Below are 56,207 nucleotides of genomic sequence, written 5' to 3' on the forward strand. Positions count from 1 at the left end.
CCGCATCGCCACCAGCAAGATCGAGCTGCACCTGGAGCACCTCCAGCAGGACAGCCGCTCCCGGCTCACCACCGACGCCGTCGTCCTCGCCACCGGCTACCGCGAACGCCCCCTCGACCGCATCCTCGCCGGACTCGACCCCTACATCCGCCGCGACAGCAGCGAACGCCCACGCGTCGACGACGAGTTCCGCCTCGTACTGGACCCCTCGGTCACCGGCTCGGTCTACGTCCAGAACGCAGAGCTCCACACCCACGGCGTCGGCGCCCCCGACCTCGGCCTCGCCGCCTGGCGCAGCGCCACCATCCTCAACTCCCTCACCGGGAAGGAGCCGTACCCGCTCCCCTCCCGCACGGCCTTCACCTCCTTCGGCCTCGACGAGCCCGCTGCCCGGGTACCGCAGGGCAGGCAGCCCCAGCGACTCGTCCCGCTGGTCGAAGGAAGGTGAACGCCGTCCAGGAAACCCCCGGAGCCCCGCGGCTCTAGAACACCGGCTTGCCGTCGCGGACCAGCTTCCAGTCCACCGACGCGAAGTCCTTCGGGTCCAGGACACCCTTCGCGGTCACCCACTCCGCGATCCGGGTGCGGATCTCCGTCGACTCCGACCACAGCTCCTTGGCGGTGGCGACGTGCGGGAAGGCACCGCCGCCGTTGGCCCGGTAGTTGTTCACGGCGAGCACGAACTGCTGCGCGTCGTCCAGCGCGGCCCCGTTGAAGGTCAGGTTCTTGATCCGCGACCCGGCCGGCTGGGCGATGTCAATGTCGTACGACAGACCCGAGACGTAGTCGTAGTTGTAGTCCGGACGGCCACCGGCGTTGGTCAGCTTCTCCACGTCCACCGCGGCGTCGGCGGCCGTCTGGACGTAGTACTCCGCCGAGTACTCCAGGTAAGCGCGGACCTGGGCGCCCGTCAGCAGCTTGGCGACCAGCGTGTTGTCGTACACGTACAGGCTCGACAGGTCCCGGATGGTCACGTCGCCGGCCGGAATCTCGGAGGTCCGGGAGAACGGCGACGCCTGCGCGATCACCGGCAGCGAGGCGTACGCGGTGCCCGCGAGCGCGGCCTTGACCACGTCCTCCTGGACCTTGGTGATCAGATCGATGATCGGGGCGTCCTTGTAACGGGCCTCGACCGTCGTCAGGGTCTCGGTCGCCCGGCCCACGACCTGGTTGACGTACGCGACGACCTTCTCGTGCTCGTCGGCGAGCAGCTTGGTGATCTTCGGGTCGTCGGCGACGGCGTTGGAGTTGCGCAGCGAGGCGGAGACCGACTCGACCTCCCAGCGGCCCTTGCCGAACACCAGCTCGATGTCGAAGACGGTGAGCCGCTCGGCGAAGCACAGCGGCTCCGACAGGACGACCGTCTTGCCGGTCTTCTCGTTGACGACCTTCAGCTCCGGGATCTCCACGTGCGCGTGACCGACCAGGATCGCGTCGATGCCCGGCACCTGCCTGGCCACGTTGGCCGCCGCGTTCTCCACGTACGGCACCTGGTCGCCGTACGACGACGTGCCGGAGGTGCCCGAGTGCGCCGAGACGACGACCACGTCCGCACCCATCGACCTCAGCTTCGGCACCCACTTGGCGGCCTGCTCCTCCAGACCCGGGAAGCTCAGCTTGCCCTGCACGTAGGCCTTGTCCCAGATCGCGATGCCCGGGTTGGTCAGACCGAGGACCGCGACCCTGACCGGCTTGGCGCCCGGCACGTGGAAGGTCTTCATGAAGTACGGCGGGAAGGCGGGCTTCAGCGTTTTGGCGTCCACCGCGTTGGCGCCGAGCAGCGGGAAGTCGAGCTGGTCCTCGAACTTCCGCAGCGTCTCGATGCCGTAGTTGAACTCGTGGTTGCCGAGGGCCGCCGCGTCGTACCCGATCGCGTTCATCGCCTGCGCCATCGGGTGCACCGGGCCGCCCTTGGCGGTGATCGGGTCGACCTTGGCGTAGTAGTACGTGAGCGGGGTGCCCTGGATGGTGTCACCGGCGTCCAGCAGCAGGGTGTTGCAGCGGCCCTTCTCCTCGCGCACCTGCTCGACCAGGGTGGAGATCCGGGCCAGGCCCATCGCGTTGCCCGCCTTGTCGGCGTACTCGGCGTCCTTGAAGTAGTCCCAGTTGAAGACGTGCCCGTGCAGGTCGGTGGTGCCCATGACGGTCAGGGAGTACCGCTTCACGGGGTGCCCGGGCTTCCCGGCCTCCGCCGCCTCGGCCGCCGGAGCCGCCGCCGCGCCGGCGATCGCCACTCCCGCTCCGGTGGCGGCGGACTTCTTCAGGAACTTCCGGCGGTTCAACGGCATCTCTCGGTCTCCTTGGCGGTGGCACAACAGCGCGCGAGTACAACAACGCGCGTAGATTCTGACCTGAGCATGACTTGCCGCAACAGGTCCAGAAGGTTGCGATCTGGTGACCATCGCTCATAGGAGCGGACCACCGCACAATTCAACACTTGTCAATAACCCTTTGCCGAAAGTCCGTTGACTGGACATACGGCGCCAATTCTCTACCCGCCGGTAAGCCATAGGCTCGACTCATGCGCCGAGCAAAGATCGTTTGTACATTGGGGCCCGCCACCGACTCGTACGACCAGATCAAGGCACTGGTCCAGGCCGGAATGGACGTCGCCCGGTTCAACCTCAGCCACGGCACCCACGCCGAGCACGAGGAGCGGTACCAGCGCGTGCGAAAGGCCGCCGACGAGACCGGCCGCAGTGTCGGAATCCTCGCCGACCTTCAGGGTCCGAAGATCCGCCTCGGCCGCTTCGCCGAAGGACCCGTACTCCTTGAACGCGACGACACCTTCACCATCACCGTGGAGGAGGGCGTCGACGGCGACCGCCACCGGTGCGGCACCACCCACGCCGGCCTCGCCACCGACGTCACCCCCGGCGAGCGCATCCTCGTGGACGACGGCAGGGTCTGCCTGGAGGTCACCGACGTCGACGGCCCCCGCGTACACACCCGGGTGGTCGAAGGCGGGGTCATCTCCGACCACAAGGGCCTGAACCTCCCCGGGGTGGCCGTCTCCGTCCCCGCCCTCTCCAAGAAGGACGAGGACGACCTGCGCTGGGCTCTGCGCACCGGCTTCGACGTCATCGCCCTCTCCTTCGTCCGCAGCGGCGACGACGTCGTGGACGTACACCGGATCATGGCCGACGAAGGACGCCGCCTCCCCGTGATCGCCAAGATCGAGAAACCGCAGGCCGTCACCGACCTCGACGGCATCGTGGCCGCCTTCGACGGCCTGATGGTCGCACGCGGCGACCTGGGCGTGGAGATGCCGCTGGAACAGGTGCCGATCGTCCAGAAGCGCGCCATCAAACTCGCCAAACGCAACGCCAAACCGGTGATCGTCGCCACCCAGATGCTCGACTCGATGATCGAGAACTCCCGGCCCACCCGCGCCGAGGCCTCCGACGTCGCCAACGCGGTCCTCGACGGCACCGACGCGGTCATGCTCTCCGGCGAGACCAGCGTCGGCAAATACCCCGTCGAGACCGTACGCACCATGGCGAAGATCGTCGAGGCGGCCGAGGAGGACATGCTGGCGGCGGGCCTGCCGCCGCTCACCGAGCGGAACAAGCCGCGCACCCAGGGCGGCGCGGTCGCCCGGGCCGCCGCCGAGATGGGCGACTTCCTCGGCGCGAAGTTCCTCGTCGCGTTCACGCAGTCGGGCGACACCGCCCGCCGGCTCTCCCGCTACCGCTCCCCGATCCCCCTCCTGGCCTTCACCCCCGAACCGGCCACCCGCTCCCAGCTCAGCCTCACCTGGGGCGCGGAGACCTTCCTCGGCCCGCACGTGGACTCCACCGACGCCATGGTCGACCAGGTGGACGAACTGCTCCTGAAGTACGGCCGCTGCCAGAAGGGCGACGTCGTGGTGATCACGGCCGGCTCCCCGCCCGGCGTCTCCGGCTCCACCAACATGGTCCGCGTCCACCACATCGGCGAGGACGACAGCCCGAAGTGACGGGCCGGGCCCCTTTCGGGGCCCTTTTCAGTGCTTGGGGCCGACGTGGGTGTCCATGAGGGCGACGGAGGCCTTCTTGGCGACGGAGATGTTGTACGGGTTCCCGTCGCGGGTGCAGTGCGTCCATTCGACGCCGAGTTTGTCGAGGGTGTCCGTGTACAGGCCCCGGATGTCGTCCGACTTGTTGGTGAAGAAGTAGCGCGGATACTCGTACCGCTTGCGCTCACCACCGACCATCCGGGTCGTCCAGTTGGTGATGCGGCAGCCGTCGGAGTGGATGAGTCCCCGGATGAAATCCCAGGGGTGGGCGTCGACGATGGCTTGCTGCCAGGGTTCCAGAACGATCGGACGCTCGTGCTTCTTACCGGGGCCGTGCTGGGGGAAGAGGCAGGGCCAGTGCTTGCTGGTGCTGGTGACCGCCGCACAGCCTTGTTTCTGCACACGGAAGACGCTGTTGTCCGGGCGCACGGCGCGGAGTGCCGCCTCGCACGCGTCGATGATGCCTGGCCAGGCATTGTCCAGCACCACGCGCATGATGTAGACGCCTCTGCGGTGAGCGTTGATGCAGCCGTCGCCGAGGTAGAGGCCGAGAAGGTAGGCGTAGGCGGCCGCGTCCTCGGGCGGACCGGGAATCTCCTGGCAGCGGGGGCAGGGCTTGCTCACGCGTTCGACGGGCTCGATGCAGGTCTGCCAGGAGCGGATCGCGTATCGGGATATCCCCGTCTCCCTGCTGACGGAGCTGAGGCTTCGCCCTTGCGCTACCAGCGCCAGCGCTCGCTTGCGTGTGCTGATGTCGTACATGTGGACACCATGCGAGAGTGATCACGGCGACATGCAGCAAAAAGCGGAAGATCACGCGAACGCGATCCTCCGCTTGCCTTGCCGACCTTGGAATCGAAGGAAAAGTGCCCCGGGTGGGACTCGAACCCACACTGAATACCTTTTGAGGGTATCGTCTCTACCGATTGGACTACCGGAGCTCCTGCGAATCGAAGATTAATGCCGACCCGCTGCCAGTCCACCATACCGTAGCTAGGTAGGCTCTTGTCAGCAGTACCGGCCTGCCCCGTACCAAGGAGCCTCAGTGACCGCCCCCGAGTCGCCCCAGCCCGCAGACGTGCCCGACGACGACAAGTCGCACGTGCCTCCGCTGACGACCCGTGTCGTCATCGCCGAGGACGAGGCCCTGATCCGGCTCGACCTGAAAGAGATGCTGGAGGAGGAGGGGTACACCGTCGTCGGCGAGGCCGGGGACGGTGAGCAGGCCGTCGAGCTGGCCCGCGAGCACAAGCCGGACCTGGTCATCCTGGACGTGAAGATGCCCAAGCTGGACGGCATCTCCGCGGCCGAGAAGATCGCCCAGGAGTCCATCGCGCCGGTCCTGATGCTCACCGCCTTCTCGCAGCGCGACCTCGTCGAGCGTGCCCGGGACGCCGGTGCCATGGCCTACCTGGTCAAGCCGTTCAGCAAGAGCGACGTCGTCCCGGCGATCGAGATGGCCGTCTCCCGGTTCACCGAGCTGAAGCAGCTGGAGCAGGAGGTCGCCGACCTCACCCAGCGGCTGGAGACGCGCAAGCTGGTCGACCGCGCGAAGTCGATCCTGCAGACCGAGTACGGGCTGACCGAGCCGGCCGCGTTCCGCTGGATCCAGAAGACGTCGATGGACCGCCGCATGTCGATGCAGCAGGTCGCGGAGGCGGTCATCGCGGACAGCGAGGAGAAGAAGGCGGCCAAGAAGGACTGAGCACGTCCGGCAGGACAGAGGCCCGCGCCCCGGAGAAGGGGGCGCGGGCCTCTGTCGTACGCGAACGAACGGTCAGTCCTCGCCGAGGTAGGCCTTCCGGACCGACTCGTCGTGCAGCAGGTCCTGGCCCGTGCCGGACAGGACGATGTTGCCGACCTCCATGACGTGTCCCTGGTCGGCGAGCGAGAGCGCCGCCTGGGCGTTCTGTTCGACCAGCAGGATCGTGGTGCCCTGTGCCTTGAGTTCGGCGATCGTGGCCATGATCTTCTGCATCATGATCGGCGACAGACCCATCGACGGCTCGTCCAGCATCAGCAGCTTCGGCTGGGACATCAGCGCCCTGCCCATGGCGAGCATCTGCTGCTCACCGCCGGAGAGGGTGCCCGCGGCCTGCTTGCGCCGCTCTCCGAGGATGGGGAAGAGGTCGTAGGCGCGCTGGATGTCCTTCTCGATGCCGGGCTTGTCGTTGCGCAGGAAGGCGCCGAGGCGGAGGTTGTCCTCGATGCTCATGCGCGGGAAGATGTGCCGGCCCTCGGGGGAGTGGGCGAGGCCCAGGGAGACCACCTGGTGGGCGGGGATCTTCTTCAGCGACCTGCCGTTGAACTTGATCTGTCCGCCGACCGGCTTCAGCAGTCCGGACAGTGTGCGCAGGGTGGTGGTCTTGCCGGCGCCGTTGGTGCCGATGAGGGTGACGACCTGACCGGCCTCGACCTTGAAGGAGATGCCCTTGACGGCTTCGATCTTGCCGTAGGCGACCCTCAGGTCCTCGACTTCCAGCAGTGTGGTCATCGGTCGTTCTCCTTGCCGGGCGCGGCGTCGGTCGTGGTGTCGGCGCCCGTGGCCGTGGTGTCGGCGTCTGTCTCGGCGGTGGCCTCGGCGTGTGCCTCGGCGGCCTCGACTTCGGCCACCTCCTCGGCGCCGGGCGCGTCCTCGAAGGGCTCGCCGAGGTAGGCCGCGACGACGCGCTCGTCGCCCTGGACGGTGGCGCTGTCGCCCTCGATGAGCTTCTCGCCCTGTACGAGCACGGCCACGCGGTCGCACAGGTTGAAGATGAAGCGCATGTCGTGCTCGATGACGAGGACGGCGATGCCCATGTCCCGGATGGCGAAGACCAGTTCCTCGGTGGTGCGGGTCTCCTGCGGGTTCATGCCGGCGGTCGGTTCGTCGAGGAGGAGCAGGCCGGGCTCGCTGGCGAGGGCGCGGGCGATCTCCAGCTTGCGCTGTTCGCCGTAGGGGAGGTTGCGGGCGAGGTGTTCGGCCTTGTGGTCGAGGCCGACGAAGGCCAGCAGTTCCATGGCCCGGTCCCTGGAGGCCTTTTCGGCCTTGTGGAAGCCGGGGCCGCGCAGGACGGCGGACCAGAAGCCTTCTTTGGTGCGGGTGTGCCGGCCGACGAGGACGTTTTCCAGGACCGTCATGTTGGCGAACAGGCGGATGTTCTGGAAGGTGCGGGCGATGCCGGCCGCGGTGACCTTGAAGGATTTGGGCGGCAGGACGTTGCCCTTGTAGCGGACTTCGCCCTCGGTGGGGACGTACAGGCCGGTGAGGCAGTTGAAGAAGGTGGTCTTTCCGGCGCCGTTGGGGCCGATGAGGCCGACGATCTCGCCTGCGTTGACGGTGAGGTCGACGCCGCGTACGGCGGTCAGGCCGCCGAAGCGCATGGTGACGCCGCGGGCGTCGAGGACGGTCTCGCCGGGCGTGGTGGCGCCGGGGGTGGTGTCCTTCGTGGTGGTGTCGGTGGTCATGGTGGTCAGGCCCCCGCCTTCGTCAGGAGGGTGGGTGCTTCCGCCTCTTCGTGGAATTCGAGCTGGCGGCGGCGGTTGGGGATGAGGCCCTCGGGGCGGAACCGCATCAGCAGGATGAGTGCGAGGCCGAAGGCGAAGAGCTGGTAGTTGCCGAGGAACTGGAGCTTGTTCGGGATGAGGAAGAGCAGGGCGGCGCCGATCAGGGGGCCGCTGATGGTGCCCATGCCGCCGAGGACGACGGCGGCGAGCAGGAAGGCGGAGTTGGGTGGGATGGGGCCGGCGAACAGGTACTGCTCGGGTGTCACGGTGTAGGTGACGTGGGCCTGGACGGTGCCGGCGAGTCCGGCGAGGGAGGCGCCGACGGCGAAGGCGATGAGCTTGACGCGGAAGCCGTTGATGCCCATGGCGAGGGCGGCGGTCTCGTCCTCGCGGATGGCCACCCAGGCGCGTCCGATGCGGGAGTTGCCGCTGCGGCGGAAGACCAGCACCACGACCGCGGTGATGATCAGCATCAGGAAGAAGTAGTTGGCGAACCGGCCGATGGTGAAGCCGCCCATGTCGTGCTGGGCGCCGAAGTCGAAGCCGAGGACGTCGAGGTTGGGGATCGAGGAGATGCCGTTGGAGCCGTTGGTGAGGTCGGGTCCGGAGGTGCCGTCGAGGTTGTTCGCGGTGATGCGGAAGATCTCACCGAAGCCGAGGGTGACGATGGCGAGGTAGTCGCCGCGCAGCCGGAGGGTCGGGGCGCCGATGAGCACGCCGAAGACGAGGGAGGCGGCGGCGCCGACGAGTACGGCGGCCCAGAACGGGAAGTGCACGTCGAAGGGTGAGCTGGGGGAGCCGGAGACCAGGGCTGCCGCGTAGGCGCCGACGCCGAGGAAGGCGACGTATCCGAGGTCGAGGAGGCCGGCGAGGCCGACGACGATGTTCAGGCCGAGGGCGACGGTGGCGAAGATGAGGATGTAGACGCCGAGGGTCGCGTACTGGTCGTTGGTCTGGGTGAAGGGGAAGAGTGCGGCTGCGACGAAGGCGCCGCAGATGGTGATGTTGGTGTGCCGGGAGGCGATCTGTGAGGCGTGGGCGATCACGCCGGCCTTGTTGAGGGCGGCGAAGCCGAAGCCCGCGGTGATGAGGAAGCCGATGAACTGTTCGTCGTACTCGGTGCCGATGCCGTAGGTGAAGACGACCAGGCCGAGGGCGAGCATCGCGACGATGATCAGGATCTCGGCGTACGAGGGCAGGGTGGCGACGGGGCGGGGCGCGTCGGCGGCGAAGACCGCCTTGGTGGTTTCCCACTTGTACGCGGCGTCGTGCTTGAACTTTTCCCAGCCGGTGTCGTCGGGGTCGATCGGTTCGGGTTCGGGCCGCTGGAAGGGCAGGGCGAGGGCGCCGGCCAGGGCGGCGAGGCTGCCGATGGCGACGAGGAAGCCGCCGGGTTCGAGGTTGACGAGTCCGCCGAGGTCGACGCTGATGGCGAGGACCGTGTACCAGCTGGTGGCGAAGGTGGCGAGGGTGGCGAACCGCAGGGCCGCGTCGGGGCCGGCGGGTGTCAGCCAGCCCAGGCCGCGGATGCCGTAGGAGGCCAGTGCGAAGAGGGTGGCGAGGATCGCGCCGATGAGGACGAGGACCTGGAGGCCGCCGGGGTAGCCGTAGACGGTGAGGTCGCCGGGGAAGTCGGCGGTCCAGGTCCAGGCGAGGAAGGTGGAGACGATCGTCAGCGCGCTGCCGCCGAGGGCGAGGGCGCGGGCGGCCTTCTCGGGCAGGGGCAGCAGGCCGGTGGGGGTGTCGGCCTTGCGGGCGCTGGGGGTGTCGGGTGCGGTGGTCTGTGTGGTCATCGGTCTCACGCCCTGTCCGCGACGCGCTCGCCGAGCAGGCCCTGTGGCCTGAACAGCAGTACGAGGATGAGGAGTACGAAGGCCCAGACGTCGGCCCAGGACTGGCTGCCGAACTTGTCCATGCCCGGGATGTCGGCGATGTAGGCGGTGGCCAGGGTCTCGGCCACGCCGAGGACCACGCCGCCGATCATGGCTCCGTAGATGTTGCCGATGCCGCCGAGGACGGCCGCGGTGAACGCCTTGAGACCGAGGATGAAGCCCATGCGGAAGTTGATCTCGCCGTACTTCAGGCCGTAGGCGACGGCTCCGACGGCGGCGAACGTGGCGCCGAGCGCGAAGGCGATCACGATGATGCGGTCGGTGTTGACGCCCATCAGCTTGGCGGTGTCCGGGTCCTGCGCGGTGGCCTGCATGCCGCGGCCGGTGCGGGTCTTCATGACGAAGTAGGCGAGGACGGCCATGCTGATCGGGGCCGCGACGACGAGGAAGATGTCGCCGGTCTGGATGGTGACGCTGCCGATCTCGAAGGGGCCGCCCTCGATCTGCGGGAAGGTGCGCGCGGACTTCGCCTCGGGGTACCAGGCCCATACGGCCTGCTGGAGTGCCAGCGAGAGGCCGATGGCGGTGATCAGGGGTGCGAGGCGCGGGGCGTTGCGGAGCGGCCGGTAGGCGAATCGTTCCGCTCCGACGGCGATCGCGACCGCGACGACGACGGCACCGATGATCATCAGCGGCAGCGCGATCCACATGCTGGTGCCGCCGGGGAGCCAGAGCCAGACGGTGAGAGCGCCGAACGCTCCCGTCATGAATATCTCGCCGTGGGCGAAGTTGATGAGCTGGACGATGCCGTAGACCATTGTGTAGCCGATGGCGACCAGCCCGTACATGGATCCTAGTAGCAGGCCGTTGACCAGCTGCTGCGGCAGTTCGTTCACCGCATGTCCTCCGAGCGTTCGGAAAGTGCGAGGGATGTGGCCGGATGCGAGTCCGCGCGGGGCGCCAGTGGAACAGCGCCCCGCGCGGCTCGTGTGGGGTTCAGGCGGGGATCAGCCGGTGTAGGTACCGGACTTGACGGGAACCCAGGCACCGTTCTTCACGGCGTAGACGGTGAGCTGCTTGTTGGTGGCGTCACCGTACTCGTCGAAGGAGACCTTGCCGGTCACGCCGTCGAACGCCACGCCCTGCATGGCCTCGGTGACCTTCGCGCGGGCGTCGGAGGGCAGCTTGCCGCCGTTGGCGTCGACGACCTTCTTGACGGCCTCGATGATCGCCCAGGCGGAGTCGTAGGCGTAACCGCCGTACGCCGAGTACTCCTCCTTGTAGCCGGCGGCCTTGTAGTCGGCGACGAACTGCTTGGCGGAGGGCAGGTCCTCGACCGGGGCGCCGACGGAGGTGGCGAGGTCGCCGGTGCTCTCGGAGCCCGCCAGCTTCATGAACGTGTCGTCCTTGATGCCGTCACCGCCGACCAGCGGGATCTTGGCGCCGGCGGCCTTGATCTGCTTGCTGAGCGGGCCGGCCTGCGGGTACTCGCCGCCGTAGTAGACGACTTCGGCACCCGAGTTCTTCACCTTGGTGGCGACCGCGGAGAAGTCCTTGGCGTCCGGGTTGATGTGCTCGGTGCCGACCACCTTGCCGCCGAGCTTCTTGAACTCCTCGGTGAAGGTGGCGGCGAGGCCGGAGCCGTAGGTCTTCTTGTCGTCGATGACGAAGACCTTCTTCTTCTTGGCGGTGTTGAAGACGTACTGGGCGGCGAACGGGCCCTGGATGGCGTCCGTGGTCGCGGTGCGGAAGTACGCCTTGTACGGGCGGACCTTCTTGTTCTGCCAGTCCGTGCCCTGGGTGAGGGCCGGGCCGGTGTTGGCCGGGGAGACCTCGACCAGCTTGGCGTCGTCGAAGACCTTCTGCATCGACTCGGCGACGGAGGAGTTCAGCGGGCCGACGACACCGAGGACGTCCTGCTCGGAGACGAATTTCGAGGCGTTCTGCTGGCCGGCGGACGGCTGCGCCTGGTCGTCGAGGGACTCGATCTTGAAGGTGACGCCCTTGACGAGCTTCTGCTTGTTGGCGTTGCGGACGGCGAGGTCCGCGGAGTTCTTGATGCCGAGGCCCATGGCGGACAGGTCGCCGGTCAGGGGGGCGTCGACGCCGATGACGACGGTGCTGCCGCCGTTGTCGGAGTCGGAACCCTTGTCGCCGCTGTCGCGCGAGCCGCAGGCGGTGAGGGTGAGCGCTCCCGCCGCCAGCGCGGCGGTGATGGCGATAAGCGAACGTTGACGCACGATCAGTCCTTTCCCCAGGCACAACCGCCTCCCCGTGGAAGCGGCCGAGTCGCGCGCCGCGCTGAATTGGACAATCCGAAGGCGCGGTGACTGGCCGTGACTCTAAGCGTGTGTGGGGAACGTGGAGGAGTGTCTGACCGAGGCTGTGACGCTCTTGTTATGACACGACGTAATGCAGAGCGGTACTTGGTGGGGTGGAAGGTGGAATTCAGGTGGATTCGCACCGTCCGCATTGTGAGAACCCGCAGGACCCGCCTTGATCCATCCAGGCGTCTCAGCCGTTTTGGTGATTACCGAAATTTGTTGCTGCAGGCTACTTGCAGGGCGTGTGAGAGGTCCTGTGCGTAGCGGGGGCCCAGGATGAAGCTCTGGACCTGTATTGCGCGCGTATTACGCAGAGTTACGTCCAGGAAAGGGAGTCCGGCGTTCTGGGGGGCTTTTTCGCATTCCGTCACGTGCATCGTGATCGTGACTTTGCGGGCGGAACCCGACTTGGTGCGAAGCGGAACAGGTGGTTCCGTATTCAGGGACAGCCCCGCGTACGGCTGGGCCACACGGGTCACGGTGACCGGCGGCCCCGAGGTCACGCTCAGCAGCACGGCGAAGCTGAAGCTGCGGGGCGGGGCGCCCGCGGGCGTGGTCCGGCCGTCGAGGTAGGTCATGTCCACCACCTGGGCGGGATAAGGGACTTGCGCCTGCGCGCGGGGCTCGCGCGGGGGCGGCCGATGCGGCCGGGTGGCGTACAGATAGCCGCCGCCCGACAGGGCGACGGCCGCGGCGGTGAGGGCGACGGTGATCCGCCGGTGGCGGGCGTACCAGGCGGCCAGGGCCGCGCGCGTCCGGCCGGGCGGACGCGTGTCCTCCGGCCGGCGGCCGTCCCACGCGCGCGTGCCTTCGCCGGGCTCCGGCGGGCCGATGCCGCTCATGTCCAGGGACCTCCGTCGCTCATGTCCAGGGGCCTCCGCTCGGGGTCCCGTGACGGTAGCGCTCGGTACACGCCGCGCGGGCCTGACGGCGCATCACCTGTCCGGCCCGTTCCGTCCCTTGACGCTGCCGCGCGGAGCGTCCCGCGGCCACGACGTCCCTCAGGATCTGGTACTGCCCGTGGGACAGGCCCATCGACTGGTAGTCGCCGTAGGTGCCGTCGGCGAGCGTCTTGCGGGCCCAGTAGGTGACGAGCCTGGTGCACAGGTCGGCGTCTGAAGTCGGCTGCGCCGGGGCGGAGGCCGAGGCTGGGGGTGGGGCCGAGGCTGGGGTTGAGGTCGGGGAGAGAGCGGAGCCGTCCGGTCCGGTGCAGGCCGTCGTGTACAGCAGCGCCGGCAGCGCCAGCCCGAACACCAGGAACCTCACCCCCGGCCGGGGGCCTCCTCGCCGTCCCATGTGCCGAAGCTAAGGGGAGGGAGGGCGAGGGGCAACGGTCCGGCAGGGGCCGCGGCGAAAGCGGGGCTCGTGCGTCCGGTGGACTCCGCGGTGCAGCGGGACTCGGGGTCCGGTGGACTCCGCCCGGCAGAGGCCGCGGTGCGCGGGGGCGGCGTCCGGTGGACTCCGCCCGGGAGGGGGCGCGGTGCAGCGGGCTCGGCGTTCGACGGACTCCGCCGGGCAGGGGTCGCGGTGAAGCGGGCTCAGCTCGCGGCGGACTCCGCGGGCGCCCCGTCGCCCGGCCGGGCGTCGCGCAGCAGGCAGGTCAGCCGGGCGGTGCAGACGCGGCGGCCCTCCTCGTCGCTGATCACGATCTCGTACGTCGCCGTCGACCGCCCCCGGTGCACCGGCGTGGCCACGCCCGTCACCAGGCCGGAGCGGACCCCGCGGTGGTGCGTGCAGTTCAGGTCCACCCCGACCGCGATCTTCGTGCTGCCGCCGTGCAGCATGGAACCGACCGAGCCCAGGGTCTCCGCCAGCACCGCCGAGGCCCCGCCGTGCAGCAGGCCGTACGGCTGGGTGTTGCCCTCCACCGGCATGGTGCCGACGACCTTGTCCGCCGAGGCCTCCAGGATCTGCACGCCCATCCGCGTGCCCAGGTGTCCGGCCGAGAACAGGGCGGGCAGGTCCACACCGAGCGCCGCGTACTCGTCGAGGACCTCCTGCGGGAACTTCACTTGCTGCTGCTCACCCATGGGCCGGCTCCGTTTCGTCGTCCACCTGTCTGCTCGCTGAGCAAACGCTCAGTCGGTCGCCGATTGTTCCAGACGACTCCCGGCGGTGCCGGTGTGGTCCTCCAGTCGTACGACGACGGACTTGCTGACCGGGGTGTTGCTGGTGTCGGCGGTGGCGTCCAACGGGACCAGCACGTTCGTCTCGGGGTAGTACGCCGCCGCGCATCCCCGGGCCGTCGGATACAGCACGACCCGGAAACCGGGCGCCCGCCGCTCCACCCCGTCCCGCCACTCGCTCACCAGATCGACGTACGACCCCTCGGCGACCCCGAGCGACCGGGCGTCCTCGGGGTGCACCAGCACCACCCTGCGCCCGCCCGTGATGCCCCGGTACCGGTCGTCCAGGCCGTAGATCGTGGTGTTGTACTGGTCGTGCGAGCGCAGGGTCTGCAGCAGCAGCCGGCCCTCGGGCAGCGCCGGGTACTCCACCGGCGCGGCCGTGAAGTTGGCCTTGCCCGTGGCGGTCGGGAAGCGCCGCTCGTCGCGCGGGGCGTGCGGCAGCGCGAAGCCGCCGGGCCGGGACACGCGCGCGTTGAAGTCCTCGAAGCCGGGGATCACGCGCGCGATGCGGTCACGGACGGTCGCGTAGTCCTTCGCGAACTCCTCCCACGGCACGACGCTGCGCTCGCCGAGCACCCGGCGGGCGAGACCGCAGACGATGGCCGGCTCGGACCGCAGGTGCGGGCTCGCGGGCCTCAGCCGCCCGCGCGAGGCGTGCACCATGCCCATGGAGTCCTCGACCGTCACGAACTGCTCGCCGCTGTCCTGCACATCGCGTTCGGTCCGGCCCAGCGTGGGCAGGATCAGCGCCCGCGCGCCCGTGACCACGTGCGAGCGGTTCAGCTTGGTCGACACGTGCACGGTCAGCCGCGCGCGGCGCATCGCGGCCTCGGTGACCTCGGTGTCGGGTGAGGCGGAGACGAAGTTGCCGCCCATGGCGAAGAAGACCTTGGCCTCGCCGTCGCGCAGCGCGCGGATGGCCCGTACGACGTCGAAGCCGTGCTCGCGCGGCGGCGCGAACCCGAACTCCTTCTCCAGGGCGTCCAGGAACGTCGGCGCGGGCCGTTCGAAGATGCCCATGGTGCGGTCGCCCTGGACGTTGCTGTGCCCGCGCACCGGGCACACGCCCGCACCCGGGCGGCCGATGTTGCCGCGCAGCAGCAGGAAGTTGACCACCTCGCGGATGGTCGGGACGGCGTGCTTGTGCTGGGTGAGGCCCATCGCCCAGCAGACGATGGTCCGCTTGGAGGCGAGGACCATGTCGAGGGCCTGCTCGATCTCCGCGCGCGTGAGGCCGGTCGCGGTCAGCGTCTCCGCCCAGTCGGCGGCACGCGCGGCCTCGGCGAACTCCTCGAAGCCGTGGGTGTGTTCGCGGACGAACTCCTCGTCGACCGCGCCGTCCGTCTCCAGGATCAGCTTGTTGAGGAGCCGGAAGAGCGCCTGGTCGCCGCCGATGCGGATCTGCAGGAACAGGTCGGTGAGGGCGGCGCCCTTCACGAGGCCCTGCGGGGTCTGGGGGTTCTTGAAGCGCTCCAGACCTGCCTCGGGCAGCGGATTGACGCTGATGACCTTCGCGCCGTTCGCCTTGGCCTTCTCCAGCGCGGAGAGCATGCGCGGATGGTTCGTGCCCGGGTTCTGGCCGGCGACGATGATCAGGTCGGCCTTGTACAGGTCCTCCAGCAGGACGCTGCCCTTGCCGATCCCGATCGTCTCGCTGAGCGCCGACCCGGACGACTCGTGGCACATGTTCGAGCAGTCCGGCAGGTTGTTCGTGCCCAGCTCGCGCGCGAAGAGCTGGTACAGGAACGCGGCCTCGTTGCTGGTGCGGCCCGAGGTGTAGAACACGGCCTCGTCCGGGGAGCCGAGGGCGGCGATCTCCTCGGCGACGATGTCGAAGGCCCGCTCCCAGGAGACCGGCTCGTAGTGCGTGCCGCCCTCGGGGAGGTACATGGGGTGCGTGAGCCGGCCCTGCTGGCCCAGCCAGTAGCCGCTGCGGCCGGACAGGTCCGCGACCGAGTGCGCGGCGAAGAACTCGGGCGTGACCCGGCGCAGGGTGGCCTCCTCGGCCACCGCCTTGGCGCCGTTCTCGCAGAACTCCGCCGTGTGCCGGTGGTCCGGCTCCGGCCAGGCGCAGCCCGGGCAGTCGAAGCCGTCCTTCTGGTTCACGCGCAGCAGCGTCAGCGCGGTGCGCTTGACCCCCATCTGCTGCTGGGCGATGCGCAGGGTGTGCCCGATGGCCGGCAGCCCCGCCGCCGCGTGCTTGGGCTCCGCGACCTGCGGCGCGTCCTGGACCGGATCACCCTTGGGCGGCTTCGTCGCCATCGCACGCTCCCCTTCGACTGCGTGTGAGAAGTACGCCGCCGATCCTCCCACGGCGCACCGACAACGGTGCGGGGCGGGAGGGGCGGGAGGCGGCGGCATTGCTCGCGCGGGCTCCACGGCGTCCGTCCGCGCGGGGTCCTGGTCGCGGTGAGTGACCGTGACCTGCGCGGTCCTCGTCGCCGTGAACGGCCATGACCTGCGCGCTCTTCATCGCCGTGAGTGACCGGGCGGCAGCTCCGCGTACCCCGGGGAACAACCGCCCGGCCCGCGCTGTCAGTGGCTCGTGGCAGGATCGGGGACGTGGCAGAGACAGCATCGAAGCAGACCGACAAGATCCCCGGCGGCAGCCGTCCCCGGCTGATGCTCATGGACGGGCACTCGCTGGCCTACCGCGCGTTCTTCGCGCTGCCCGCGGAGAACTTCACGACCGCGACCGGCCAGCCGACGAACGCGATCTACGGCTTCGCGTCGATGCTGGCCAACACCCTGCGTGACGAGGCCCCCACGCACTTCGCGGTGGCCTTCGACGTCTCCCGCAAGACCTGGCGCTCCGAGCGGTTCACCGAGTACAAGGCGAACCGCTCCAAGACCCCGGACGAGTTCAAGGGTCAGGTCGAGCTGATCGGCGAGCTGCTCGACGCGATGCACGCGCACCGCTTCGCCGTCGAGGGCTACGAGGCGGACGACGTCATCGCCACCCTCGCCACCCAGGCCGAGGCCGAGGGCTTCGAGGTGCTGATCGTCACCGGTGACCGCGACTCCTTCCAGCTGGTGACCGAGAACACCACCGTCCTCTACCCGACCAAGGGCGTCTCGGAGCTGACCCGGTTCACCCCGGAGAAGGTTTTCGAGAAGTACGGATTGACGCCCGCCCAGTACCCGGACTTCGCGGCCCTGCGCGGCGACCCGTCCGACAACCTCCCCGGCATCCCCGGCGTCGGCGAGAAGACCGCCGCGAAGTGGATCAACCAGTTCGGCTCCTTCGCCGAGCTGGTCGAGCGGGTCGAGGAGGTCAAGGGCAAGGCCGGGCAGAACCTCCGCGACCACCTGGAGTCCGTCAAGCTCAACCGCGTCCTCACCGAGCTGGAACGCGAGGTGGAGCTGCCGAAGACGGTCGCCGAGCTGGAGCGGGCCCCGTACGACCGCAAGGCCGTCGCGATGGTCCTGGACACCCTGGAGATCCGCAACCCCTCGCTGCGCGAGCGGCTCTTCGCCGTCGACCCCGGCACGGAGGAGGCCGAGGCCACCCCGATCACCACCGACGGCGTGGAGATCGACGGCCGGATCCTGCGCACCGGCGAGCTGGCTCCCTGGCTCGCCGAGCACGGCGCCGGACCGCTGGGCGTCGTCACCGTAGACACGTGGGCGCTGGGCGCCGGCTCGGTCGCCGAGGTCGCCCTCGCCGCGGCCGGCGGAGCGGCGGCCTGGTTCGACCCCTCCGAGCTGGACGAGGCCGACGAGAACGCCTTCGCCGCCTGGCTGGCCGACGCGGACCGCCCCAAGGTGTTCCACAACGCCAAGGGCGCCATGCGCGTCTTCGCCGAGCACGGCTGGACCGTGGAGGGCGTGACCATGGACACCGCGCTCGCCGCCTACCTGGTCAAGCCCGGCCGCCGCTCCTTCGACCTGGACGCGCTGTCGATGGAGTACCTGCACCGCGAGCTGGCCCCCGCCGCCGCGGCCGACGGCCAGCTGGCCTTCGGCGCGGACGACGGCGCCGAGGCCGAGGCCCTGATGGTCCAGGCCCGCGCCGTTCTGGACCTCGGCACGGCCTTCGAGGGCCGCCTGGAGGAGGTGGGAGCCGCCGACCTGCTCCGCGACATGGAGCTGCCCACGTCCGCGCTGCTCGCCCGCATGGAGCGGCACGGCATCGCGGCGGACCGGCCGCACCTCGAAGCGATGGAGCAGATGTTCGCGGGCGCCGTGCAGCAGGCCGTGAAGGAGGCGCACGCGGCGGCAGGGCACGAGTTCAACCTGGGCTCGCCCAAGCAGCTCCAGGAGGTCCTCTTCGGCGAGCTGGCCCTGCCGAAGACGAAGAAGACCAAGACCGGCTACACCACGGACGCCGACGCCCTGGCCTGGCTCGCCACCCAGACCGACAACGAACTGCCCGTGATCATGCTCCGGCACCGCGAGCAGGCCAAGCTGCGGGTCACCGTCGAGGGGCTGATCAAGACCATCGCGGGCGACGGCCGCATCCACACCACCTTCAACCAGACGGTGGCCGCGACCGGGCGTCTCTCCTCCACCGACCCCAACCTCCAGAACATCCCCGTCCGCACGGACGAGGGCCGGGCGATCCGCCGGGGCTTCGTGGTCGGCGAGGGCTTCGAGTCCCTGTTGACCGCGGACTACAGCCAGATCGAACTGCGCGTCATGGCCCACCTCTCCGAGGACGAGGGCCTGATCCAGGCGTTCACCTCCGGCGAGGACCTGCACACCACCGCCGCGTCCCAGGTGTTCGGCGTCGAGCCCGGGGCGGTCGACGCGGAGATGCGCCGCAAGATCAAGGCGATGTCGTACGGCCTCGCGTACGGCCTGTCCGCGTTCGGCCTCTCCCAGCAGCTCAACATCGAGGCGGCCGAGGCCCGAGCCCTGATGGACGCGTACTTCGAACGCTTCGGCGGGGTCAGGGACTATCTGCGCCGGGCGGTCGACGAGGCCAGGGCGACGGGCTACACGGCGACGCTCTTCGGGCGCCGCCGCTACCTCCCCGACCTCAACAGCGACAACCGCCAGCGCCGCGAGGCGGCCGAGCGCATGGCCCTCAACGCGCCCATCCAGGGCACGGCGGCGGACATCGTGAAGATCGCCATGCTCAAGGTGGACAGCGCGCTGCGGGAAGCGGACCTCAAGTCCCGCATGCTCCTCCAGGTGCACGACGAGATCGTCCTGGAGGTCGCCCCCGGCGAGCGCGCGGCCACGGAGGAGATCGTCCGCCGCGAAATGGCGGGCGCCGTACAGCTCAGGGCCCCGCTGGACGTCTCGGTGGGCGTGGGCCCGGACTGGGAATCGGCAGCCCACTAGCCTGCGGCGCATTGGCGCGGGTGACGCCGGGGGAGGGGTGCGTGGCGGAGGCTCTGTGCCCGGGCGGAGGGGTGCTTGGGCGGAGGGGCTCTGTGCCAGGCGGAGGGGCGCGTGGCGGAGGGCTCTGCGACCAGGCGGAGCGGTGCGTCGGCGGAGGGTGCTCTGTGGCCGGTGGGAGGCGCCGGGCCGCGGGGAGGCGGGGGTTGCGGCCGGCCGAGCGGGGGCCGGCGCCCCCTCCGCTGCCGTTCGACGGTCCCGCGGGGCGCGTGGCGGAGGGCTCTGCGACCAGGCGGAGCGGTGCGTCGGCGGAGGGCGCTCTGTGACCGGCGGGAGGTGTCGGGCCACGCGGAGGCGGGCGTTGCGGCCGGCCAAGCCGGGGCCGGCGCCCCTCCGCTGCCGTTCCACGGTCCCGCGGGGCGCATGGCGGAGGGCTCTGCGACCAGGCGGAGCGGTGCGTCGGCGGAGGGCGCTCTGTGACCGGTGAGGCGCCGGGCCACGCGGAGGCGGGCGTTGCGGCCGGCCAAGCCGGGACCGACGCCCCCTCCGCCGCCGCCCCCACGGCCCCGCTGGTCGACTTTTCGCCGCAACGGCGATCACCCCCGCGACCCAGCCCGGCGTGCCAACTCACCGCACCCCTGCCGCGCCACCACCACCGGCCCACGCCTACCGCTACCGCGCCAACCCGACTGCGGCACCACCACCGCGCCACGACCACCGGCCCACGCCTACCGCTACCGCGCCACCCCTACCGGCCCACCCCTACCGCTACCGCTCCCCCAACCGCCACGCCCCGACAGCCCTACCCCGACCGTGCCACCTTCCCCCCGGCACCCACCTCGGATCCGAACACGCAGCCGAACCCCCGGAGGGATCCGTCACAACCCGAACGGCCCCCGCCAAAACGCACCGCACCCCCCGCAGCCGCAACACTGCGGGCATGGGTATACGCATGCTTCACCGCCGGACGCCCGAGGCAGCAGCCGGGGTCTGGGTGGACACCGCCTCGACGCAGGCCGTGCCCGCCGCGCCGGTGCCGGCCCTCGCGGCCGACGCAAGCACCGCCCGCATCCCGGCCGACCTGGCCACGACCGTCCGCAACGTCCCCAAGGACCTCCGGCGCAGGGTCGCCGGCCGCGCGGCCCGCACCCCCGACTGGCGTCAGTGGGCCGACCTGGCGCGCGGCTACGCCGCCCTCGTCCTCACCCTGATCCCGAGATCACGTCCCCGGCCCACGCTCACGGTCTTCGTCGCGACCGTCACCGAGCGACCGGCCGCTCCCGGCCCGCACCGACCACCCCACCGGGATCCCCAGGATCCCCGAGACCAGCGGCCGGACGCCAGACCCTGACCCCGACGGCGTACAGCAGCAGCCCCAGGACCAGCCCGGCGCCCACCCCGAAGCACAGGGTGGGCACCAGTTCCCACGGGCCCGCGGCCGTACCCCGCCGCTCCCACCACCGCGCCGTCCGCTGCACCGCCGCGGCCAGCGCGCAGCCGCCGATCAGCGCGAGCGACAGGCACCGGTCCCGCACGGACAGCACCGGCACCCCCGCCGGCACCCCGTCCGGTGCCCGCCGCAGCGCGCGCACCACGAACACGGCGATCACCACCGCGCCCGCCGCCGACGAGCCGTACTGCAGCCAGGTGAACAGCGGCATGCCCGCGGGACGGTCCCGCCCGATGGCCGGAAACAGCCGCGTGCCCCACCGGTCGTGATGCGTGAACGCGTCCCACACGACATGGGTGAGCGCGCCGAGCACCGCGGAGGCGTACCACCACCCCACCGCCGCGGCCCGTACACGCGCGCGGGGCGCACCGCGGCGCAGCAGGGCGGCCGGCCGGCCCTGCCGGGCCCGTGGCAGCAGCGCGAGCAACGGCTCCCGCACCAGCAGCCACAGCCCCGCCAGGGTCCAGGCGATGAGCACGTCGACCGTGACGACCCCGGTGAACGCGTGCGTGACCGCGCCGAACTCCATTCCGCCCGGCAGGACACCGGCCGCGTAGTAGGGCATGTCGGGCGCGAAGGAGCCCGCGACGAGCACCGTCGGCACCAGGAGGCCCCGGCCGCTCCCGTCCCGGCGGATCGCGGGCAGCACGGCCGCCGCGTGGCTGAGCGTGAAGGGCAACAGAGCCTCCCGGAGCGGTCGGCGGCCCGGAAGGCGGCGACGGTGATCAGGTCAGCTCAGTATGCGTGAGGGCCGTCCGGGCAGGTTCGGGTGACGACAGTTGGCCAACCGGTGAAATCCGGGCGCGAACCGGTGCAGCTTCCAAGCAAGTTGTCGTAGGGTCACCTGCGGCGCTGTGCGGGCGCACGGACGTACACCCGTCGCACGGGTGGAAAGGCGGAACAGGCGCAACCACAGCACCGGGTCAACCGTCACACCAGAGCGAGGCAGACAGAAGGAGACGGACGCACGGCGTCCACGGGAGGGGTTCACTCTATGGCGGCGCACATCGGCAGGCGGCTGCGCAAGGGAGCGGCGACCACCGCCGTGGCCGCGGCAGCGGTAGCGGCTCTCTCCGCGTCCCAGGCTCCGGGAGTGACCAGCGAGGACAACGGCAGACAGGCGGCGGCCGGCGCCAGCGCCCCCACCGCGGACGATCCCGCCGACGGCAACGCCACCGGCAACTCGCCGTACTACACGGACCTGCCGCCGCTGAAGAGTCCCAACCCCAGCCCCTCGTCGAGCGCCGGCACCCCGGTCTCCCGCGGGGAGGCCGAGGCGGGCATACCGGCGACGGTCCTCGACGCCTACAAGAAGGCCGAGGCGGAACTGCGCTCCGCCAAGCCCGGCTGCAACCTGCCCTGGCAACTGCTCGCCGCCATCGGCAAGGTGGAGTCGGGGCACGCCCGCGGCGGCCAGGTCGACGCCGACGGCACCACCGTGGGCCGGATCCTGGGACCGCAGCTCGACGGCAACGGCTTCGCGCTCATCCCGGACACCGACGACGGTGCGTTCGACGGCAACAGCACCTACGACCAGGCCGTCGGCCCCATGCAGTTCATCCCGTCCACGTGGGCCTGGGCGGGCCGCGACGGCAACGGGGACGGCAAGAAGGACCCCAACAACGTCTACGACGCCGCCCTCGCCGCGGGCCACTACCTGTGCCGCAACGGCTGGGACATGTCCACCGAGAGCGGCCTGCACAGCGCGATCCTCAGCTACAACAACTCGCAGGACTACCTCAACCTGGTCCTGAACTGGCTGGAGTACTACCGCAAGGGCAGCCACTCGATCCCGGACGGCACCGGCGGCGTCCCCGAGCACCGCAGCGACGACAACTCCGGCCACACCACTTCCCCGAAGCCCTCCGCCCCGCCGAGCGACAAGCCGCACCCGAAGCCGCACAAGCCCGGCAACGGCGGGGGCGATCACAGCGGGAACGAGAACTCCGGCCCCAAGCCGACGCCTCCCGCCCCGCCGACGCCTCCCGCCCCGCCGACGCCGCCCGCGCCGCCGACGGACCCCCAGACGCCCACCGACCTGGTCGACCACCTGGTGGGTGTGGGCACCGGAAAGCTCACGGCCATGGCCGGTGACGCCTTCGCCGAGCCGGTCAGCGTCCGCGCCGAGACCAAGGTCGGCAAGTCCGTCGCCAAGGTCCGGATCCGGTTCACCATCACCGGTGACACCGACGCCACCTTCGCCGGCGGCGAGTCCGTGGCCACGGTCGCCACCGACGCCAAGGGCATCGCGCTCGCCCCGGCGCTCCAGGCCGGCGAGAAGACCGGCGACTTCAAGGTCACCGCAGCCGTCGTGGGCCGCTCGGTCAAGGGCGTCGATTTCGCGGCGACCGTCACCGCGCGTGCCGCCGACGCCCTGGCCCGCACGAGCGACACCCCGCTGAGCTGCGCGCCGGACGGCGAGTTCGCCGACCAGGTCCAGGTGAAGGCGACCTACAAGGGCGCCGTCGCGGACAAGGTCGTGGCCACCGCCACACTGGTCAAGTCGGCGGACGACGCGACGGAGAACGACAAGGGTCCCTACTTCAAGGACGCCGACGGCAAGGCCGTACGCACCCTCACCGGCCTCCAGACGGACGGCAAGGGCCTGCTCACGCTGCCGAAGCTGTACGCCGACGACACCACCGGCACGTTCCTGCTCCGCATCACCACCACGGGCGGCGCCACGCTCACGGTCGAACTGAAGGTCGCCGCCGCCGACTCGTCGGCGAGCCCGGACCCGAGCGCGTCCTCCTCCTGACGCACAGCGGCGCACAGGGCGCCCGACCCACTCCGGCGGGCGGGCGCCCTTCTTCGTGCGGTCACCGCTGTTCTCATCTCGCCCTCCCGTTGCTACGGTGCCGGACCTGACGACCCATCAGAGTCCGGTGGGGTCCAGTCAGGCCACCGACCGCCGACGGGAGGCCCCGCATGCGCGCCCTGATCGCCGCGGCGACCGGCCTCGCCCTCGCGTTCGCCCTGGCCCTCGCGATCAGCGCGCTGGGCCCGCAGTCGGGCCGGACGTCCCCCAAGCCGCTGCTGACGACGGTGCCCGCGCACCCGTAGCCACGCCCGCCCGGAAGGGAGGCCGGAATGCGCCGCAAGGCAAGCCTGGTCCTGCTCGCCTGCGCCGTGTTCTGCGCGGCACTGGCCCCGCTGTTGCGCTGGTACGCCTTCCCGCGCGTGGCCCGGGTCCCCGCCGGCCAGTACCAGGACATGGTCCTGGAGGCCCGGAACGCCACCCTCCTCGACTACGGCACCATGCGCGCGAAGAAGGTCCCCAAGGTCACCATCGTGCAGACCCTCAAGGGCGACGTGGAGGCCGCGAAGAAGATCGGGAGGACGGCGGGGCGGCCGGTCGTCGTCTGGGACAGCCTGTCCTACGTCCAGGGCCCGGACGGCAAGATGGTCTCCAAGGTGCCCGAACGGTACGTCTTCGACGCCCACAGCCAAGACCCTGTGCACGCCACCGGCGAGATGGTCGACGGCGACCCGGTGAAGCGCGAGGGCATCGAGTTCAAATGGCCCTTCCTGACACAGAAACGGGACTACGAGTACTTCGACGCGCAGACCCGCACCACCAACCCCATCCACTACCGGGGCACCCGGACCTTCCGCGGCCTGACGGTCTACTACTTCGAGCAGACCGTCCCCTGGACCAAGGTCCCCATGCCGAAGACCATGCCCGTGCGGGGCATCACCCCGGAATCGGTCGCCAGGACCGGCACCACCCGCTGGTACACCACGGTCCGCAGATTCTGGGTCGAACCCGTCACCGGCGCACCCGTCTACGGCGAGGAGATCCACCAGGAGGAACTGCGCGGCGGCACCCTGCTCGGCGGTCGCGCCAAGGTCACCGCGTTCGCCGGGCACGTGAAGATGCGCGAGGACTACATCGACCACACGGTCGCCCTGGTCCGGCACAACCGCACCCTCGTCCTGGCCCTCACCTCGTACGTCCCCTGGGGCTCCCTCGGCCTCGGCCTGCTGCTCCTCGCGCTCTCCCTCTGGCTGGAGGCCCGCGCCCGCCGCCCGCGGGACCCCGCGCCCACGCCCACGGAAGAGCCCGAACCGGTCAGCGCCTGAGCCGCGCGTTGGTGTGCCGCGTGGGCTCGGCGCTCGCCGGGTCCTCCGGCCACGGATGCTTGGGATACCGGCCGCGCAGCTCCGCCCGGACCGCCCGGTAACCGTCCGCCCAGAAGGAGGCCAGGTCGGCCGTGACGGCGGCGGGCCGCCCGGCGGGCGAGAGCAGGTGCACGAGCAGCGGCACGCCCGCCACCGCCGGTGTCTCCCGCAGCCCGAACATCTCCTGGAGCTTGACGGCGAGGACCGGCCGTTCGGGATCCCGGTAGTCGATCCGGATCCTGGACCCACTCGGTACCGCGATCCGCTCGGGCGCGAGCTCGTCCAGCCGTGCGGCCTCGCCGCTCGCCCAGGGCAGCAGCCGCGCCAGCGCCTGTCCGGCGTCGATCCGGGCGAGATCGGCCCGCCGCCGGGCCCTGCTCAGCTCGGGTTCCAGCCACTCGTCCACGCGCGCGTGCAGCGCCGCGTCGGACACGTCCGGCCATGGCTCACCCAGGTGCGCCCGCAGGAACGCCAGCCGCTGCCGTAGCACCTCCGCCTCCGGCGACCAGCGGAGCAGCCCGAGCCCGTCCTGCCGGAGCCCTTCGAGGAGGGCGCCGCGTACGAGGTCCGGATCGGCGTCCTTCAAGGGCCGTACCGCCAGCTCGATCGCCCCTAGCCGTTCGACACGCCGGGCCACGACGTCCCCGTCGGCCCAGTGCACCTCGTCCCCCTCCGTCAGAAGCGCGCCGGCGGCGGCCCGTGCCACGTCCTCGTCCACGGCCGCTCCGAGCAGCACGCGCGCGTGGCCCTTCCCGGAGGGCCGGTCGGCGACGGCCACGACGATCCAGGGAGCACCCCGCAACGCGGACCCCTCGGCCGGCTCGGCCCGGGTCCCGGACGCCATGAGATACGACCCACCGTCCAGCCTGGCGACCCGCTCGGGGAAGGCGAGCGCGGCGACGAGCCCGACGAGCTTGTCGTCACCGTCACCGGCACCGGCCGGACCACCCGCCCCGACCGGATGCGCAGCAGGCGAAGAACCGGCCACCCGCCCCTGGGCCGTGCGGTCCTGCTTCCTGACCCCGGTGTCTGTCGCCGCCGCGACGTTCCCTTGGGACCGACGGTCACGGGCGGGTGCGTGGGGGAACTCCGTGGAGACCGACCGCAGCCGCCGTACCTCCGCGGCCCACCGCCCCGCGTACGCGTCACCCCCGCCCCGGGCCCGCCGCAACGCACCCGCGAGGTCATCGCCGTACTCCCGCGGCACCTCCTCGGAGAGCAACGCGACGACCGGGGCCCCCGCACCGGAGGTGTCGAGCAGCGCCCGCCCCAGCCGGGGATGCACCCCCAGCCGGGCCAACCGCACCCCGACCTCCGTGGCCCGCCCGACGGAGTCCACCGCTCCCACGGCCGCCAGCACCTCACGCGCCGCCGCCATCGCCCCGCCCGGCGGCGGATCCAGCAACGCCAGCCCGGAGGCGTCCGGATCGCCCCAGCAGGCCGCCTGAAGGGCGAACGCCGTCAGGTCGGCCACCTTGATCTCCGGCGCCGGAAACGCCGGCAGACGGCCGTCCTCGGCCTCCGTCCAGCAGCGGTACACCGCACCCGGTGCCTCACGACCGGCCCGCCCCGCCCGCTGCCGCCCGGCCGCCCGGGAAGCCCGTACGGTCGTCAGCCCGCTCAGCCCGCGCGCGTGATCCACCCGGGGCTCCCGCGCCAGCCCGGAGTCGACCACCACCCGCACCCCGGGTACGGTCAGCGACGACTCGGCCACGGACGTCGCCAGCACCACCCGGCGCCGCGCACCGGGCGCCAGCACCGCGTCCTGCACGGCGGCCGGCGCCCGCCCGTGCACCTGGAGCACGTCCACGTCACCGGGATCCCCCAGCAGGCCCGCCACGCGCGCGATCTCGCCGACACCGGGCAGGAAACACAGCACGTCCCCGGCCCGCTCGGCCAGCGCCCGCCGCACCACCGACGCCACATGGGCCAGCAGCGCAGGATCCACCCGCATCCCGTGCGGCGGCCGTACCGGACGTGCCGGGGGAGCCCACACGGCCTCCACCGGATGCGCCGCGCCCGCCGCCTCGACCACCGGCGCCCCGCCGAGCAGCCGCGCCCACCCCTCGGCGTCCGTGGTCGCCGACGCGGCCACCAGCCGCAGTTCCGGCCGCAGCGCCTGCCGCACGTCCCACAGGAACGCGGCCACCGTGTCGGCGTCCAGATGCCGCTCGTGGCACTCGTCGAGGACGACGACGTCCACCCCCGCCAGCTCCTGGTCACGCTGGAGCCGCTGCAGCAGGACACCGGTCGTCACGACCTCCACGCGCGTGTGCCGGCCCACGGACCGCTCGCCGCGCACCGTGAAGCCGACGCTCCCGCCCGGCTGCTCGCCCAGCAGCCACGCCATGCGCCGCGCCGCCGCCCGCGCCGCGATCCGCCGCGGCTCGGCCACCACGACCCGCCGCGCGGGACCGCCGCCGACCAGCCCCGCCAGCACCAGCGGCACCAGCGTCGTCTTGCCGGTGCCGGGCGGCGCCACCAGGACGGCGGTGCCGTGCCCGTCCAGGGCCTCGGTCAGGGCGGGAAGGGCGCCACGCACGGGAAGGGCGTCCAGGGCGTCGTAACGGATCACGCCCCTAGTGTCGTACGCAGCCCCGGATGTCTTTCACGCGCGCGTGCGTCACGCGCGCTCCCCGCGCGCGTGGAGGACGCGTGCGGGAAGCGACGGCCGGACGCGGCCGTTCCCGCGCGGTGGTCAGTCCCGCTCGCACACGAAGATCGCCGTGCCAGGGATCAGGTTCCCGCGCAGCGGCGACCAGCCGCCCCACTCGGAGGTGTTCCAGGCCGGCCACTCCGGCTCCACCAGGTCCACCAGCCGGAACCCGGAGGCCACGATGTCCCGCACCCGGTCGCCGAGCGTCCGGTGGTGCTCCACGTAGACCGCGCGGCCCTGCTCGTCCTGCTCCACGTACGGCGTGCGGTCGAAGTAGGACGAGGCCACCGACAGACCCTCCGGGCCCGGCTCGTCCGGGAACGCCCAGCGGACCGGGTGCGTCACCGAGAACACGAACCGACCGCCCGGCCGCAGCACCCGGTGCACCTCGCGCAGCACCAGCCGGGGGTCGGCCACGAACGGAAGCGCCCCGTACGCGGAGCACGCCAGGTCGAAGGAGGCGTCCGCGAAGGGCAGCGCGCCGGCGTCGGCGCAGACCAGCGGGAACGCCCCGCCGATCCGCAGCGCGTGCTGCAACTGGCGGTGCGAGAGGTCCAGGGCCACCGGACGCGCGCCCTGGGCGGCCAGCCAGCGCGCGCACTGCGCCGCGCCCGCGCCGATCTCCAGGACCGCCTTGCCCTTCAGCTCCTGCGGCGGGCCGAGCAGCTCGGCCTCCACCTCGTCCAGGCCCTCCGGGCCCCACACGAAGCGGTCGTCGCCGAGGAACGTGCCGTGCTCGATCTGGTACTCGTCGGCGTTGCGGTCCCACCAGCCCCGGTTGGCCCGCGCGCTCTCCGTGACGTCGGCGTCACGTCGCGTGGCCTCCGGCTCGAAGCCGTCGGCCCCCTCCGGCTCGTGCGCTTCCGGCTCTTGGATGATCGGCTCCCTCGTCGTACTCTTCCGTCCAGCCCGCCGGGGGTCCGTGCGGAAGGGTTCCCTCAGGCCCGCGTGGCCTGTTGGGACGATTCTTCTGCCGGTTATGCGGCGTTCTGCCCCGGGTGTGCGCCTTCGCGCATTGACCCTGTCCGGCTGCCCCCGTATGCTACAAGTTGCGCTGCGGGCCTGCGCACCTCAGACGTAGCAGGCTGCGCTCGCATCTGTATGTATGTCCCCTCGGTTGTCGAGGCGCCACCGGGCACCCGGTGCTCAAAGTGGCGCTTCCTTGGCTGTCCGGCTTCTGCAGAGCGAAACGGGCTCCCGGCGTAAGCAGTACCTACGACTTCAATGTCCGTACCGGAGCCCTTTCCCACATGACGAGCAGCACCGAGACCACCGCCACCACCCCGCAGGTAGCGGTCAACGACATCGGTAACGAGGAAGCCTTCCTCGCAGCGATCGACGAGACGATCAAGTACTTCAACGACGGCGACATCGTCGACGGCGTCATCGTGAAGGTCGACCGGGACGAGGTCCTGCTCGACATCGGTTACAAGACCGAAGGTGTCATCCCGAGCCGCGAACTCTCGATCAAGCACGACGTCGACCCGAACGAGGTCGTCGCCGTCGGCGACGAGATCGAGGCCCTGGTCCTCCAGAAGGAGGACAAGGAAGGCCGCCTGATCCTCTCGAAGAAGCGCGCCCAGTACGAGCGTGCCTGGGGCACCATCGAGAAGATCAAGGAAGAGGACGGCATCGTCACCGGTACCGTCATCGAGGTCGTCAAGGGTGGTCTCATCCTCGACATCGGCCTCCGTGGCTTCCTCCCGGCCTCCCTGGTCGAGATGCGCCGCGTCCGCGACCTCCAGCCGTACGTCGGCAAGGAGCTCGAGGCCAAGATCATCGAGCTGGACAAGAACCGCAACAACGTGGTCCTGTCCCGCCGTGCCTGGCTGGAGCAGACCCAGTCCGAGGTCCGCCAGACGTTCCTCACGACCCTCCAGAAGGGTCAGGTCCGTTCCGGTGTGGTCTCCTCGATCGTCAACTTCGGTGCCTTCGTGGACCTGGGTGGCGTCGACGGTCTGGTCCACGTCTCCGAGCTGTCCTGGAAGCACATCGACCACCCCTCCGAGGTCGTCGAGGTCGGCCAGGAGGTCACCGTCGAGGTCCTCGACGTCGACATGGACCGCGAGCGCGTCTCCCTGTCGCTGAAGGCGACCCAGGAAGACCCGTGGCAGCAGTTCGCCCGCACCCACCAGATCGGCCAGGTCGTGCCCGGCAAGGTCACGAAGCTGGTGCCGTTCGGTGCGTTCGTCCGCGTGGACGAGGGCATCGAGGGTCTGGTCCACATCTCCGAGCTGGCCGAGCGCCACGTGGAGATCCCGGAGCAGGTCGTCCAGGTCAACGACGAGATCTTCGTCAAGGTCATCGACATCGACCTCGAGCGTCGTCGCATCAGCCTCTCGCTGAAGCAGGCCAACGAGTCCTTCGGTGCCGACCCGACCGCGGTCGAGTTCGACCCGACCCTGTACGGCATGGCCGCGTCCTACGACGACCAGGGCAACTACATCTACCCCGAGGGCTTCGACCCGGAGACCAACGACTGGCTGCCGGGCTACGAGAAGCAGCGCGAGGAGTGGGAGCGCCAGTACGCCGAGGCGCAGGCCCGCTTCGAGCAGCACCAGCAGCAGGTCATCAAGTCCCGCGAGGCCGACGCCGCTGCCGCGGCCGAGGGTGGCGAGGCTGCGGCTCCGGCCGCGACCGGTGGTTCGTACTCCTCCGAGGGCGCGGACACCTCCGGTGCGCTGGCCTCGGACGAGGCGCTGGCCGCGCTGCGCGAGAAGCTGGCCGGTGGCCAGAGCTGAACGCTGCCGCTGAGGCTTAGCCGGTAGTTGCTGAGGGGCCGCACCTTTCGAGGTGCGGCCCCTCAAGCGTTCACGGGGTCACCGTGATGTTGGTCAGCCCCCTGCCGCCGGTCACCGTGTTGCCGCTGTGGACCGTCGTCGGGCAGTCGGCGCTGAAGTTGGTGACGTCGATCGCCAGGCGGGTCGCCCCGGTGGCGGTCGTCAGGTTCGACGTGTTGCCCTCGAAGATCGTGCCGCAGCCCCAGCCGGGCTGCTGGGTGTGCGTCTGGTAGCCGTCGTTGCTGGTCGCGGTGCCGGTGTTGTCCTGGACGAGGACGTCGTTGCCCTTCACGTCCACCCAGGAGTCGTCGTAGTTCGCGCCGGTCAGGCCGCCGCCGTCGAAGGTGTTGCCGATGATCCGGGCGCCGGTCGTGCCCTCCTTGATGTCGACGTTCTCGCCGCCCACCCCGGGCCCGATCCTGTTGTTAAGGATCTGGATGCGGTCGCTCTTGTCGGACAGCGTGTTCGCGGTGCCGACGTAGACGCCCTCGCCCATGCCGCGGCCGTCGTTCCCGGTGTCGTAGATCGTGGAGTTCCTGATCACGCCGTCTGGCGGATCGTGTCGCCGGGCCTGGCGGCACCGAGCGCGGTCTTCAGCTGGGCCGCGGTCGTCACCTCGATCGTGGTGGCGGCCGCGGCCGTGCCGGTGGCGGTCAGGAGCAGTCCGCCGGCGCTGAGGGCGGTGGCGAGCAGGGAGGTGAGCGGCGTGCGTATGCGCATGGGGTGCCTTCCCGTCTGCCATTTCTCATCTTTTCGCATACATGAACGATGATCGGCACGCTGAACTCGACTGTCGTGAAGGTACGGACCAGGTGACGGGCCGTCAAGGTGTTCCGCAGGAGATCGCTGATCAGCGGCGTGTCGCGGGAATTCCCCTGTTCCGGGACGCGTTGTCCATGGGGAACACGAGGAGGAGCGGTCACAGTGCTTGATCCGCAGGGTTTGTACGCATGGGAGCCGAAGGGCCTCGCCGTGGTGGACATGGCGCTCGCCCAGGAGTCGGCCGGCCTTGTCATGCTCTACCACTTCGACGGATACATCGACGCGGGCGAGACCGGCGACCAGATCGTCGACCGGCTGCTCGACTCACTGCCCCACCAGGTCGTGGCCCGGTTCGACCACGACCGGCTCGTGGACTACCGCGCCCGCCGGCCCCTGCTGACCTTCAAGCGGGACCGCTGGAGCGACTACGAGACCCCGGCCATCGAGGTCCGCCTCGTCCAGGACACCACCGGCGCCCCGTTCCTGCTGCTGTCCGGCCCCGAGCCCGACGTGGAGTGGGAGCGGTTCGCGGCGGCGGTGCGGCAGATAGTGGAGCGGCTCGGCGTACGCCTGTCCGTGAACTTCCACGGCATCCCCATGGGCGTCCCGCACACCCGCCCCGTGGGCCTGACCCCGCACGGCAACCGCACCGACCTCGTCCCCGGCCACCGCAGCCCCTTCGAGGAGGCGCAGGTGCCCGGCAGCGCCGAGTCGCTGCTCGAATACCGTCTCATGGAAGCCGGGCACGACGTCCTGGGCGTCGCCGCGCACGTCCCGCACTACATCGCCCGTTCGCCGTACCCGGACGCCGCTCTGACCGTCCTGGAGGCCATCACGGCCGCCACCGGCCTGGTCCTGCCCAGCGTCGCGCACGCGCTGCGCACCGACGCGCACCGCACGCAGACCGAGATCGACCGGCAGATCCAGGAGGGCGACGAGGAACTGACCGCGCTGGTCCAGGGCCTCGAGCACCAGTACGACGCCGCGGCGGGCGCCGAGACGAGGGGCAACATGCTCGCCGAACCCGTGGAGATCCCGTCGGCCGACGAGATCGGGCTCGAGTTCGAGCGCTTCCTGGCGGAACGCGAGGGCGACAACTGACCTCTGCCGGTTCCGCCGGCAGAGGCAGGGCCTAAGCTTCCGCTCATGCTGACAGTGGGCCTGACCGGCGGGATCGGCGCCGGCAAGAGCGAGGTGTCGCGGCTGCTCGTGCAGCACGGGGCCGTGCTGATCGACGCGGACCGCATCGCGCGCGAGGTCGTGGCGCCCGGCACGCCCGGTCTCGCGGCCGTGGTCGACGTCTTCGGCGCGGACGTCCTCGCCGCCGACGGCAGCCTCGACCGGCCCCGGCTCGGCTCCATCGTCTTCGCCGACCCCGAGAAGCTCGCCCTCCTGAACTCGATCGTGCACCCCCTGGTGGGCGCCCGGTCCCGCGAGCTGGAGAGCGCCGCGGCCGCGAACGCCGTGGTGGTCCACGACGTGCCCCTGCTCACAGAGAACGGCCTCGCCCCGCTCTACGACGTCGTGATCGTCGTGGACGCCAGCCCCGAGACCCAGCTCGACCGGCTGGTACGGCTGCGGGGGATGACCGAGGAGGACGCACGCGCGCGTATGGCCGCGCAGGCGACGCGCGAGCAGCGTCTGGAGATCGCGGACATCGTGATCGACAACGACGTACCCCTCGACGCGCTGAAGAAGCGCGTCGCCGAGGTCTGGGACGACCTCGCACGCCGGGCTCGGCAGGCCGGCGCGGCCCCGAAGGGAACGCACGGCGCGGAAGGGACGGGCGGCGCGGAGGGCGCGGACCGTACGGAATAGAAGGTGCGAAACAGTCGATACGGCATGCAGGTGCGGAATAGCCGTCCGGCCCGGCGCGTTGAAGCTTGCGAGTGAGGGAAGGACTCTGCCGTGCCCGAGACCAGCGGTTCCACCGGACGTACTCCGGAAACGCATGTCATCGATTTCCGTGCCGCCGAGCAACTGCTCAACGCGCGGGACCCGCGGGGCGCGGTGAAGCTGCTCGACGGAGTCATCGCCGCGCACCCCGAGAACACCGCCGCCCGGCTGCTGCGCGCCCGTGCCTTCTTCGCCGCGGCGCAACTGCGTCCCGCCGAACTCGAGTTCACCATCGTGCTGGAGCGCGAGCCGGACAACGCGTTCGCGCATTTCGCGCTGGCCCGCACCTACGAGCGCCAGGGCCGCCCCGAGCAGGCCAAGCGACACTTCCGGCTGGCCGCGGCGCTGGACCCCAACCCGCAGTACCTGAAGGCCGCGCGCTTCGAGGAGTGACGGCGTGACGGTGGGGGACCGGTCGGGTGGCCGCGGCGGCGACCATTGCCCTCACTGCCCCGGTGCCGAGCGGTCGCGGGAGGCGGTGACCGGTGTCGGTCGGCCGGGGGAGACGGTCACCGGTGTCGGCTGGTTACGGATGGCGGTGTCTCGGTGGCCTCGGAAGCGGATGGCGGTGCCTCGGCGGCTCCCGATAGGGCGGTGCCTCCGGCGGCCGGTACGGGGGTACGTCCCGGCCCGGCTGGTAGTGCGGGCCCTGCCGGATGTGCCGGAGGATCACGGTCATGTCGACGGTGACCAGCAGCCACAGCACCCCGCAGGCCGCCGCCCACCCCGGGCGCCCGGCCAGCGCGAACGCCGCCGTACCGAAGACCGCCCAGCCCAGTCCCCACAGGCTCAGCCAGAACCGCGCCCGCAGCGCACTGCGCGCGGTCACCGGTTCACTGCCCGTACGCATCGGATCACCACTCCTATGCGCAACGTACTCTTCGACGACGACGTGCATCAACACTCGACGAGGCGACGGGACCCTCGAAGAGGGGGTGTGGTGACGCCGTCCGTCGAGGCCGAAGGGGGGACCGCCCGTGCTGCCGGACGCCGACGACCTGCCCGAACTGCTCCTCGACCTGGCCGTGCCGCATGAGGACGTCAACGAACTCGTCGCCCAGTGGCGCAGGCTGACCGGTGACCCGGTCACGCTCCGGCTCCTGGCGGAATGCGTCGAGGAGCTCTTCCGCGAGCCGGAGGACACCGGCCGCACGCCCGTGCTGCCCGACCTGCTCGCCTCGGCCCCGGCCGATCTGGCGGACACCTTCGCCGTGCACGTCTTCCTCGCCGCGCTCCCGCGCACCCAGGCGTACCACCGGGCCCGCGGCATTCCCGCCGAGATCTCCAGGCGCACCCTGGCCGACCTGGGCCGTCAGCTCGCCGTGCACCGCAGACGGCACGGCAGGGCCGGGGTGCAGTCGCGGCGCTGGCTGGTCCGGCACTTCCGCGGCGAGCTGTACCAGCTGGGGCGGCTGCAGTTCGAGCGCGCACGGCTCGGGGACCGCGACGCGCGGGTGGCGGCTCGGACCGGACTGGACGCGGCGCCCGGAACGCCCTGCCTGAACCTGCACATCCCCGACTTCCACGGCCCGCTGACCGCGTCCGCCTGTGACCGCTCACTGACGACGGCCCGTGCGTTCTTCGCCCGGTACTTCCCCGAGGAGCAGCCGGTGGCGGTGCTGTGCCACTCCTGGCTGCTGGACGCGCAGTTGCGGCGGTATCTGCCCCCCGACTCCAACATCCTGCGCTTCCAGGAGCGGTTCCGCATCGCCCGCGACGAGGACGAACCGGCCGACACCGAGCCCGTCCAGTTCGTCTTCGGGGACCCGGACCTGCCGGTGGCCACGCTGCCCCGCCGGACGTCCGTGGAGCGGGCGGTCGGGGACCATCTGCGGGCGGGCGGCCACTGGTACATCGGGCACGGATGGTTCCCGTTCCGGACTGCATAGCTCGAACGGGTGAACTGGGGGAGGGTGGGAACGGGCGTGCGGGGGCGGGCCGTTGTCCGGGCATGAGGATCGAGATGCGTGAGGGCTACGAGGGCACGGGACCGGGTGCGATCACCCCGGACGGCTGCGCGGTCGAGTTGTACGCGCGACTGCCGGTGGGCGAGGAGCCGGACATCATCGCCGCGGCGGTACCGGCCGGGGCGCACATCCTGGAACTCGGCTGTGGGGTCGGCCGGATGACCCACCCGCTGCTGGAGCGCGGCTTCACGGTGACGGCGGTGGACGAGTCCGCCGACATGCTGGCCAGGGTCCGCGGAGCGCGCACGATACGCAGCTCCATCGAGGACCTCGACCTGGGCGAGAAGTTCGACGTGGTGATGCTCGCGTCGTTCCTGGTGCACGCCGGCGACGAGGAGGTGCGCAGGGGCCTGCTGCGCACCTGCGCCCGGCATGTGGCCGACGGCGGCTGTGTGCTGATCCAGCGGGAGGGCCCGAACCATCACACCGACGTGCCCAGGGAGCGGGTCGACCCGAGCGGCTTCACCGTGCGGATCGCCTCGGTGGAGCCGGCCGGGGAGGGGGTGAACTCGGTCCACGCCGAGTATGTCTTCCCGGACGCGGTCTGGACGCAGACGTTTCTCTCCAGACCTCTGACGAAGGAGCAGTTCGAGTCGGCGCTGGGGGAAGCGGGACTGGAGGTGGACACGTATCTGACACCGGACGGGATGTGGGTTCGGGCAGTGCCCTCGGCGTGACCAGCTCGGCTCCTGCGCATGGTCCGTCCACCGGGGAGCGGATGGCGAGCGTTCCGGGCCGGTGAGGTGTCGTCGATGTCGGTCGATGAGTTCCAGACCACGGGCCGGTCTACCTCGGTGACAGCAATCGGGACCGCTTCACCAGGAGAGCCTCATGTCCGAAACCATCGCCCCCGTCAGCTCCACGACGACGAAGCCCGCCGTGGTCGCCGACGGCGCGCTCACCGGCCGGGCGCGCGGAGCCCGGGTCGCCCTGCGTGTGGTGCAGGTGCTGCTCGCGCTGTTCTACGGCATCGCGAGCGCCCTGCCCAAACTCATGGCACACCCCACGGCCGTCGAGTCCTTCGACAGGATCGGCTGGGGCAGCGGGGCCATGTACACCATCGGTGCACTCGAACTCGCCGGAGCGATCGCGCTGTTGCTCCCGGTGCTGCAGTCCGTGGCGGCGATCGCCCTCAGTGCGCTCATGGTGGGGGCGTTCATCGTCCAGGTCACCGCATTCGACGGCCAGAACGCGGCGACCCCGCTGATCCTGATCGTCCCCCTCGCCCTGATCGCCTGGACCCGCCGAGCACACAACGGGGAACTGCTGCGGCTGCTGGGCCGACGGTGACGGGGGTGCCGCCGGCGGCGGTGCCGGCGCCGGGATAAGGGGTCTGGGGTGGGGCAGTCTCGTCAGCCGGCCGGCCGGGTGGGAGGGGCGCGGTCTCGGTGGCTCAGTGTCTGGGGTGGGTGCGGTCTTGTGGGTCGGCGGGGTGGTGCGGGTGTGGTCGCGTCAGCCCGAGGCGTGGGGCGGGTACCGTCTCGGCAGCTCAGCGCCCGCGCGACCGTCCTCCCGAGTTGCCGGAGCCCCCCGAGCCGCCTGAGCCCCCCGAGCCGCCGGAGGTCCCGCGTCCACCGGAGCCGCCGCGGCCGCCCGAAGTACCGGAGCCATCGCGTCTGCCACGGCCGCCGGACCCGCCAGGTCCGCCGGGGCCGCCCAGCTCGGTCAAGCCGGGGAAGCCCGCGGGGATGGCCGGGCCGCTGAGGCCGCGGAGACGTTCCAGTTCGCGGCGGTCCCGCTTGGTGGGTCGGCCGGTGCCGCGGTCGCGGAGGCCGACGGGGGCGACGGCCTGGCGGGGCGGAGGCGGAGGGGAGTTGTCGATGAAGCACTGGGCGGCCACGGGTGCGCCCACCCGCTTGCGGATCAGACGCTTGACGATCACGACCCGTTCCCGGCCCTCGTGCCGCAGTCGTACCTCGTCGCCGACGCGCACGGAGTAGGCGGGCTTCACCCGCTCGCCGTTCACGTGCACATGCCCGCCCCGGCAGGCGGCGGCGCCGAGGGAGCGGGTCTTGATCAGGCGGACGGCCCAGATCCAGCTGTCGATGCGGACGGTCTCGCCGTTGGCGGGTCCGGCGGCCTCGGCTGCGGCCACGGCAGCGGCGATCTTGGGATCGAGTGGTTGGTCGGCGGGGGCGGGGGCGGGGGTGGTTGCCCCCGGCTCGCCGGTTCCCTCGACGGTCCCACGGTCCACGTTCTCGTCCGCGTCATCGGTAGCCATGCACCGACCTTAACGCTCCGGGCGCGCGGACCCGGAAGCGTTTTCCCGCACCCACGGCGGGCACCCCGGGCACCCCGCACCCCGCGGCTCACCAGCGGAGCCGAGCCGGTACGGGCGGGGCCGCGTTGCCGGTGCCGGACCGGCTGCTGACCAGGCCCCGGGTCCCGTCCTGGTCAGCGCTGGGACGGCCCACGTACGTGGTCATGGCCGGTGGCGGACAGACGGCCCGCCTCGCGCCCGGGCCCGCCCTGCGCAAGACTCCCCACGGCCGGCTGGCCCCGGTCATCGGCCCCGGTGTCAGCGCCGGTGTCGGCGCCGGTTTCGGCCCCGCACCCCAGCCCTCCGTCACCCCACCCTCAGCCCTCCGTCACCCCACCCCCAGCCCTCCCTTGCCCCACCCCCGGCCGACGGCCTCCCAGGGCATACCGTGGCCGTATGGACGACAGCAGCGCCCTCGCCCGGCTCGACCGGCGCGTCGCCGGCTGCCGGGCGTGCCCCCGGCTGGTCGGATGGCGTGAGGAGGTGGCTCGTACCAAGCGGGCTTCGTTCGCCGACTGGACGTACTGGGGGCGGCCGGTGCCCGGGTTCGGGCCGGCCGACGCACGGCTGGCGATCATCGGGCTGGCCCCGGCCGCGCACGGCGGCAACCGCACCGGCCGTATGTTCACCGGGGACCGTTCGGGAGACGTGCTGTACCAGGCGCTGTACGACGTGGGGCTCGCCTCGCAGCCCACCTCGGTCAGCGCCGACGACGGGCTTGAGCTGTACGGCACGCGGGTCACGGCGCCCGTGCACTGCGCGCCGCCCGCCAACAAGCCGACCCCGGGGGAGCGCGACACCTGCCGCCCCTGGCTGGTCCAGGAGCTGACGCTGCTCCGGCCGACCCTGCGGGCCGTGGTCGTGCTCGGCGCCTTCGGCTGGCAGGCCGCGCTGCCCGCGTTCGCGGAGGCGGGCTGGACCGTGCCCCGCCCCCGCCCGGCCTTCGCGCACGGCACCCGGGTCGCGCTCGACGGCCTGGACCTCTTCGGCTGCTTCCATGTCAGCCAGCGCAACACCTTCACCGGCCGGCTCACCGCCGACATGCTCCGTGAGGTGCTGCGCACGGCGGCGGAGGCGGCCGGGCTGCCGTAGGGCAGCTCGCGGACGCGGGCGTGCCTCAGCCGGCGTCCGCCTCGGCGCCGGCGGCGTCCGCCGGGTCCGGTCCGAAGAGGTGCCGTACCGTCGAGCGGTAGTTGGCGCGGACGTGGCCGAGGGCGTGGGTGCGGGCGCGGTCGGGGTCGCCGGAGGCGATGGCGTCGTACAACTCGCGGTGTTCGGTGAGGAGTTGAGGCCACTCCTCGTTCCGCCGGGTGAGCCAGCGCAGTCGGCCGTCGACCGGTTCCATGACGGAGATCAGCAGGCTGTTGCCGGCCATGGCGAGGACGCGGTCGTGGAAGCGTGTGTTGATGTCCGTGATCGCCTCGGCGTCGTCCTCCTTCGTCGCCCGGGCCGCCTGGTCGAGCAGGTCCCGCAGTTCGGCCAGTGCCTCGGGGGTCGCCCGGGACGCCGCGAGACCGGCCGCGTAGACCTCCAACGCCTCGCGCAGTTCGAACAGTTCGCGGACGTCGGCGGGGGTGAGCCGGCGTACGACCGTGCGGCGGGCCGACTCGAAGAGGACGAACCCCTCGGCGACCAGGGCGCGGATCGCTTCCCGCACCGGTACCCGCGAGACGCCGAACCGCTCGGCCAGTTCCCGCTCGACGAGCCGGTCACCGGGGCCGAGGCGCCCGGAGATGATGTCCTCCCGCAGGCTCGCCAGGACGCGTTCGCGTACCGCGCCCAGGGGTTCGGTCTTCGCCCTTCCGGGGCTCGTCGTCGGGGTCATGGGCCCATCTTCGCCGAAACCGGAGGACTTTTACGGGGCCGTAACGGCAACGACATCGGTCCGGACGCTTGACGGCGGGACCATGACGGCAGTTTGGTATACCAAACGCGCTCGCCCGGCACTCAAGGAGAGCCGCCGTCCTCCGTCCCCTCGTCCATGGAGGTCCCGTGTCCCTGGCCGACCGCGCCGCAGCCACCGGCGCTCCCGCGTTCGTCCCCGATCCCCGCCTCGTCAACGAGGACCTCGCCCCCGCGAAGCAGCGGAACTGGAAGGTCTTCGACCTGTTCGCCATGTGGATGTCCGACGTCCACAACCTCGGCAACTACACCTTCGCCGCCGGCCTGCTGGTCCTCGGCATGAACGTCTGGCAGGTCTTCACCGCCCTCCTCGTCGGCTTCGTGCTGATCTACGCCGGCATGAACCGGATGGGCCGGATCGGCCAGCGGCACGGCGTGCCGTTCCCGGTGGTCAGCCGCATCAGCTTCGGCGTCTGGGGTGCCAACGTCCCGGCGCTGATCCGGGCCGTGATCGCCATCATGTGGTACGGCATCCAGACCTATCTGGCCTCCGTCGCCGTCAACGTGATGCTGCTGGCGGCCTGGCCGGACCTGGAGTCGCTGACGCACCACTCCTTCCTCGGCCTGGACGCGCTCGGCTGGCTCTCCTTCGTCTCGCTCTGGCTCCTCCAGGCGCTGATCATCAGCCGGGGCATGGAGTCGGTGCGGAAGTTCCAGGACTTCTGCGGTCCGGCGATCTGGCTGGTGATGATCGCGCTGGCGCTGTGGGTCCTGGCCAAGGCCCACTGGAGCATCTCGCTGACCTCCACCCCGCACCCGGTCTCCGTCGGCGAGCAGTGGCGCCAGTGGTTCGGGGCGATCGGGCTCATCCTCGCCACCTACGGCACGCTGATGCTCAACTTCTGCGACTTCTCCCGCTTCGCGCCCGACGACCGGACCGTCCGGCGCGGCAACTTCTGGGGACTGCCGATCAACTCCACCGCGTTCGTGGTGGTCTCGGTGATCGTCACGGCGGGCTCGCTGGAGGCCTTCGGGCAGGCCATCACCGACCCGGCCGAGCTGGTCGCCAAGGTGGGCAACACCTGGGTGCTCGTCATCGGAGCCCTGACCTTCGCCATCGCCACCATGGGCGTCAACATCGTGGCCAACTTCGTCTCACCGGCGTACGACCTCGCCAACGTCTGGCCGCAGAAGATCACCTTCAAGGTCGGCGGCATGATCAGCACGGTGGCGGCCCTGGTGGTCACCCCCTGGAACCTCTTCTCCAACCCGACCGTCGTCAACTACTTCCTCGGCGGACTCGGCGCCTTCCTGGGCCCGCTGTTCGGCGTGATCATGGTCGACTACTACTGGGTCAAGCGCGGCCGGATCGACGTCGACGCGCTGTTCGACGCCCGGCCCGGCGCGGCGTACCACTACCGCAAGGGGGTCAACCCCAAGGCGCTGTGGGCGTTCCTGCCGGCCGCCGCGGTCGCGGCCGTCCTCGCCCTCCTGCACAGCTTCAGTGACGTCTCCCCCTACTCCTGGTTCATCGGCACGGCCCTCGCCGCCGGCGTGTACGCGGCGCTGTGCCGCCGGGAACGCGCGGCGGCGGGGCAGGAGGGCTGAGGACGTGCGGATCATCGTCACCAACTGCAACACCACGCGGGAGATGACGGAGGAGATCGTCCGGGGTGCCCGTGCCGCGGCCGGGCCGGGTACCACCGTGGCCGGGCTGACCCCCACCTGGGGCCCCGAGTCCGCCGAGGGCTGGCTGGACAGCTACCTGTCCGCCGCGGCCGTCCTCGACGCGCTGCGGACGTACGACGGTCCCGCCTACGACGCGGTCGTGCTGGCCGGGTTCGGGGAGCACGGGCGGGAGGGCGCGAGGGAGCTGGTGGACGTACCGGTGGTGGACATCACCGAGGCCGCGGCCCACCTCGCCTGTCTCCTCGGGCGTCGCTACGGCGTCGTCACCACCCTCGACCGGTCCTGCGGCCAGATCGAGGACAGCCTGGAGACGGCGGGCGTGGCCCGCAACTGCGCCGCCGTCGTCGGCACCGGCCTCGGCGTGCTCGACCTCGCCCAGGACCCGGCCCGCACGGAGTCGGCGTTCCTGGCCGCCGCCGAACGCGCCCGGGAGGCCGGCGCCGAGGTCCTGGTCCTGGGCTGCGCCGGGATGACGGGGCTGCAACGGGCGGTGGGGGAGAAGCTCGGGCTGCCGGTGGTCGACGGCGTCGGGGCGGCGGTCAGACTCGCGGAGTCGCTGGTGGGGCTGGGACTGACGACGAGCCGGGCGGGCGGCTATGCGCGGCCGTTGCCGAAGGGCAGGGTGTGGGGGCGGCCGGCGGGGTGAACCGGCATCCACGGTTCCCGGGGCGCCGGGCACCGGACGTGACCGTCACGGAGACCGGGCGCAACGCCGGGGAACAGGGAAAGGGGGACGGGAGCGCGAACGTCACGGACGCCAGACGTACCGGACGTCCGGTTCCCGCTCCTCGTTCCCGCTGCCGTCCGTGTACTCGGCGGCGACGAAACCGTGCCGCTCGTAGAAGCGGTGGGCGGGCTTGTTGACCTGGAAGGTCCACAGGCTGAGGCCCCGGGGACCGCGTTCCTTGGCCAGCGCGACGAACCGGTCCCCGATGCCCCGCCCCCGCCACTGCGGGTCCAGGTACAGCTGGGACAGCGACTCCCCGTCCAGGACCATCAGGCCGACCACCCCGGCCCCGGCCGCCTCGGCCACCCAGGTCTCCCGCAACGGCACCACGACATCCCGGATGTAGTCCCGGACCTCGTCGTCGGTGTGCGGCCGGACGACCGTCGGCAGCGCGGCGTCGAAGGAGCGCAGATAGACGTCGGCGACGGCGCGGGCGTCCGCCGCGACGGCGCGGCGCAGTACGACCGATTCCGTCACCGGTCGTCTCCCGTCCGCTCCGGCACCACGGCGGTGGCCGTGATCTCCACCAACTGACCGGTGTAGCCGAGGCAGGCGACGCCGAGCAGGGTGGAGGAGTGCGGGCCCGTGCTCAGCCCCGAGGACTCCACCACCTCCCACACCGCGGACAGCACCGAGGGCTCACTGCTCACGACGTACACGTCCGTCGACAGCACGTGCTCCAAGTCGCTTCCGACGACACGGAGTTGTTCCCGCAGGTTGGCGATCACCCGCTCGGCCTGCCGTACGGGGTCGCCGGGGCCGACGATCTCTCCCCGCTCGTCGAGCGGCACGGACCCGGCGAGGAACGCGAGCTTCGTGCCGGCCTCGACGACGGAGGCGTGGGAGTAGGTGGGCGGAGGGAAGAGGGCGGGGGCGGTGACGCGCCGGATCACGGAAATCGGCTCCTCGGACGGCGGTGAACGACAACGGTCGGCGGGCAACTTTCCGATGATCGGACCTCCTGGGCCCCGCCCGCATCCCAATTACGCGGGCGCCCAGGCACCTTCACCCGTGCTCGCCGGAATTCGCCGTGCTCGCCGGAATTCCAGGGGCGGACTTCGGTGTGGCTGCGCCAGGCTGAGGGCATGCCGCAGTCCTCCGACGCCGACTTCCTCGCCACCACCGCCGACCGCTTGGCCGCCCTGCCCACCGTGCGGGCCGTGGCCCTCGGCGGTTCCCGCGCCGAGGGCACCCACCGCCCGGACAGCGACTGGGACCTGGCGGTCTACTACCGGGGCCCCTTCGACCCCGACGACCTGCGCGCGCTCGGCTGGCCGGGCGAGGTCTCCGACCTCGGCGGCTGGGGCGGTGGCGTCTTCAACGGCGGTGCCTGGCTGACCATCGACGGACGACGGGTCGACGTGCACTACCGGGACCTGGACGTCGTCGCACACGAACTGGCCGAGACGGAGCAGGGCCGCTTCCGGGTCGAGCCGCTGCTGTTCCACCTGGCCGGGATCCCCACCTACCTGATCGTCGCCGAACTGGCGCTCAACCGGGTCCTGCGCGGCGACCTCCCGCGCCCGGCCACCTACCCACCCGCCCTCCGCCGCACGGCCTTCGACCACTGGTCCGGCACCGCCCGCGCCACCCTCTCCTACGCCAAGGCCAACCACGCCCCCCACGCCCGCCTCACCGAAACCGCCGGCGCCCTGGCCACAGCCGCCACCCAGTCCGCCCACGCCGTCCTCGCGGCCCACGGCGAATGGGTGACCAACGAGAAACGCCTCCTGGAGCGGGCGGGGCTGCGGGGGATCGACGCGGTCGTGGGTGCGCTGCGGGCCGAGCCCGGCGCCCTGGCCGATGCCGTGGCCGAAGCCGAGGACATCATCACCGAGGCGTTGCGTTCATAAAGAAAACGCGGGCCCAGGCACCTTTCACCTGACTGAAACGTGAGCGCGCCGTTCGCGTGGGGAACGCGATCTACCGTGGAGGTGCCTCCACCGGCCACCGTCGTCCGAAGGCCCACCCCCGCCCTCGTATGAACAGGAGCCCCGTGTCGCGGCGTGCTGTACCCCTCTGGCTCGCTCATGCCTTCCGTGCTCAGCGCGGTCCCGTTCCCTGGAGTGCCGTGTGCCGGGGGGCGCTCGCCGCCGGGCTGTTGTTGCCGGCCGGGATGCTCGGCGGGCAGACGGCCTCCGGGGTGCTCGCCGCGATCGGTGCGATGCTCGCCGGCATCAACGACCGGCCCGGCAGCCGGCGCGCGTCCGTGAAGCGGCTCGGGGTGCCCGCGCTCGCCGGGGCGCTGGGCCTGCTCCTCGGCACGTACGCCGGACAGGGCCTGGCCGCCGTACCGCTGACCCTGGCGCTCACCGCGCTGGGGCTGGTCGCCGGCGGCATCAGTGCCGTCGGGCCCGTCGCCTCCGCCGCCGGCACACAGCTGCTCGTCGCCGCGGCCATCGGCGCCGGGATGCCCGCGGCCGAGAGCGGCTGGCAGCGGGCCCTGGCCTTCCTGGCCGGCGCCGGCTGGCTGCTGGCGCTGCGGCTGGCCCTGCCCACCCCCGGTTCGCTGGCCGGTGACTTCCGGTTCGACGGCGAGCGGGACGCGGTCGCCGACGTGTACGACGCCATCGCCGCACTCGTCGACGCCGTGGGCGGGGAGCACGCCACCGCCCGGCGGGCCGCGCTGACCGCCGCGCTCGACCACGCCCAGGACGCCCTCGCCGGACCCCGGCTGCGCCGGTACGCCGGTTCCGCCGCCGAGCGCCGGCTGCACGCCCGGTTCGCGGCGGCCCTGCCCCTGGCCGAGGCCGCCACCGCCCTGTACTGGGCGGGAGAACCCGTGCCGGCGCGGGCGGCCGAGGGCCCCCGGCGGCTCGCCGCCGCCGTCCGTGGCAACACCGGCACCGGCCCGCTGCCCGCGCCGCACCGGTCGGCCCCCGCCCTGCGCGCCCTGGACGACGCCCTGCTCCGCGCCGCCGACGCCTTCGACCGGGGCGAGGGCGCCCACCGCGGGCTGCTCGGCCGCCGCCGCGGCTTCCGGCACGCCCTGCGGGCCGCCCTGGGCACCGGCGGGCGCGAGTACGGGCTGCGCGTCGCCCTCTGCTTCGGCGCCAGCGCCGCCATCGCCCAGGCCCTGCACCACACCCGCTGGTACGGGCAGCACGAGCACTGGTACTGGCTGCCCGCCACCGCCGTCTTCCTCGTCAAGCCCGACCTCGGCCCGCTCGCCTCACGTGTGCTGTGCCGGGCCGCCGGGACCGTGCTCGGCGCCCTGGTGTTCGCCGGCCTCGCCGCGCTGCTGCCCCGCCCGGCCGGGCTGGTCGCGCTGGTGGCGGTCTGCGGTGCGGTCATACCGGTCGCCACCCGGCACTTCGCGGCGCTCACCGCCGTCGTCACCGTGCTCGTCCTCGCCCTGGTCATGGCCGGCGGGGAGCCGCAGGCGTCGGTCAGCCGGATCGGCGAGACCCTGCTGGCCTGCGCGCTCGTGCTGGTCGTGGGACACCTGCCGATGCCGGGGGAGCGGGGCGGCGGGGTACGGGCCCGGCTCACGGCGGCCGGCAACGCCGCCGACGCCTATCTCCTGCACGTCCTCGGCGAGTCCGGCGACCGCGCCGAGCGGTGGGCGCTGCGCCGGGAGGCCTACCGGACCCTCGCCGAGGCCCGGACCGCCATCGCCCTCGCCGCCGCCGAACTGCCCGCCCTCGCCCGGCACACCGAGGGCACGGACGCCGTCGCCGAGGTGCTGGAACGGCTCGTGGACACGACCACGGCCTGCGCCGTGCACCTCGACGAGACCGGCCGGCTCACCCCCCGGCACCTCCGCCAGCTCCGGGACGCGCTGGGGGAGCTGGAGCGGCGGGGGATGCGGGTACCGGTGCACGCGCCGGCTGCCGCCTAGCCGTACCGGCCCGCTCGGCCGGCTAGGCCACCCGTATCCACACCGGAGCGTGGTCCGAGCCGTGCGTGTCGCGGCGTTCCGCGGGGTCGGGGCCGATCGACGGCAGGTGGGGTGGCGGGTCGGCGGGCAGGCCGGTGCCCGCCTCCGTCACCCGATGGGCCAGGTGGTGGCTGATCATGACGTGATCGATCAGCTCGCGGCGCCCGGAGTCGATCCGCGAGTAGCGGCGGTCGGCCGGTATCAGCGGGGCCACGTCCCACAGCCGTACCGCGTCGCCCTGGTCCGGATGGTCGTACCCGGGGGTGCCGATCTCGGAGCCGGGCGGGCCGAGCACCATCTGCGTGGTGGCGGCGGGCACCTCGTCGTTGAGGTCACCGAGCACGGCCACGTCCCGGGTCCGGCCCTCGCCCGCCAGCAACTCGTCCGCGAGGGCCCGCAGGGCCGCGGCCTCGGCGGCGCGACGGTACAGGGCGTACGCCCCGTAGCGGGCCCGTTCGCCCTCGTCGTGGGGGAGGAAACGGTTCCCGGGATAGCTGAGCAGCTTGGACTTCAGGTGCGCGACCGCCACCGTCAGCTCACCCGCCCCGGTGTCCGTGGCCACCGCCAGGAACCCCCGGCCGGCCGCCGCCTCCGTCGCACCCGAGTCGTCCGACTGCACCGGGCGGAGCGGCGCCGGGAAGCCGGCCGTGTCGGTGACCACACGCAGCTCGGTCCGGCCGAGGAAGCCGACCCGTATGCCGCGCCCGTCGGGATGCGTGGACAGGGCCGTGTACCAGTCGCCGCCCAGCAGACCGGTCAGGTCGGCGAGCGCGTCCGGGTCCCCGACCTCCTGGACGCCGAGCAGTAACGGGTCGAGCGCGGTGATCACGCTGGCGAGCGCGGCGAGTTTCGCCTCGTAGGCGGCCTTGTCGCGCGGGCCGTACGGGCCGCCGGGGCGGTAGAGGTTCTCCAGGTTCCAGGTGCCGAGGAGCATGCCGGCTCCTTTCGAGGGCCGTGGACAGGGGCCCAGCAGACAGGGGCCCCGAGCAGGGGCCCCGACAGGGGCACAGGGGCCGCGGGCGGGCCGTGATGAGGCCAGGGTGCTCGCCCCGCGCGCCGCGCGCGAGGGCTGTGACCCGGATGTGTGGTTTGGCTCACATCGCGGTACGACAGGGCCGTACGTTGGACTCATGAGTGCCGTTGGGCCCCTGAGCGCCGCTCCCGCCGACCTGATCGTCACCGACTGCACGGTCCTCGTCCACCACCAGGACGAGGGCGACGGGGAAGGGATCGGATTCCGCCAGGACGCCGCGATCGTCGTCCGCGACGGCGTGATCGACGCGGTGACGACGGCCGCCGCCGTGCGGGACCTGCCGGCCGTCACGCGGATCGAGGCGCCCGGGCAGATCGCGCTGCCCGGACTGATCAACTGCCACACGCACGCACCGATGGTGGCCCTGCGCGGCCTCGCCGAGGACCTGCCGACCGAGGAGTGGTTCAACGACGTCGTCTGGCCCGTGGAGACCAACCTCACGGAGCGGGACGTGGAGTTGGGGGCGCGGCTCGCCTGCGCCGAGATGATCCGGGGCGGGGTGACCTGCTTCGCCGACCACTACTTCCACATGGACACCGTCGCCGCCGTCGTCGCCGAGTGCGGCCTGCGCGCCCACCTCGGCGCGACCTTCTTCTCCAGCCAGGGGCCGCGGGCGCGCGAGGCGTCACTGGAGTTCGCGCTCCGGCGGCGCGGCGCGGCCGACGGCCGCATCACCACGGCCCTCGCCCCGCACGCCCCCTACACCGTCACCGACGCCGACCTCACCGCCACCGCCGAACTCGCCCGCGCGCACGGCCTGCCCGTGCACATCCACGCCGCCGAGAACCGCGACCAGACCGACACCAGCCTCGCCCGGCACGGCCGTACGCCCATCGAGATCCTGGACCGCACCGGACTCCTCGACACCGACCTCCTCATCGCCCACGGCACCGGAATCATGGAACGGGACCTGCCGCTGCTGGCCCGCACGGGCGGCCGTACGGCCGTGGCCACCGCGCCCCGCGGTTACCTCAAGTTCGCCTGGCCGACGACCACCCCGGTACGGGCCCTGCGCGCGGCCGGCGTCCCCGTCGGCCTCGCCACGGACGGCGCCGCCTCCAACAACTCCCTCGACGTATGGGAGGCGATGGCGCTGACCTCCCTGATCCAGAAGTCCACCGAGGGCGACCCGCGCTGGCTGACCTCCCGCCAGGCCCTGCACCACGCCACGGTGCTAAGCGCCCGCGCGGTCGGGCTCGGCGACCGGGTCGGCACCCTCGCGCCCGGCCGGCGCGCCGACATCGTCCTCGTCGACCTCACCGGCCCGCACACCCAGCCGGTGCACGACCTCGCCGCCACCCTCGTGCACAGCGCCCGCGCCGCCGACGTCCGCACGACCGTCGTCGACGGCCGCGTGCTGATGAGAGACCGCGAACTGCTCACGCTCGACGTACCGGCGGTCGTACGGGAGCTGACGGACCGGCTGCCCGCGCTGACCGCACGCGACCACGGGCGACGCCTTCAGCAGTACGACACCTGAGCCGCTCCTGGCCGAATGCCGGGCGGGACTTGGCCGAAAAATCCTCCGTCCCCCGCGATGAGTTCCGCTGCCGTCGGCGGTCACCAACCCTGAACCGACCGTCGGACAGGAGGGCCCATGTCGCACCCGGAGATCGTCTCGCGCGAGCAGTGGCGCGCGGCGCGCGAGGAGTTGCTGCGCAAGGAGGAGGCGGTCAGACGGGCGCGCGAGGTACTGGGCGCCGAGCGGCGGCGGCTGCCCATGGTCGAGGTCGACCCGGACTACGTCTTCGAGGGCGGCGACGGCAAGGCCACCCTGCTGGACCTCTTCGAGGGACGGGCCCAGCTCGTCGTCCACCACTTCATGTTCGCCCCGGAGTGGGAGACTGGCTGCCCGTGCTGCGCGGCCTTCCTGGACCAGGTCGGCCACCTCGCCCACCTGCGCGCCCGGAACACCTCCTTCGCGGCCGTCTCCCGGGCACCGTTCACCCGGATCCTGCCGTTCAAGGCGCGGATGGGGTGGGCGGTGCCCTGGTACTCCTCGGCGCACAGCGGCGACGACGGCGACGGCGACCGCGATTCCGTCCGCGACTTCAACCGTGACTTCGAGGCCACCGTCGAGTCGGGCGGCGAGCTGGTGGAGCGCCCGGGTCTCAGTTGCTTCCTGCGCGACCACGACCGCGTCTTCCACACCTACTCCGTGTACGACGACGGGCTGGACGGACTGGGCACCACCTCGGCCCTGCTCGACCTGACCGCACTGGGCCGCAGGCCGGCCGGGAGCGAGGTGCTCCGGCTGCACGACGAGTACGACTACTGATGCGCAAGGTGCGGATGCCGACACGAAGTGTGCAGACGTTGATACGGAGCGTGCGATTCGTGTCACAAGGTGAACGGATCCTCACGGTCCGCGCCGACCCGGTGTCGACAATGTCTCAGTCCCGTCACTGACCGAGCCGCTTGCCTTCTCCAGGGCGTTAACTCCTACACGTACGACGCTTCCTGGAGGTGCGAGATGGTGAACGGGCGAACGGTGCTCGAACGCTTTCCCGCCGGTGGTCCCCGCGGCTCCTGGCCCGCGGAGGAATTCGCGCACGCGCGGCGACTCGAAGGCCTGCCCGCCGAGGTCGTCATGGACCTCGCGACGGACACGTTCCTGGTGATCGTCCGCGGCGGCGAGGCGATCGAATAGCCGGTCCGCGGGACTCAGGCCGGCTTCGGCGCCGGCACCCGCACCGTGAACTGCTGCGCCTGGAGGGAGTACAGCTCCGCGTAGACACCGCCCCTGGTCAGTAGCTCCTCAGGGGTGCCGGACTCCACCAGGCGCCCGTGCTCCAGCACGTGCACCAGGTCGGCGTGCCGGACCGAGGCCAGCCGGTGGGTGATCAGGACGACCGTCTGCCCGCCGCCCGCCAGCGCCCGGATCTTCTCGAACACCTCCAGCTCGGCCCGCGCGTCCAGCGCCGCCGTCGGCTCGTCCGCGCGGCCCGCGCGTCCGCCTGCCGGGCCAGCCGGAGACTGGACGCCAGCATGCCGGGCAGCCGGGTCATCATCGCCCGGAAGGTCAGCGCGAGGAAGGCGTCCGCGTGCTGGTTCCAACCCATGTCGTACCGCAGCGGCCCGCCGAACAGCAGCCGTTCCGACGCCGACACCACCGGCTCGGCAGCCTCCCGCTTCTTCCTCACCGTGACCTCCCGGACCCCGACGGAACGGCCACTATTCCGGCCGGGACCCCCGGCTCGGCAGGGCGTGAGCAGACGCACGAGGGGCGCGGAGGGAGCACGGTCCGCGTGAGCGGCGCGGTGGGCGGGTGTGGGGTGGCGGATGAGACGTGGCGGGGACTGGGGGCGCGGGCTGGGTGCCGAAGCTGTGGGAGTGGAGGAAACGGGCGCGCTGGGACGGCACCGACGGCAACCTGGGCGGCGACGGCTACGCCCAGGCGGTCGCGACGGCTACGCCGAGACCGCCCGAGACCAGTCCGGAGCCGTTCCCGTCACCCGGCACAGGGCCAGGTACAGCGGGATCGGCGGGGTGTACGGAACCGTGCCCTCCGGGCGATGGATCAGCCGGGCGGTGCCGGTGGCCAGGGCACCGACGGCGTAGTGGGCCGGGGCCGGCCAGGGCAGGGCGTAGTCGGAGTCCGACGGAACGATCCACCACCAGTGGGAGCCGTCGGCGTACACGCACCCCACCCGTGGCAGCCGGGGTACGACGAGCGGACCGAGGCGGTCGGGCACGGCGACGGCGTCGCAGCCGAGCGGGGCCGTCATGCCGTCCGGCAGGGACAGACGGTGGGCCGGATCCGGGGTCGGGCGCCGGCGCTGCAGTCGTACCAGGGTGTCCAGGCCGATGGCGTGCTCCTGGCCGGCACCGGTGCCACCGGGCCGCCCGGCGCCGGTCACGACCGCTCTCCGTAGGGATGCGGCCCCGGCACACCGTGCGGGCGCTGTTCCGGTGCCCCGGGACGCGTAACCTGCGGCGCGAACTGCTCCGGCTGCGCGGCGTACAGGTGCTGCTCCGCCGCCCCGTACCGGTGCTGCTCGGGCAACCGGTGCAGCGGTTGCCCGGCGGGGAGGTGCCGATGACGCTCCGGCTCTCCTCGCCCGTGGTGCCCCGGTGTTCCGGGCTGCCCGGGCATCCCCGTCCCATACAGCGCAGGCCCCCCCGGCCCGTACTGCTCAAGAGCCCACCGTTGCTGCACCGGCACGGCGTCCTGGTGGTGTTCCGAGGCAGCATTCTTGCGCTGCCCCGATGCCGCGCCCCGGTGGTGCTCCGAGGCGGCGTCCCTGTGCTGCTCCGGTACGGCGCCCCGGTGTTGCTCGCCGGTAGCGTCCCCGCCCTGCTTCGAGGCGGCGTTCCTGTGCTGCTCCGGCATGGCGTCCCGGTGGTGCTCCCAGGCCGCGTCCCCACCCTGCTCCGACGCCGTGCCCCGACGCCCCTGCGGACCTGTGTGCCGGAGCTGCCCCGGTGCCGTACCCCGCTGCTCCTCCGGCGCCACCCGCCCACTCGCGCCTGCCGGCTGGTCGTCGTCGGAGTCGTCCGGACGGCCCGGCTTGGGACGGGCGCCCCAGCCCAGGTCGTCGCGCGGCTCGGCGGTGTCCGGGGCGGCGGCGTCGTTCCGGCGGGGCAGCTCGGCCCAGACCAGCAGTCCGGGGCCGTGCTCCTGGGCCCCCCAGGCCCGGCACAGCGCGTCGACGAGAAGCAACCCCCTCCCGTGCTCCTCGTCAGGTCGCTGCGGAGACGGGTGGGGTTCGCCAGGAGCACAGCCCTCGTCACGTACGGCTATGCGCACCATGTCGTCGTGGTCGTACAGCTCGCACACGACCCGGTCGCTCGCGGTGTGCACGATCGCGTTGGTGACCAGCTCGGATATGACCAGGGCAGCGCTGTCACAGGTGTCCGCGCACACTGCCCAGCCGGACAGCCGAGCCTGCGTCAGGCGTCTGGCCTGGGCGACGGAACCTGGATGTGCGGCCAGCTCGAAGCGGAACCTGCGCTCGGCAGTGCCCCCCTGGGAGGGCGCTGCCTCCCCCACGTTCGAACCGGCTCGCGCGGGGGAACCCCCATCGGCACCGAGACCGGAACGGTCTGCGGCGGCGTCTGTTCCTAAAGGCGCGGACGGAATCACGCCTGCCACTATCTCCCTGCCATGGACACTTGGCAAGAGTCACTCTGAAAATTGCAGAGTGCTGTGTGACGCGGTCAGGCCTCGTGGCAGACTGCTTGCAACAGCACGTCGCGCGGCGCCAATTGGAGTCGTCGGAGGTCCGGCCCGGTCTTCGAATGAATCTTCGAATGGCGCCGCAGGGCTGTCAGGAAACTTTCGGTGGAGGTGGGAGCGTGAGCGAACCGCGGTCCGCGCCGACGGTGGGCCAGGTGGTCCTCGGCCGGCGCCTGCTGGACCTGCGGGAACGCGCCGGACTGAAGCGCGAGGAGGCCGCCCGCGTCCTCCGCGTCGCCCCCGCGACCGTCCGCCGCATGGAGATGGCCGAGGTCTCCCTCAAAATCCCGTACCTCCAACTGCTGCTGAAGGCCTACGGCGTTCCCGACGACGAGGCCGAGGTCTTCGTCCAACTGGCCGAGGAGGCCAACAAACCCGGCTGGTGGCAGCGGTTCCACGACATCCTGCCGGGCTGGTTCTCGATGTACGTCAGCCTGGAGGGCGCGGCCAGCCTCATCCGCTCCTACGAACCGCACTTCGTCCCCGGCCTGCTCCAGACCGAGGACTACGCGCGCGGGGTGCTGAAGTCCGGTGCCGTCGGCGAGACGAGCCCCGAGGACATCGAGCGGCATGTCGCGCTGCGCATGCAACGCCAGCAACTGCTCACCCGTCCCGACGCCCCCCGGTTCTGGGTGGTGATGGACGAGACCGTCCTGCGCCGCCCGGTGGGCGGCCCGGAGGTGATGCGCGCGCAGATCGACAAGTTGCTCGAGGCCACGAAGCTGCCCCATGTGACGCTCCAGGTCGCCCCGTTCGCCAACGGGCCGCACCCGGGGACCTACGGGCCCTTCGTGCTGTTCCGATTTGCCATGTCAGAACTGCCGGACATGGTCTACAGCGAGTACCTGACCGGCGCCGTCTACCTGGACGCGCGCACCGAGGTGGCGACCCACCTGGAGGTCATGGACCGCATGGCGGCGCAGGCCGCTACGGCACAACGCACGAAGGAGATCCTCCGGGATCTCCGCAAGGAGCTGTGAATGGATCGCATCAAGCCGCGCGGACGCGTCTACAACGGCATGCCCGCGCGGGAGCTGGGCAGCGAGGGGTGGCACAAGCCCTGGAGCGGCGGCAACGGCGGAAACTGCCTGGAGGCGATGAAGCTGGCCGACGGACGGATCGCCGTACGCCAGTCGACCGACCCGGACGGGCCGGCCCTGATCTACACGACCGACGAGATGACGGCGTTCATAGAGGGTGCCAAGGCGGGGGAGGCCGATTTCCTGCTGTCCTGATTTCGGCGTGTGTTGTTTCTAACGCAAGTTCCTTACCGTGGTACCAAGTTGATCAATCATCGCGTCCGACGCTTACGGAGTGCCGCATGACAGGGCAGGACCCGACGGCCATCGAGATCGACACCAGCAAGCCGCATCCCGCCCGGATGTACGACTGGTATCTCGGCGGCAAGGACAACTACCCCGTCGACGAGGCGATGGGCCGGCAGATGCTGGCCCTCGACCCCCGGGTGCCGGTGATGGCCCGGGTCAACCGTGCGTTCATGCACCGCGCCACGCGGTGGCTGGCCCAGCAGGGCGTACGGCAGTTCCTGGACATCGGCACCGGCATACCCACCGAGCCGAACCTGCACCAGGTCGCCCAGCGGACCGCGCCCGACGCCCGGGTCGTGTACTGCGACAACGACCCGATCGTGCTGGCCCACGCCGCGGCCCTGCTGCGCAGCACCCCGGAGGGCGTCACCGAGTACCTGCAGGCCGATGTCCGCGACCCGGACGCGATCATCGAGGGCGCCCGGCGCATCCTGGACCTGGACCGGCCGGTCGCCCTCTCCCTGGTCGCCCTGCTGCACTTCGTCCCGGACGAGGAAGGCGCGCACGCCCTCGTCTCCCGGCTGCTGTCCGCCCTGCCGTCCGGCAGCTACCTGATGATGACCCACGCCACGGCCGACTTCACCCCCGAGGAGTCGGCGGCGGCCGTCGAGAAGCTCAAGGCCGCCGGCGTCACCCTCGCCCTGCGCTCGCGCGAGGAGTTCGCCCGTTTCTTCGCCGGCCTCGAACTGATCGACCCCGGCGTCGAGATCGTCCACAAGTGGCACCCCGAACTGGGCGAACCGGTCCCGGGCCAGGACGACGGCGTGATCCCGGGGTACGGGGCGGTGGCGCGCAAGCCGTAGGCCGGGATCCCCGCCCCGGCCCACCGCGCGGATCACCCCTCACCCGGGCGGCAGCACCCCGCACAGCGCCTCCAGTGCGGCCCCGTAGGCGTGTTCGGCCGGGGCCGCGTACCCCACCACCAGGCCGTCACCGGCATCCGTCGGACTCCGCGGGTGCCGGAACGCGGCGAGACCGTCGAGGGCGACGCCCTGCCACGCCGCGGCCTTCACCGTCGACCGCTCCGTGCCGGGCGGCAGCCGCAGCACCGCGTGCAGCCCGGCCGCGATGCCCGTCACCTCGACGCGCGGCGCCTGCTCGGCGAGCGCGGCGACCAGCCGGTCACGCCTGCGCCGGTACCGCTGCCGCATACGCCGCACATGACGGTCGTACGACCCACAGGCGACGAAGTCCGCGAGCGCGAGCTGGTCCAGCAGGCTCGCCCACGCCTCCCGCTCGCCCTTCGCCGCCAGCACCGGTTCCACGTACCGCCGCGGCAGGACCATCCAGCCCAGCCGCAGCGCCGGTGACAGGCTCTTGCTGACCGACCCGATGTGGATCACCCGCTCCGGGTCGAGCCCCTGCAACGCGCCGACGGGCCGGCGGTCGTACCGGAACTCGCCGTCGTAGTCGTCCTCCAGCACCACCGCCCCCCGCGCGCGTGCCCAGTCGATCACCGCGGCCCGGCGCTCCGGGTGCAGCGGGCCACCGGTCGGGAACTGGTGCGCGGGCGTCAGCAGCACGGCCCGCTCGCGCCCGAGCGCGTCCACCCGCGCCCCGTGCTCGTCCAGGGGCAGCGCCACGGTGCGGACGCCCGCCGCGGCGAGCAGTTCCCGGTGGAACCCCAGCCCGTACGCCTCCACGCCCAGCGGACCGCGCAGCACCCCGCCCGCACCCGGTCCGCCCTGGGCGCCCCGGCCGAAGAGAAGCCGCAGCGCGTGCGCGAAACCCGAGCAGATCACGATCCGGTCCGGCTCGGTACGCACCCCCCGGGCACGAGCCAGATAGTCCGTCAGCGTCTCGCGCAGCTCGCGGCGCCCGGCGGGATCGCCCGGCCCGAACGCCTCGCTCGGCGCCGCCTGCAGCGCCCGGCGGTACGAGGCCGCCCACGCCGCACGCGGAAAGGCCGACGCGTCCGGAGCCCCCTGCCGCAGGTCGTGCCGCGGCCCACGCGCGCGCAGAGGTGCCCTGACGGGCGTTCGCACGGTGTCCCGCAGCGGCTCGGCCCGCTCCGCCACCCGCGTCCCGGAACCCTGCCGGGCGGTCAGCCATCCCTCCGCGACCAGCTCGGCGTACGCGTCGGCCACCGTGTTGCGGGCCACCCCCAGGTCCGCGGCGAGCGACCGGTACGGCGGCAACCGGGTGCCCGGCGCCAGTCGCCCGCTGCGCACGGCCTCGCGCAGCGCACTGGTCAGCGCCACCCGCCGGCCACCCGGTCCCGACAGCTCCAGATGCAGATCCGCACCGATCCGCTCCGCGGAATTGACCCACGATTCCGTCATGCAAATGCACCCTACAGTCGGTCTTTTCGGCCCCTAGGTTGAAGCCATGACGACGAACACGACCACGACCACGACCACGACGAATACGGCCACCGCGACCGCCGCCACCTCCACCGTCGACCTCCCGAACGGCATCGCCACGGCCGAGGCCACCCGCACCCGCCTGGACTTCGCGAAGGCCGCCCCGAAGGTGTTCCGGGCGATCGTCGGCTTCGACGCCGCCGCCCGCCAGGGCCTCGACCCGGCTCTGGTCGAACTGATCCAGATCCGTGCCTCCCATCTCAACCACTGCGGCTACTGCCTGCACATGCACACCAACGACGCCCGCAAGGCCGGCGAGAACGAGGACCGGCTCCACATGGTCGCCGTCTGGCGCGAGGCCCGGCACTTCTTCACCCCGAAGGAACAGGCCGCCCTCGCCCTGACGGAGGCCGTGACCCTGGTCGCCGACGGCGGCGTACCCGATGCCGTCTACGCCGAGGCCGCCGCCCACTTCGAGGACCAGGAACTGGCCCACGTCCTCTCCCTGATCCTCACGATCAACACGTGGAACCGCGTGGCCCTGGCCACGGGAAAGGTCGCGGGCACGGACGAACGCGCCGCCGCCTGAGGGCCGCTGCCACCGCTGCCCCGGACGTGCCCGCCCCGGCCCAGTCCCTGACGGGGTATCAGTCCAACGGGATCAGACCACCATCGGCCGGTCCGTGGGCCGGATCGGGGCCGGGAGCCGGGAACTCCCCGTCAGATAGTGGTCCACGGCCGCCGCGACCGCCCGGCCCTCCGCTATCGCCCACACGATGAGCGACTGCCCGCGCGCCGCGTCTCCCGCGGCGAACACCCCTGGCGCGTTGGTCGCGAAACCGGCGTCCCTGGCGATCGTGCCGCGCGGCTGCAACGCCAGCCCGAGCTGCTCGATCAGACCGTCCTTCTGGTCCGGGCCGGAGAACCCGAGGGCGAGCAGCACCAGGTCGGCGGGGAGCGACCGATCGGTGCCCGGCACCGGAAGCCGCTGCTCGTCGACCTCCACCAGATGCAGTGACCGTACATTCCCCCTCTCGTCTCCCGTGAAGCGGAGCGTGGACGCCGCGAACAGCCGCGCGTCCGCGTCCGCCGCCGGTGCCGTACGCAGGTCCCGCGCCTCCTCGTGCGCGGCCGACAGCCGGTAGACCTTCGGGTACGTCGGCCACGGCTCGGCGTCCTCGTCGCGTTCGGAACCCGGCTGTGCGTAGATGTCCAGCTGGGTCACGGACGCGGCCCCCTCGCGCACCGCGGTGCCCAGACAGTCCGCCCCGGTGTCCCC

51 protein-coding genes, 1 tRNA gene and 3 pseudogenes (2 of these 55 only partly in view) are annotated in these 56,207 nt (G+C 71.7%); 27 read left to right on the top strand and 28 right to left on the bottom strand.

Annotated elements, in window-relative coordinates:
* Positions 1–448, top strand: partial view of a lysine N(6)-hydroxylase/L-ornithine N(5)-oxygenase family protein gene (locus OO52_RS07350; RefSeq protein WP_030642185.1) — the 3' end only. It extends 965 nt beyond the left edge of the window; the window shows 448 of its 1,413 coding nt (coding positions 966–1,413); its start codon lies off the left edge, out of view; it ends in the stop codon at positions 446–448.
* A gap of 34 nt (positions 449–482) precedes the next feature.
* Here the strand turns inward: OO52_RS07350 and OO52_RS07355 are convergent, their stop codons facing one another.
* On the bottom strand, positions 483–2,288 hold the full coding sequence (locus OO52_RS07355; RefSeq protein WP_030642186.1) for a bifunctional metallophosphatase/5'-nucleotidase: 1,806 nt from the start codon (positions 2,286–2,288) through the stop codon (positions 483–485).
* A gap of 233 nt (positions 2,289–2,521) precedes the next feature.
* On the opposite strand from OO52_RS07355, the gene pyk reads away from it, so the two are divergent.
* Positions 2,522–3,958: a pyruvate kinase gene (pyk, locus tag OO52_RS07360; protein WP_030642188.1), complete on the top strand. Its 1,437-nt coding sequence runs from the start codon at positions 2,522–2,524 to the stop codon at positions 3,956–3,958.
* 27 nt (positions 3,959–3,985) lie between these two features.
* On the opposite strand, the gene OO52_RS07365 is transcribed toward pyk, so the two are convergent.
* Positions 3,986–4,759 carry a helix-turn-helix domain-containing protein gene (locus OO52_RS07365; protein WP_030642191.1) on the bottom strand — a complete coding sequence of 258 codons (774 nt, stop codon included), beginning with the start codon at positions 4,757–4,759 and terminating at the stop codon, positions 3,986–3,988.
* A gap of 105 nt (positions 4,760–4,864) precedes the next feature.
* Positions 4,865–4,938 (bottom strand) — tRNA-Leu (locus OO52_RS07370).
* A 104-nt stretch (positions 4,939–5,042) separates the two neighbouring features.
* On the opposite strand from OO52_RS07370, the gene OO52_RS07375 reads away from it, so the two are divergent.
* Positions 5,043–5,702: an ANTAR domain-containing response regulator gene (locus tag OO52_RS07375; protein WP_030642193.1), complete on the top strand. Its 660-nt coding sequence runs from the start codon at positions 5,043–5,045 to the stop codon at positions 5,700–5,702.
* Positions 5,703–5,774: 72 nt separating this feature from the next.
* Here OO52_RS07375 and OO52_RS07380 read toward each other — a convergent pair whose 3' ends face one another.
* From OO52_RS07380 to OO52_RS07420, 9 genes are all read right to left on the bottom strand, one after another.
* Positions 5,775–6,491, bottom strand: coding sequence for an ABC transporter ATP-binding protein (locus OO52_RS07380; protein ID WP_030642195.1), 717 nt, complete (start codon positions 6,489–6,491; stop codon positions 5,775–5,777).
* Positions 6,488–7,444 carry an ABC transporter ATP-binding protein gene (locus OO52_RS07385; RefSeq protein ID WP_030642197.1) on the bottom strand — a complete coding sequence of 319 codons (957 nt, stop codon included), beginning with the start codon at positions 7,442–7,444 and terminating at the stop codon, positions 6,488–6,490. Before OO52_RS07385 ends, OO52_RS07380 begins: the two co-directional genes overlap by 4 nt.
* 5 nt (positions 7,445–7,449) lie before the next feature.
* On the bottom strand, positions 7,450–9,276 hold the full coding sequence (locus tag OO52_RS07390; protein WP_030642198.1) for a branched-chain amino acid ABC transporter permease: 1,827 nt from the start codon (positions 9,274–9,276) through the stop codon (positions 7,450–7,452).
* 5 nt (positions 9,277–9,281) lie between these two features.
* Positions 9,282–10,211 (bottom strand): branched-chain amino acid ABC transporter permease, encoded by a 930-nt coding sequence (locus OO52_RS07395; protein WP_030642200.1) that lies wholly within the window; start codon positions 10,209–10,211, stop codon positions 9,282–9,284.
* 111 nt (positions 10,212–10,322) lie between these two features.
* Entirely contained in the window at positions 10,323–11,555 is a 1,233-nt protein-coding gene (locus tag OO52_RS07400; RefSeq protein WP_030642201.1) for a branched-chain amino acid ABC transporter substrate-binding protein, read from the bottom strand.
* A gap of 290 nt (positions 11,556–11,845) precedes the next feature.
* Positions 11,846–12,481, bottom strand: a complete 636-nt coding sequence (locus tag OO52_RS07405) for a hypothetical protein (RefSeq protein WP_030642203.1) — start codon at positions 12,479–12,481, stop codon at positions 11,846–11,848.
* 19 nt (positions 12,482–12,500) lie between these two features.
* Complete coding sequence (locus OO52_RS07410; protein WP_030642205.1) at positions 12,501–12,935, bottom strand: hypothetical protein; 435 nt, start codon at positions 12,933–12,935, stop codon at positions 12,501–12,503.
* 242 nt (positions 12,936–13,177) lie between these two features.
* Entirely contained in the window at positions 13,178–13,669 is a 492-nt protein-coding gene (locus OO52_RS07415; RefSeq protein WP_030642207.1) for a hotdog fold thioesterase, read from the bottom strand.
* 48 nt (positions 13,670–13,717) lie between these two features.
* Entirely contained in the window at positions 13,718–16,030 is a 2,313-nt protein-coding gene (locus OO52_RS07420) for an FdhF/YdeP family oxidoreductase (protein ID WP_030642208.1), read from the bottom strand.
* A gap of 300 nt (positions 16,031–16,330) precedes the next feature.
* On the opposite strand from OO52_RS07420, the gene polA reads away from it, so the two are divergent.
* Together polA and OO52_RS49485 are read left to right on the top strand one after the other, a co-directional pair.
* Positions 16,331–19,057: a DNA polymerase I gene (gene polA / locus OO52_RS07425; protein ID WP_030642210.1), complete on the top strand. Its 2,727-nt coding sequence runs from the start codon at positions 16,331–16,333 to the stop codon at positions 19,055–19,057.
* Positions 19,058–19,994: 937 nt separating this feature from the next.
* Complete coding sequence (locus OO52_RS49485; RefSeq protein ID WP_199819923.1) at positions 19,995–20,405, top strand: hypothetical protein; 411 nt, start codon at positions 19,995–19,997, stop codon at positions 20,403–20,405.
* Here OO52_RS49485 and OO52_RS07440 read toward each other — a convergent pair.
* Entirely contained in the window at positions 20,314–21,183 is an 870-nt protein-coding gene (locus OO52_RS07440) for a DUF4184 family protein (RefSeq protein WP_030642214.1), read from the bottom strand. The genes OO52_RS49485 and OO52_RS07440 overlap by 92 nt on opposite strands.
* Before the next feature lie 315 nt (positions 21,184–21,498).
* Here OO52_RS07440 and OO52_RS07445 point away from each other — a divergent pair, with 315 nt between their 5' ends.
* The 3 genes from OO52_RS07445 (at position 21,499) to OO52_RS07450 (ending at position 24,587) form a co-directional block, all read left to right on the top strand.
* Entirely contained in the window at positions 21,499–23,262 is a 1,764-nt protein-coding gene (locus OO52_RS07445; protein ID WP_030642216.1) for a lytic transglycosylase domain-containing protein, read from the top strand.
* A gap of 170 nt (positions 23,263–23,432) precedes the next feature.
* Complete coding sequence (locus tag OO52_RS49490; protein ID WP_106971951.1) at positions 23,433–23,567, top strand: SPW_0924 family protein; 135 nt, start codon at positions 23,433–23,435, stop codon at positions 23,565–23,567.
* Positions 23,568–23,594: 27 nt separating this feature from the next.
* On the top strand, positions 23,595–24,587 hold the full coding sequence (locus tag OO52_RS07450; protein WP_030642219.1) for a DUF3068 domain-containing protein: 993 nt from the start codon (positions 23,595–23,597) through the stop codon (positions 24,585–24,587).
* On the opposite strand, the gene hrpB is transcribed toward OO52_RS07450, so the two are convergent.
* The gene (hrpB, locus tag OO52_RS07455) at positions 24,577–27,201 is read right to left on the bottom strand and encodes an ATP-dependent helicase HrpB (protein ID WP_030642222.1); all 2,625 of its coding nucleotides are present in this window, start codon (positions 27,199–27,201) and stop codon (positions 24,577–24,579) included. The genes OO52_RS07450 and hrpB overlap by 11 nt on opposite strands.
* 123 nt (positions 27,202–27,324) lie before the next feature.
* Positions 27,325–28,161, bottom strand: a complete 837-nt coding sequence (locus tag OO52_RS07460) for a class I SAM-dependent methyltransferase (protein WP_030642224.1) — start codon at positions 28,159–28,161, stop codon at positions 27,325–27,327.
* A 371-nt stretch (positions 28,162–28,532) separates the two neighbouring features.
* On the opposite strand from OO52_RS07460, the gene rpsA reads away from it, so the two are divergent.
* Positions 28,533–30,023, top strand: coding sequence for a 30S ribosomal protein S1 (gene rpsA, locus OO52_RS07465; protein WP_030642226.1), 1,491 nt, complete (start codon positions 28,533–28,535; stop codon positions 30,021–30,023).
* A 70-nt stretch (positions 30,024–30,093) separates the two neighbouring features.
* Here rpsA and OO52_RS07470 read toward each other — a convergent pair.
* Positions 30,094–30,782, bottom strand: a pseudogene (locus OO52_RS07470) (hypothetical protein).
* A gap of 204 nt (positions 30,783–30,986) precedes the next feature.
* Between OO52_RS07470 and OO52_RS07475 the strand changes: the two are divergent.
* The 3 genes from OO52_RS07475 to OO52_RS07485 all read left to right on the top strand — a co-directional run bounded on the left by OO52_RS07475 (position 30,987) and on the right by OO52_RS07485 (position 33,113).
* Positions 30,987–31,925, top strand: coding sequence for a PAC2 family protein (locus tag OO52_RS07475; protein WP_030642228.1), 939 nt, complete (start codon positions 30,987–30,989; stop codon positions 31,923–31,925).
* 45 nt (positions 31,926–31,970) lie between these two features.
* On the top strand, positions 31,971–32,642 hold the full coding sequence (gene coaE / locus OO52_RS07480) for a dephospho-CoA kinase (protein WP_051818272.1): 672 nt from the start codon (positions 31,971–31,973) through the stop codon (positions 32,640–32,642).
* Between the two features lie 90 nt (positions 32,643–32,732).
* On the top strand, positions 32,733–33,113 hold the full coding sequence (locus OO52_RS07485; RefSeq protein WP_030642231.1) for a tetratricopeptide repeat protein: 381 nt from the start codon (positions 32,733–32,735) through the stop codon (positions 33,111–33,113).
* 133 nt (positions 33,114–33,246) lie between these two features.
* Here the strand turns inward: OO52_RS07485 and OO52_RS07490 are convergent, their stop codons facing one another.
* Complete coding sequence (locus OO52_RS07490; protein ID WP_051818274.1) at positions 33,247–33,570, bottom strand: DUF6343 family protein; 324 nt, start codon at positions 33,568–33,570, stop codon at positions 33,247–33,249.
* Positions 33,571–33,697: 127 nt separating this feature from the next.
* On the opposite strand from OO52_RS07490, the gene OO52_RS07495 reads away from it, so the two are divergent.
* From OO52_RS07495 to OO52_RS07505, 3 genes are all read left to right on the top strand, one after another.
* The gene (locus OO52_RS07495; RefSeq protein ID WP_030642235.1) at positions 33,698–34,609 is read left to right on the top strand and encodes an acyltransferase domain-containing protein; all 912 of its coding nucleotides are present in this window, start codon (positions 33,698–33,700) and stop codon (positions 34,607–34,609) included.
* Positions 34,610–34,683: 74 nt separating this feature from the next.
* Entirely contained in the window at positions 34,684–35,364 is a 681-nt protein-coding gene (locus OO52_RS07500) for a class I SAM-dependent methyltransferase (protein ID WP_030642237.1), read from the top strand.
* 154 nt (positions 35,365–35,518) lie between these two features.
* Positions 35,519–35,977 carry a DoxX family protein gene (locus OO52_RS07505; RefSeq protein ID WP_030642239.1) on the top strand — a complete coding sequence of 153 codons (459 nt, stop codon included), beginning with the start codon at positions 35,519–35,521 and terminating at the stop codon, positions 35,975–35,977.
* 199 nt (positions 35,978–36,176) lie between these two features.
* Here OO52_RS07505 and OO52_RS07510 read toward each other — a convergent pair whose 3' ends face one another.
* Positions 36,177–36,908, bottom strand: a complete 732-nt coding sequence (locus OO52_RS07510) for an RNA-binding S4 domain-containing protein (RefSeq protein WP_030642241.1) — start codon at positions 36,906–36,908, stop codon at positions 36,177–36,179.
* Between the two features lie 435 nt (positions 36,909–37,343).
* Here OO52_RS07510 and OO52_RS07515 point away from each other — a divergent pair, with 435 nt between their 5' ends.
* Positions 37,344–38,039: a uracil-DNA glycosylase gene (locus OO52_RS07515; RefSeq protein ID WP_030642243.1), complete on the top strand. Its 696-nt coding sequence runs from the start codon at positions 37,344–37,346 to the stop codon at positions 38,037–38,039.
* Positions 38,040–38,064: 25 nt separating this feature from the next.
* On the opposite strand, the gene OO52_RS07520 is transcribed toward OO52_RS07515, so the two are convergent.
* Positions 38,065–38,772, bottom strand: coding sequence for a GntR family transcriptional regulator (locus OO52_RS07520; RefSeq protein ID WP_030642246.1), 708 nt, complete (start codon positions 38,770–38,772; stop codon positions 38,065–38,067).
* Between the two features lie 167 nt (positions 38,773–38,939).
* On the opposite strand from OO52_RS07520, the gene OO52_RS07525 reads away from it, so the two are divergent.
* Positions 38,940–40,397 carry an NCS1 family nucleobase:cation symporter-1 gene (locus OO52_RS07525; RefSeq protein WP_030642248.1) on the top strand — a complete coding sequence of 486 codons (1,458 nt, stop codon included), beginning with the start codon at positions 38,940–38,942 and terminating at the stop codon, positions 40,395–40,397.
* A gap of 4 nt (positions 40,398–40,401) precedes the next feature.
* A complete protein-coding gene (locus tag OO52_RS07530; protein ID WP_030642250.1) occupies positions 40,402–41,124 on the top strand; it encodes an aspartate/glutamate racemase family protein in 723 nt (240 codons plus the stop codon).
* 102 nt (positions 41,125–41,226) lie between these two features.
* Here the strand turns inward: OO52_RS07530 and OO52_RS07535 are convergent, their stop codons facing one another.
* A complete protein-coding gene (locus tag OO52_RS07535) occupies positions 41,227–41,682 on the bottom strand; it encodes a GNAT family N-acetyltransferase (RefSeq protein ID WP_030642252.1) in 456 nt (151 codons plus the stop codon).
* Positions 41,679–42,098: a RidA family protein gene (locus OO52_RS07540; protein WP_030642254.1), complete on the bottom strand. Its 420-nt coding sequence runs from the start codon at positions 42,096–42,098 to the stop codon at positions 41,679–41,681. Before OO52_RS07540 ends, OO52_RS07535 begins: the two co-directional genes overlap by 4 nt.
* Before the next feature lie 192 nt (positions 42,099–42,290).
* Between OO52_RS07540 and OO52_RS07545 the strand changes: the two genes are divergently transcribed.
* Both OO52_RS07545 and OO52_RS07550 read left to right on the top strand, forming a co-directional pair.
* The gene (locus OO52_RS07545) at positions 42,291–43,058 is read left to right on the top strand and encodes a nucleotidyltransferase family protein (RefSeq protein ID WP_030642256.1); all 768 of its coding nucleotides are present in this window, start codon (positions 42,291–42,293) and stop codon (positions 43,056–43,058) included.
* A 128-nt stretch (positions 43,059–43,186) separates the two neighbouring features.
* Positions 43,187–45,046: an FUSC family protein gene (locus OO52_RS07550; protein WP_030642258.1), complete on the top strand. Its 1,860-nt coding sequence runs from the start codon at positions 43,187–43,189 to the stop codon at positions 45,044–45,046.
* Positions 45,047–45,068: 22 nt separating this feature from the next.
* Here the strand turns inward: OO52_RS07550 and OO52_RS07555 are convergent, their stop codons facing one another.
* Positions 45,069–46,019 carry an endonuclease/exonuclease/phosphatase family protein gene (locus OO52_RS07555; RefSeq protein WP_030642260.1) on the bottom strand — a complete coding sequence of 317 codons (951 nt, stop codon included), beginning with the start codon at positions 46,017–46,019 and terminating at the stop codon, positions 45,069–45,071.
* A gap of 196 nt (positions 46,020–46,215) precedes the next feature.
* On the opposite strand from OO52_RS07555, the gene OO52_RS07560 reads away from it, so the two are divergent.
* From OO52_RS07560 to OO52_RS51395, 3 genes are all read left to right on the top strand, one after another.
* Positions 46,216–47,598 carry an amidohydrolase gene (locus tag OO52_RS07560; RefSeq protein ID WP_030642262.1) on the top strand — a complete coding sequence of 461 codons (1,383 nt, stop codon included), beginning with the start codon at positions 46,216–46,218 and terminating at the stop codon, positions 47,596–47,598.
* A 117-nt stretch (positions 47,599–47,715) separates the two neighbouring features.
* On the top strand, positions 47,716–48,396 hold the full coding sequence (locus OO52_RS07565; protein WP_030642264.1) for a DUF899 domain-containing protein: 681 nt from the start codon (positions 47,716–47,718) through the stop codon (positions 48,394–48,396).
* Positions 48,397–48,591: 195 nt separating this feature from the next.
* Entirely contained in the window at positions 48,592–48,768 is a 177-nt protein-coding gene (locus tag OO52_RS51395; protein ID WP_167347898.1) for a hypothetical protein, read from the top strand.
* A gap of 14 nt (positions 48,769–48,782) precedes the next feature.
* Here the strand turns inward: OO52_RS51395 and OO52_RS07570 are convergent.
* The 4 genes and pseudogenes from OO52_RS07570 to OO52_RS51985 form a co-directional block, all read right to left on the bottom strand.
* Positions 48,783–49,073, bottom strand: a pseudogene (locus OO52_RS07570) (ABC transporter ATP-binding protein); the annotation flags it as partial.
* Positions 48,962–49,261, bottom strand: a complete 300-nt coding sequence (locus OO52_RS51400; protein WP_167347896.1) for a hypothetical protein — start codon at positions 49,259–49,261, stop codon at positions 48,962–48,964. The pseudogene OO52_RS07570 and the gene OO52_RS51400, both read right to left, overlap by 112 nt.
* A 267-nt stretch (positions 49,262–49,528) precedes the next feature.
* A complete protein-coding gene (locus OO52_RS07575) occupies positions 49,529–49,978 on the bottom strand; it encodes a hypothetical protein (RefSeq protein ID WP_037628796.1) in 450 nt (149 codons plus the stop codon).
* A gap of 572 nt (positions 49,979–50,550) precedes the next feature.
* A pseudogene (locus tag OO52_RS51985) lies at positions 50,551–51,213 on the bottom strand (ATP-binding protein); the annotation flags it as partial.
* Positions 51,214–51,416: 203 nt separating this feature from the next.
* Here OO52_RS51985 and OO52_RS07585 point away from each other — a divergent pair.
* The 3 genes from OO52_RS07585 (at position 51,417) to OO52_RS07595 (ending at position 53,428) form a co-directional block, all read left to right on the top strand.
* Positions 51,417–52,277, top strand: a complete 861-nt coding sequence (locus tag OO52_RS07585) for a helix-turn-helix domain-containing protein (RefSeq protein ID WP_030642272.1) — start codon at positions 51,417–51,419, stop codon at positions 52,275–52,277.
* Positions 52,278–52,532 carry a DUF397 domain-containing protein gene (locus OO52_RS07590; RefSeq protein ID WP_030642274.1) on the top strand — a complete coding sequence of 85 codons (255 nt, stop codon included), beginning with the start codon at positions 52,278–52,280 and terminating at the stop codon, positions 52,530–52,532.
* Positions 52,533–52,618: 86 nt separating this feature from the next.
* On the top strand, positions 52,619–53,428 hold the full coding sequence (locus tag OO52_RS07595; protein WP_030642276.1) for an SAM-dependent methyltransferase: 810 nt from the start codon (positions 52,619–52,621) through the stop codon (positions 53,426–53,428).
* A 39-nt stretch (positions 53,429–53,467) separates the two neighbouring features.
* On the opposite strand, the gene OO52_RS07600 is transcribed toward OO52_RS07595, so the two are convergent.
* On the bottom strand, positions 53,468–54,907 hold the full coding sequence (locus OO52_RS07600; protein WP_030642278.1) for a PLP-dependent aminotransferase family protein: 1,440 nt from the start codon (positions 54,905–54,907) through the stop codon (positions 53,468–53,470).
* A 46-nt stretch (positions 54,908–54,953) separates the two neighbouring features.
* Here OO52_RS07600 and OO52_RS07605 point away from each other — a divergent pair, with 46 nt between their 5' ends.
* Positions 54,954–55,517 carry a carboxymuconolactone decarboxylase family protein gene (locus OO52_RS07605; RefSeq protein WP_037628799.1) on the top strand — a complete coding sequence of 188 codons (564 nt, stop codon included), beginning with the start codon at positions 54,954–54,956 and terminating at the stop codon, positions 55,515–55,517.
* A 72-nt stretch (positions 55,518–55,589) separates the two neighbouring features.
* On the opposite strand, the gene OO52_RS07610 is transcribed toward OO52_RS07605, so the two are convergent.
* On the bottom strand, positions 55,590–56,207 hold the 3' end of the coding sequence (locus OO52_RS07610; RefSeq protein ID WP_030642283.1) for a glutamate synthase subunit beta. The gene runs 870 nt beyond the window's last position; only the last 618 of its 1,488 coding nucleotides appear in the window; its start codon lies beyond the right edge, outside the window; it ends in the stop codon at positions 55,590–55,592.

It is taken from the genome of Streptomyces flaveolus (genome assembly GCF_000716535.1).
In the GTDB taxonomy this organism is placed as follows: domain Bacteria; phylum Actinomycetota; class Actinomycetes; order Streptomycetales; family Streptomycetaceae; genus Streptomyces; species Streptomyces flaveolus_A.

What these genes read in the sequence shown, in the direction of transcription:
- OO52_RS07355 (WP_030642186.1), bottom strand. Translation starts at nt 2,288, where the DNA reads ATGCCGTTGAACCGCCGGAAGTTCCTGAAGAAGTCCGCCGCCACCGGA.
- pyk (WP_030642188.1), top strand. Translation starts at nt 2,522, where the DNA reads ATGCGCCGAGCAAAGATCGTTTGTACATTGGGGCCCGCCACCGACTCG.
- OO52_RS07365 (WP_030642191.1), bottom strand. Translation starts at nt 4,759, where the DNA reads ATGTACGACATCAGCACACGCAAGCGAGCGCTGGCGCTGGTAGCGCAA.
- OO52_RS07380 (WP_030642195.1), bottom strand. Translation starts at nt 6,491, where the DNA reads ATGACCACACTGCTGGAAGTCGAGGACCTGAGGGTCGCCTACGGCAAG.
- OO52_RS07385 (WP_030642197.1), bottom strand. Translation starts at nt 7,444, where the DNA reads ATGACCACCGACACCACCACGAAGGACACCACCCCCGGCGCCACCACG.
- OO52_RS07390 (WP_030642198.1), bottom strand. Translation starts at nt 9,276, where the DNA reads ATGACCACACAGACCACCGCACCCGACACCCCCAGCGCCCGCAAGGCC.
- OO52_RS07405 (WP_030642203.1), bottom strand. Translation starts at nt 12,481, where the DNA reads ATGAGCGGCATCGGCCCGCCGGAGCCCGGCGAAGGCACGCGCGCGTGG.
- OO52_RS07410 (WP_030642205.1), bottom strand. Translation starts at nt 12,935, where the DNA reads ATGGGACGGCGAGGAGGCCCCCGGCCGGGGGTGAGGTTCCTGGTGTTC.
- OO52_RS07415 (WP_030642207.1), bottom strand. Translation starts at nt 13,669, where the DNA reads ATGGGTGAGCAGCAGCAAGTGAAGTTCCCGCAGGAGGTCCTCGACGAG.
- OO52_RS07420 (WP_030642208.1), bottom strand. Translation starts at nt 16,030, where the DNA reads ATGGCGACGAAGCCGCCCAAGGGTGATCCGGTCCAGGACGCGCCGCAG.
- OO52_RS49485 (WP_199819923.1), top strand. Translation starts at nt 19,995, where the DNA reads ATGGGTATACGCATGCTTCACCGCCGGACGCCCGAGGCAGCAGCCGGG.
- OO52_RS07445 (WP_030642216.1), top strand. Translation starts at nt 21,499, where the DNA reads ATGGCGGCGCACATCGGCAGGCGGCTGCGCAAGGGAGCGGCGACCACC.
- OO52_RS49490 (WP_106971951.1), top strand. Translation starts at nt 23,433, where the DNA reads ATGCGCGCCCTGATCGCCGCGGCGACCGGCCTCGCCCTCGCGTTCGCC.
- OO52_RS07450 (WP_030642219.1), top strand. Translation starts at nt 23,595, where the DNA reads ATGCGCCGCAAGGCAAGCCTGGTCCTGCTCGCCTGCGCCGTGTTCTGC.
- rpsA (WP_030642226.1), top strand. Translation starts at nt 28,533, where the DNA reads ATGACGAGCAGCACCGAGACCACCGCCACCACCCCGCAGGTAGCGGTC.
- coaE (WP_051818272.1), top strand. Translation starts at nt 31,971, where the DNA reads ATGCTGACAGTGGGCCTGACCGGCGGGATCGGCGCCGGCAAGAGCGAG.
- OO52_RS07490 (WP_051818274.1), bottom strand. Translation starts at nt 33,570, where the DNA reads ATGCGTACGGGCAGTGAACCGGTGACCGCGCGCAGTGCGCTGCGGGCG.
- OO52_RS07500 (WP_030642237.1), top strand. Translation starts at nt 34,684, where the DNA reads ATGCGTGAGGGCTACGAGGGCACGGGACCGGGTGCGATCACCCCGGAC.
- OO52_RS07505 (WP_030642239.1), top strand. Translation starts at nt 35,519, where the DNA reads ATGTCCGAAACCATCGCCCCCGTCAGCTCCACGACGACGAAGCCCGCC.
- OO52_RS07510 (WP_030642241.1), bottom strand. Translation starts at nt 36,908, where the DNA reads ATGGCTACCGATGACGCGGACGAGAACGTGGACCGTGGGACCGTCGAG.
- OO52_RS07515 (WP_030642243.1), top strand. Translation starts at nt 37,344, where the DNA reads ATGGACGACAGCAGCGCCCTCGCCCGGCTCGACCGGCGCGTCGCCGGC.
- OO52_RS07520 (WP_030642246.1), bottom strand. Translation starts at nt 38,772, where the DNA reads ATGACCCCGACGACGAGCCCCGGAAGGGCGAAGACCGAACCCCTGGGC.
- OO52_RS07545 (WP_030642256.1), top strand. Translation starts at nt 42,291, where the DNA reads ATGCCGCAGTCCTCCGACGCCGACTTCCTCGCCACCACCGCCGACCGC.
- OO52_RS07550 (WP_030642258.1), top strand. Translation starts at nt 43,187, where the DNA reads ATGAACAGGAGCCCCGTGTCGCGGCGTGCTGTACCCCTCTGGCTCGCT.
- OO52_RS07555 (WP_030642260.1), bottom strand. Translation starts at nt 46,019, where the DNA reads ATGCTCCTCGGCACCTGGAACCTGGAGAACCTCTACCGCCCCGGCGGC.
- OO52_RS07560 (WP_030642262.1), top strand. Translation starts at nt 46,216, where the DNA reads ATGAGTGCCGTTGGGCCCCTGAGCGCCGCTCCCGCCGACCTGATCGTC.
- OO52_RS07565 (WP_030642264.1), top strand. Translation starts at nt 47,716, where the DNA reads ATGTCGCACCCGGAGATCGTCTCGCGCGAGCAGTGGCGCGCGGCGCGC.
- OO52_RS51395 (WP_167347898.1), top strand. Translation starts at nt 48,592, where the DNA reads ATGGTGAACGGGCGAACGGTGCTCGAACGCTTTCCCGCCGGTGGTCCC.
- OO52_RS07590 (WP_030642274.1), top strand. Translation starts at nt 52,278, where the DNA reads ATGGATCGCATCAAGCCGCGCGGACGCGTCTACAACGGCATGCCCGCG.
- OO52_RS07595 (WP_030642276.1), top strand. Translation starts at nt 52,619, where the DNA reads ATGACAGGGCAGGACCCGACGGCCATCGAGATCGACACCAGCAAGCCG.
- OO52_RS07600 (WP_030642278.1), bottom strand. Translation starts at nt 54,907, where the DNA reads ATGACGGAATCGTGGGTCAATTCCGCGGAGCGGATCGGTGCGGATCTG.
- OO52_RS07605 (WP_037628799.1), top strand. Translation starts at nt 54,954, where the DNA reads ATGACGACGAACACGACCACGACCACGACCACGACGAATACGGCCACC.